Source organism: Polycladomyces zharkentensis (genome assembly GCF_016938855.1).
Lineage (GTDB): Bacteria > Bacillota > Bacilli > Thermoactinomycetales > JIR-001 > Polycladomyces > Polycladomyces zharkentensis.
Window position 1 is genome coordinate 230,966 of record NZ_JAFHAP010000008.1, and the last position, 57,671, is coordinate 288,636.

47 protein-coding genes and 1 pseudogene (2 of these 48 running past the window's edge) are annotated in these 57,671 nt (G+C 48.0%); 27 read left to right on the forward strand and 21 right to left on the reverse strand.

What is annotated here, in order from left to right:
* On the forward strand, positions 1–90 hold the 3' portion of the coding sequence (locus tag JQC72_RS08320) for a thiolase family protein (protein WP_205494701.1). 1,065 nt of this gene lie to the left of the window's left edge; 90 of the gene's 1,155 nt are visible here — the last part of the coding sequence; its start codon lies off the left edge, out of view; its stop codon occupies positions 88–90.
* Positions 91–95: 5 nt separating this feature from the next.
* Positions 96–872 carry an enoyl-CoA hydratase/isomerase family protein gene (locus tag JQC72_RS08325; RefSeq protein ID WP_205494702.1) on the forward strand — a complete coding sequence of 259 codons (777 nt, stop codon included), beginning with the start codon at positions 96–98 and terminating at the stop codon, positions 870–872.
* A 13-nt stretch (positions 873–885) separates the two neighbouring features.
* Here the strand turns inward: JQC72_RS08325 and JQC72_RS08330 are convergent, their stop codons facing one another.
* On the reverse strand, positions 886–1,926 hold the full coding sequence (locus JQC72_RS08330) for an oxidoreductase (RefSeq protein ID WP_205494703.1): 1,041 nt from the start codon (positions 1,924–1,926) through the stop codon (positions 886–888).
* Entirely contained in the window at positions 1,923–2,693 is a 771-nt protein-coding gene (locus tag JQC72_RS08335) for a DeoR/GlpR family DNA-binding transcription regulator (protein ID WP_302104610.1), read from the reverse strand. Before JQC72_RS08335 ends, JQC72_RS08330 begins: the two co-directional genes overlap by 4 nt.
* A gap of 797 nt (positions 2,694–3,490) precedes the next feature.
* Between JQC72_RS08335 and JQC72_RS08340 the strand changes: the two genes are divergently transcribed.
* From JQC72_RS08340 to JQC72_RS08410, 15 genes are all read left to right on the forward strand, one after another.
* A complete protein-coding gene (locus tag JQC72_RS08340) occupies positions 3,491–5,884 on the forward strand; it encodes a DrmE family protein (protein WP_205494704.1) in 2,394 nt (797 codons plus the stop codon).
* The gene (locus JQC72_RS08345) at positions 5,872–7,593 is read left to right on the forward strand and encodes a nuclease-related domain-containing DEAD/DEAH box helicase (protein ID WP_205494706.1); all 1,722 of its coding nucleotides are present in this window, start codon (positions 5,872–5,874) and stop codon (positions 7,591–7,593) included. Before JQC72_RS08340 ends, JQC72_RS08345 begins: the two co-directional genes overlap by 13 nt.
* Positions 7,590–10,970 carry a helicase-related protein gene (locus tag JQC72_RS08350; RefSeq protein WP_205494708.1) on the forward strand — a complete coding sequence of 1,127 codons (3,381 nt, stop codon included), beginning with the start codon at positions 7,590–7,592 and terminating at the stop codon, positions 10,968–10,970. The genes JQC72_RS08345 and JQC72_RS08350 overlap by 4 nt, the downstream gene beginning before the upstream one ends.
* Entirely contained in the window at positions 10,963–12,819 is a 1,857-nt protein-coding gene (gene drmB, locus JQC72_RS08355; protein ID WP_205494710.1) for an MrfA Zn-binding domain-containing protein, read from the forward strand. Before JQC72_RS08350 ends, drmB begins: the two co-directional genes overlap by 8 nt.
* 133 nt (positions 12,820–12,952) lie before the next feature.
* Positions 12,953–14,278 carry a DNA cytosine methyltransferase gene (locus JQC72_RS08360; RefSeq protein WP_205494711.1) on the forward strand — a complete coding sequence of 442 codons (1,326 nt, stop codon included), beginning with the start codon at positions 12,953–12,955 and terminating at the stop codon, positions 14,276–14,278.
* 51 nt (positions 14,279–14,329) lie between these two features.
* Positions 14,330–14,746, forward strand: coding sequence for a very short patch repair endonuclease (locus JQC72_RS08365; RefSeq protein ID WP_205494713.1), 417 nt, complete (start codon positions 14,330–14,332; stop codon positions 14,744–14,746).
* A gap of 489 nt (positions 14,747–15,235) precedes the next feature.
* A complete protein-coding gene (locus JQC72_RS08370; protein WP_205494715.1) occupies positions 15,236–16,042 on the forward strand; it encodes a DeoR/GlpR family DNA-binding transcription regulator in 807 nt (268 codons plus the stop codon).
* A complete protein-coding gene (locus JQC72_RS08375; protein WP_205494716.1) occupies positions 16,014–17,237 on the forward strand; it encodes a four-carbon acid sugar kinase family protein in 1,224 nt (407 codons plus the stop codon). Before JQC72_RS08370 ends, JQC72_RS08375 begins: the two co-directional genes overlap by 29 nt.
* 17 nt (positions 17,238–17,254) lie before the next feature.
* Complete coding sequence (pdxA, locus tag JQC72_RS08380; RefSeq protein WP_205494717.1) at positions 17,255–18,265, forward strand: 4-hydroxythreonine-4-phosphate dehydrogenase PdxA; 1,011 nt, start codon at positions 17,255–17,257, stop codon at positions 18,263–18,265.
* A 69-nt stretch (positions 18,266–18,334) separates the two neighbouring features.
* Entirely contained in the window at positions 18,335–19,591 is a 1,257-nt protein-coding gene (locus JQC72_RS08385; protein WP_205494718.1) for an MFS transporter, read from the forward strand.
* Between the two features lie 106 nt (positions 19,592–19,697).
* Positions 19,698–20,897: an MFS transporter gene (locus JQC72_RS08390; protein ID WP_205494719.1), complete on the forward strand. Its 1,200-nt coding sequence runs from the start codon at positions 19,698–19,700 to the stop codon at positions 20,895–20,897.
* A 79-nt stretch (positions 20,898–20,976) separates the two neighbouring features.
* Positions 20,977–21,396, forward strand: a complete 420-nt coding sequence (locus tag JQC72_RS08395) for a BlaI/MecI/CopY family transcriptional regulator (protein WP_335342416.1) — start codon at positions 20,977–20,979, stop codon at positions 21,394–21,396.
* Positions 21,393–22,280: a M56 family metallopeptidase gene (locus JQC72_RS08400; protein WP_205494720.1), complete on the forward strand. Its 888-nt coding sequence runs from the start codon at positions 21,393–21,395 to the stop codon at positions 22,278–22,280. Before JQC72_RS08395 ends, JQC72_RS08400 begins: the two co-directional genes overlap by 4 nt.
* A 62-nt stretch (positions 22,281–22,342) precedes the next feature.
* Complete coding sequence (locus JQC72_RS08405; RefSeq protein ID WP_205494721.1) at positions 22,343–23,176, forward strand: DUF8832 domain-containing protein; 834 nt, start codon at positions 22,343–22,345, stop codon at positions 23,174–23,176.
* Between the two features lie 690 nt (positions 23,177–23,866).
* Positions 23,867–24,622, forward strand: a complete 756-nt coding sequence (locus JQC72_RS08410; protein WP_205494722.1) for an FkbM family methyltransferase — start codon at positions 23,867–23,869, stop codon at positions 24,620–24,622.
* 505 nt (positions 24,623–25,127) lie between these two features.
* Here the strand turns inward: JQC72_RS08410 and JQC72_RS08415 are convergent.
* Positions 25,128–25,280 carry a hypothetical protein gene (locus tag JQC72_RS08415; protein WP_205494723.1) on the reverse strand — a complete coding sequence of 51 codons (153 nt, stop codon included), beginning with the start codon at positions 25,278–25,280 and terminating at the stop codon, positions 25,128–25,130.
* A gap of 284 nt (positions 25,281–25,564) precedes the next feature.
* On the opposite strand from JQC72_RS08415, the gene rfbF reads away from it, so the two are divergent.
* From rfbF to JQC72_RS08455, 8 genes are all read left to right on the forward strand, one after another.
* Positions 25,565–26,353 (forward strand): glucose-1-phosphate cytidylyltransferase, encoded by a 789-nt coding sequence (rfbF, locus tag JQC72_RS08420; protein ID WP_302104612.1) that lies wholly within the window; start codon positions 25,565–25,567, stop codon positions 26,351–26,353.
* Complete coding sequence (gene rfbG, locus JQC72_RS08425; RefSeq protein ID WP_205494730.1) at positions 26,341–27,438, forward strand: CDP-glucose 4,6-dehydratase; 1,098 nt, start codon at positions 26,341–26,343, stop codon at positions 27,436–27,438. Before rfbF ends, rfbG begins: the two co-directional genes overlap by 13 nt.
* A 60-nt stretch (positions 27,439–27,498) precedes the next feature.
* Positions 27,499–28,371 carry an SDR family oxidoreductase gene (locus JQC72_RS08430; protein ID WP_205494731.1) on the forward strand — a complete coding sequence of 291 codons (873 nt, stop codon included), beginning with the start codon at positions 27,499–27,501 and terminating at the stop codon, positions 28,369–28,371.
* A gap of 57 nt (positions 28,372–28,428) precedes the next feature.
* Positions 28,429–29,472 carry a glycosyltransferase family protein gene (locus JQC72_RS08435; protein WP_205494733.1) on the forward strand — a complete coding sequence of 348 codons (1,044 nt, stop codon included), beginning with the start codon at positions 28,429–28,431 and terminating at the stop codon, positions 29,470–29,472.
* Positions 29,473–29,637: 165 nt separating this feature from the next.
* Positions 29,638–30,687, forward strand: coding sequence for a hypothetical protein (locus tag JQC72_RS08440; protein ID WP_205494735.1), 1,050 nt, complete (start codon positions 29,638–29,640; stop codon positions 30,685–30,687).
* A gap of 60 nt (positions 30,688–30,747) precedes the next feature.
* On the forward strand, positions 30,748–31,890 hold the full coding sequence (locus tag JQC72_RS08445; RefSeq protein WP_205494737.1) for a hypothetical protein: 1,143 nt from the start codon (positions 30,748–30,750) through the stop codon (positions 31,888–31,890).
* Positions 31,891–32,076: 186 nt separating this feature from the next.
* The gene (locus tag JQC72_RS08450; protein ID WP_205494740.1) at positions 32,077–33,090 is read left to right on the forward strand and encodes a hypothetical protein; all 1,014 of its coding nucleotides are present in this window, start codon (positions 32,077–32,079) and stop codon (positions 33,088–33,090) included.
* Positions 33,091–33,866: 776 nt separating this feature from the next.
* Positions 33,867–34,580, forward strand: a complete 714-nt coding sequence (locus JQC72_RS08455; protein ID WP_302104713.1) for a sulfotransferase domain-containing protein — start codon at positions 33,867–33,869, stop codon at positions 34,578–34,580.
* 301 nt (positions 34,581–34,881) lie between these two features.
* Here the strand turns inward: JQC72_RS08455 and JQC72_RS08460 are convergent, their stop codons facing one another.
* The 6 genes from JQC72_RS08460 to JQC72_RS08485 all read right to left on the reverse strand — a co-directional run bounded on the left by JQC72_RS08460 (position 34,882) and on the right by JQC72_RS08485 (position 43,013).
* Positions 34,882–35,826, reverse strand: a complete 945-nt coding sequence (locus JQC72_RS08460) for an NPP1 family protein (RefSeq protein ID WP_335342417.1) — start codon at positions 35,824–35,826, stop codon at positions 34,882–34,884.
* Positions 35,827–35,977: 151 nt separating this feature from the next.
* Positions 35,978–37,438 carry a reverse transcriptase family protein gene (locus JQC72_RS08465; protein WP_205494744.1) on the reverse strand — a complete coding sequence of 487 codons (1,461 nt, stop codon included), beginning with the start codon at positions 37,436–37,438 and terminating at the stop codon, positions 35,978–35,980.
* 17 nt (positions 37,439–37,455) lie between these two features.
* On the reverse strand, positions 37,456–38,682 hold the full coding sequence (locus JQC72_RS08470) for an SWIM zinc finger family protein (RefSeq protein WP_205494746.1): 1,227 nt from the start codon (positions 38,680–38,682) through the stop codon (positions 37,456–37,458).
* Positions 38,667–39,086: a hypothetical protein gene (locus tag JQC72_RS08475; protein ID WP_205494748.1), complete on the reverse strand. Its 420-nt coding sequence runs from the start codon at positions 39,084–39,086 to the stop codon at positions 38,667–38,669. Before JQC72_RS08475 ends, JQC72_RS08470 begins: the two co-directional genes overlap by 16 nt.
* Before the next feature lie 18 nt (positions 39,087–39,104).
* Positions 39,105–41,651, reverse strand: coding sequence for a hypothetical protein (locus tag JQC72_RS08480; protein ID WP_205494749.1), 2,547 nt, complete (start codon positions 41,649–41,651; stop codon positions 39,105–39,107).
* Positions 41,652–42,047: 396 nt separating this feature from the next.
* Positions 42,048–43,013 (reverse strand): site-specific integrase, encoded by a 966-nt coding sequence (locus JQC72_RS08485; protein ID WP_302104613.1) that lies wholly within the window; start codon positions 43,011–43,013, stop codon positions 42,048–42,050.
* A gap of 410 nt (positions 43,014–43,423) precedes the next feature.
* On the opposite strand from JQC72_RS08485, the gene JQC72_RS08490 reads away from it, so the two are divergent.
* The gene (locus JQC72_RS08490) at positions 43,424–44,911 is read left to right on the forward strand and encodes a flavin monoamine oxidase family protein (protein WP_205494750.1); all 1,488 of its coding nucleotides are present in this window, start codon (positions 43,424–43,426) and stop codon (positions 44,909–44,911) included.
* Positions 44,912–44,969: 58 nt separating this feature from the next.
* On the opposite strand, the gene JQC72_RS08495 is transcribed toward JQC72_RS08490, so the two are convergent.
* Entirely contained in the window at positions 44,970–46,181 is a 1,212-nt protein-coding gene (locus JQC72_RS08495) for an MDR family MFS transporter (protein WP_205494751.1), read from the reverse strand.
* A gap of 202 nt (positions 46,182–46,383) precedes the next feature.
* Between JQC72_RS08495 and JQC72_RS08500 the strand changes: the two genes are divergently transcribed.
* Positions 46,384–47,469, forward strand: a complete 1,086-nt coding sequence (locus tag JQC72_RS08500; protein WP_205494752.1) for a tyrosine-type recombinase/integrase — start codon at positions 46,384–46,386, stop codon at positions 47,467–47,469.
* A gap of 528 nt (positions 47,470–47,997) precedes the next feature.
* On the opposite strand, the gene JQC72_RS08505 is transcribed toward JQC72_RS08500, so the two are convergent.
* The 11 genes and pseudogenes from JQC72_RS08505 to JQC72_RS08560 all read right to left on the reverse strand — a co-directional run.
* The gene (locus JQC72_RS08505) at positions 47,998–50,628 is read right to left on the reverse strand and encodes a phosphoenolpyruvate synthase (RefSeq protein ID WP_205494753.1); all 2,631 of its coding nucleotides are present in this window, start codon (positions 50,626–50,628) and stop codon (positions 47,998–48,000) included.
* Positions 50,629–50,679: 51 nt separating this feature from the next.
* Entirely contained in the window at positions 50,680–51,063 is a 384-nt protein-coding gene (locus tag JQC72_RS08510) for a methyltransferase family protein (RefSeq protein ID WP_205494754.1), read from the reverse strand.
* A 410-nt stretch (positions 51,064–51,473) separates the two neighbouring features.
* Positions 51,474–51,932, reverse strand: a complete 459-nt coding sequence (locus JQC72_RS16860) for a protein-S-isoprenylcysteine O-methyltransferase (RefSeq protein WP_205494755.1) — start codon at positions 51,930–51,932, stop codon at positions 51,474–51,476.
* A gap of 122 nt (positions 51,933–52,054) precedes the next feature.
* Entirely contained in the window at positions 52,055–54,175 is a 2,121-nt protein-coding gene (locus JQC72_RS08520; protein WP_205494757.1) for a heavy metal translocating P-type ATPase, read from the reverse strand.
* Positions 54,156–54,533 (reverse strand): ArsR/SmtB family transcription factor, encoded by a 378-nt coding sequence (locus JQC72_RS08525; protein ID WP_302104614.1) that lies wholly within the window; start codon positions 54,531–54,533, stop codon positions 54,156–54,158. Before JQC72_RS08525 ends, JQC72_RS08520 begins: the two co-directional genes overlap by 20 nt.
* Before the next feature lie 755 nt (positions 54,534–55,288).
* Entirely contained in the window at positions 55,289–55,558 is a 270-nt protein-coding gene (locus JQC72_RS16735; RefSeq protein ID WP_205494759.1) for an SHOCT domain-containing protein, read from the reverse strand.
* A 104-nt stretch (positions 55,559–55,662) separates the two neighbouring features.
* Complete coding sequence (locus JQC72_RS08535; protein WP_205495328.1) at positions 55,663–55,899, reverse strand: metal-sensitive transcriptional regulator; 237 nt, start codon at positions 55,897–55,899, stop codon at positions 55,663–55,665.
* A 77-nt stretch (positions 55,900–55,976) separates the two neighbouring features.
* Positions 55,977–56,450 (reverse strand): DsrE/DsrF/DrsH-like family protein, encoded by a 474-nt coding sequence (locus JQC72_RS08540; protein ID WP_205494761.1) that lies wholly within the window; start codon positions 56,448–56,450, stop codon positions 55,977–55,979.
* A gap of 65 nt (positions 56,451–56,515) precedes the next feature.
* A pseudogene (locus tag JQC72_RS08545) lies at positions 56,516–56,901 on the reverse strand (DUF302 domain-containing protein).
* Between the two features lie 104 nt (positions 56,902–57,005).
* Complete coding sequence (locus JQC72_RS08555) at positions 57,006–57,230, reverse strand: sulfurtransferase TusA family protein (protein ID WP_205494767.1); 225 nt, start codon at positions 57,228–57,230, stop codon at positions 57,006–57,008.
* Between the two features lie 59 nt (positions 57,231–57,289).
* Positions 57,290–57,671: the final stretch of an MBL fold metallo-hydrolase gene (locus JQC72_RS08560; RefSeq protein ID WP_205494769.1), read on the reverse strand. It continues 776 nt past the right edge of the window; only the last 382 of its 1,158 coding nucleotides appear in the window; the start codon falls outside the window, past its right edge — the gene reads right to left on this strand; the stop codon is at positions 57,290–57,292.

A 57,671-nucleotide genomic window follows, 5' to 3' on the forward strand; every position in this document is an offset into this window, starting at 1 on the left:
ATGGAGCGGCGGAAATCCCGTTTCGGCCTGATTACCATGTGTATCGGTTTTGGAATGGCCATCGCCACCATCCTGGAGCGGGAGGAGTAAGGGACATGTGGAAGCATTTTTTGGTGGAAAAACGAGATTTCGTCACCACGGTCACCATCAACCGCCCTCCCTACAACACCTTGAGTGTGGGCACATTGGAGGAGTTGGGCCGGATTCTGGACAACCTGGAAGCGGATGAGGAAACACGGGTGATTCTGCTGACGGGGAGCGGGGATCGCGCTTTTTCCGCCGGAGCTGACATGACGGAGTTCGGCCAGGCGGAAGGGGGGCCCGAGGCAACCATCCGCAAAGTGCACACCTTGTTCCAGCGCATGGAGCACTTTCCGAAACCGATTATCGCCGTGATCAACGGCTACGCGCTGGGCGGAGGATGTGAGCTGCAAATGGCCTGCCATCTGGCAGTGGCCTCGGATCAGGCACGGCTGGGTCTCCCGGAAGTCAAACGGGGCATTCTCCCCGGTTACGGCGGAACCCAGCGCATGGCGCGTCTGATTGGAAAACGACGGGCGCTCTATTACATGCTGCGGGGGGAACACATCTCTGCCGAAGAGGCGAAAAGCTGCGGTCTGATCAATGAAATCTTCCCTCACGACCAACTCCGTGAAAAAGCCTTTGAGCTGGCCGCCTCCATGGCCCGGGGCTCCGCGCCTTTGGCGATGCGGGGGATTATTCGGGCTGTGGGGCGGGGATTGGAACAATCCCTGGAGGAAGGATTGGCCTTGGAAACGGAAGAAATGATGAAGGTGGTCGTTTCCGAGGATGCCGCCGAAGGGATTCAGGCATTCTTCAGCAAACGGGAACCGGAATTCAGGGGAAGGTAGTCTCCTTCCCCTTTCATTCAAACGAAATGACGCGTTTTTCCCGATGGCTCCGTATGGCACATTCGATTACCTTGATCACGTCACGGGCTTCTTCAGCGGTGACAGGTGCCGGTTTTTCCGACCGGATGGCCTCGACGATCCCTTCATAATAAGCGTGATAGGTTCCCGGCAGGGTTTCTACCCGTCCTTTTACCGATAATCCACCGATCTCCACGGTGAGTTCCCCGTCATGCTCTTCCTGACCTACTCCGTATCCCTGATCCCCGGGAACGATTCCCCGTTTCAACTGGTCTTCCTGCGGGTCCAGTCCGTATTTGACGAAACTTCCTTTCTCTCCGTGAATCTGAAAACGCGGACCTTCCCCTCGGACCAGCGATCCGGAATGCAAGACGACCTTTAACCGTCCATAATCCAACACCAGGTGGAAATAATCCACGATTTGGGCTCCTGTCCGTTGCGCCGCCAAGTCGGCCCAGACGGTTCGGGGCGGTCCGAAGAGTACCAACGCTTGGTCGATCAGGTGGGAACCCAGGTCGTACAAAGTACCCGCACCCGGGATGTCGTGCTCCCGCCAGCGGTCGCGCACTTTCGGCCGATAACGGTCATAGTGGGCCTCATACAGGGCGAGTTCCCCCAGGCACTCCGATTCGATCAACCGTCGAACAGTGAGGAAATCGTTATCCCAACGACGGTTATGGTACACGCTGAGCACAACACGGTGTTTTCGTGCCAGATCGATCAGTTCGTCCGCTTCTTCCGTGGTAATGGTGAAGGGCTTTTCCACCACCACATGTTTGCCTGCCGTGATCGCCTCCTTGGCGTACGGATGATGGAGGGTGTTGGGGGTAGCCACCACGACCAAGTCAATGTCCTGTCGTGCCAACAGCTGATCCGTCGTGGAAACGACGTCCACATCCGGAAGATCGCGCAGCACTTTGTCCGGGTTGGAGGAAACGACGGCAGCCAACTCCACCCCTTTTACCCGCCGGATCAACGGGGCATGAAACACCTTGCCCGACAAACCGTAGCCGATCAAGCCCACTCGAATGGTCATCTGCTTTCTCCTCCTGCGATCAACATTTGTACGTCGTGTTGTTCCAATAGCTTTCGAAACACATCGTCCGGCTGCTGTTCCGTCACGATGAAGTCGATGTCTTCCCAGGAACAGACGGAATGAAACAGGGTCTTTCCAAACTTGGTGGCGTCCGCCAACACCACGGTCCGGTCCGCACGCCGGATCATTTCCCGTTTGACGAATGCTTCTTCCGGATTTGCACTGGTCAACCCCTCTTCCGACAACCCGCATGCGCCGAGAAACAGCCAGTCCACCCGGTACTGGCGGAGCATCTCCACGGTTTGCGTACCGACGATGTTTCGGTGCCAGGGATTCAGTTGTCCACCCAGCAAATAGACGGTGGCCCGACCGCTTTTGGCCAGTGTGTCGGCGATATCGATTGAATTGGTCACGGCAATCAAATCGCGGACATAGACCGCTTCCGCCGCACACTGAACGGTGGTGGAAGCGTCAAACAGCACGTGATCACCGTCGCGGATCAACGCGGCAGCCGTCCGACCGATCGCCCGCTTGGCTTCGTGATGGACACGGTCTTCATAGTGAATGGCCTCATGGGTCAATGGCGGACGGATGGCGCCTCCCCGGACACGGACGATCATGCGGTCTTCTTCCAGCTTGACCAGATCGCGCCTGGCCGTATCGCGCGAAACACCAAATCGTTCGCAGATCTGCTCAATACTGATCTTCCCGTGTTGCTTCAGGTGTTCCACAATTGCCAACAACCGCTCTTCCTGTGTCAAACGCATCCCCTTTCATTAAAATTACGTGCGTTATTATAAGTGTAATCCTTAAATACCCGGTGTACAAGCATAATGATTAGACCGGATGCTATCGTAAGATTACCTTTACAATCAAATAAATCTGTTACACTGACAGCAATTAACATAAATCACACTCGATGCCGTTTCTGATGTAGGAGGCCTGACCCCAAAATCTATCTTATGATGGAAAAGGGTGCCTTCTTATGATGTTAAAACATCTGGTTAATGTTACAACAGCGATCAATTAGAACACCTTTTGGTAATTCATCTGCGACACCTAGTAGTCGCTACCTTCGTAATTAACAGAAAATTATACCATCACAATATCTTGGTCACTTCCCCACACTTGTCAATAAATTTTTCATCGACATAATGTTGTAAAAATGTTAATTTAACTGCCTGAGGGAGTGAAGTGGCATCAAATAGTTATGAGAAAAGGACGGTTAATTTTCATGTCGTTCTTCCAGACTTGTGAATGAACAGCTTATTTACCAGAACATCATAGTCAATTCTTGTTATTATGATTTCTATTTATTAAAATGAAATTAGACTGAGTCGATCATTTTTCTATTTGTTTGCTGTAAGTATCTTTTTGATCGGCTGCTTTCTAACGGTCTGTATTATAGATTGGGCAATATTATAATGCTACAGGAGGATCGATTGATTGTCTTGATTGTTGTTGGCGTGTTTATCGGAGACATATCTTTGAATTGCTCATTTATAATGAGAGAAAATATTTGAATACCGTTTATACAAACAAGAAAATTTAAAGAAGTGGTGGGATGATGGATTTAAGTAAATTGGTTAAAGGTGACACACACTTGGTTCATCCTCTGTTTGAGGTTTTGTTAAAATATAAAGCAACTCCCAAATCCCCCAAAACGGTCATTTTAGTTCCAAGAAGATTTGATATTGCGGTTTGGTTGGGCATTTGGGATGCAGCGTGGGAACGATATAAACATGGCAAAGGTCTGGATATCGACGGCTTGTCATTCAAAAGAGGACAGAAGTTGTTAGTAAACAATGTTGTATGCGAGTTTGTATCAATTAACCATACAGCCGGTGAGATTACACTTTCTGTAAGAAATCCAAAAAAGAGAAGGGGGATTCATACAATCCCCTTGAAAAAAATTTTCAGATTGTATCCTGTGAAGGATGAAGCGGCTTTGACCGTCGCAACAACGTTGATCAATGATCCCGTATCTAATGAAAAACTGATTTTGGACGAAAATATTCCAATTCATACAGCGATTATCACAAGTGTAAAATCATTTAAAGAAGCATGGAGCAAATTGAAACATTTTGACATTGCATCTTGTGCAATACTTGATAAGGAGGGAAATATTGTAGATATCGATATTCATTCAAAGCAAATGTTGAACGATCTCATTGTTTCCAGTGATGTTCATCGATTTTACAGCTATTTAGATTCAGATAATCCGTTGCCCAATCACCTGATTATTGATGGATCCAAACATGTGTTGGACGATCGGTCTCAGTTTGAAGATATGGTATTGGAAAAAGGTATCCCTGTGACAGTATTGGTTGAACATGGCGAGCGAAAACATGTTCGTTTTTTTCGCGATTTGGGATTTGAGGTTGTCATGGACAACAAATGGTTAAATGAATTAAAATTACCCAGATCAGACAAATTTGAATACATCAACCGAACGTTCAAAATCTCCCGTAAGATTCGGATTGAACCCATTGTTTTAGAGAACGAAAATCTTTCAAAGTCATTTGAAACCCTTCGTCGTGATGTAAGACATCTGGGCGGGAAAGTCAATGATCTGCGTTCTGAGGCAGCTATGTATCTTTACTTCATGGCGTTATCCATTACCCCGACGGATTATTTCAGTGAGCGTTTGTCCGAAATCAGAAGAATACTTGGTTCGGACAAGTCACTGAATGAATTGACTTCTGCTATGGAGTTATTGGAAAACGAGGAATACAGGCTGAGTCAAGAAAATGAAAAGATCAAATATTTAAAGGCTTTACTTTTGACATATCCGACCGATAAAATTGGTGTTGTAGTAAAAAATAAACAGGAATTTTTGAAATGTAAAGAGTATTGGGAAGGGTTTTTTCAAAAAAAGGGATTGAAAAAAGTAGAGATCGTCACTCCCAATTTATTGACGTCAGGATACCGGTACTATGACAAATTGTTTGTGGCAGGATATTTGGGATATAAAGAAATGTACCGATTGATCACTTCTTATTCCTGCAACGATCTGACGATCCTTTTATGGGACCATGAGATGAAAACTTATTTTCGGACATTTTATCACAGGATCGCCAAAGTTTTTTCTAAGCGTATTGTCTGGAAAAAACAAGAGGAACTAACAGAGAAAATTCCAACCGCAGAAGAATTAAAAGAAACCTTGCAACTCGAGCCGGACAAAATTGAGTCCAGATGCTTCCAGGGCAAGTACTTTAAAAAATACTTGACGAGTGACAGAAATCTTGCAGAAAAGGCATTTCTTGTCGAGTTTGAAGACGGATATCGAGCTTTTTTCACTCAAACTTATCCATTATACAAGGTGATTGACGAGGGTGATGATCTTGAGGATCATTCCTTCAAAGAGATTGAGGCGTCTGAACTGAAACAAGGGGACAAGGTCATCTTTGTCAAGTCCTGCCCTGACAAAATCAAAGATATTGTTGACAATTATCTTGAAAGAAACAACAATCTTGATCTCAGAATAACGGCAAAGCTCTGGCAAAACGCTCTGCAAGTAAAATTTGAAGAAAAGAACAGAAATCTTGACGAACTGTTCAAGCTTTTGAAGCAACACGGTTTGAAACGAACCAAAGTTACCGTAAGTAACTGGCTGAGAAAGCAAATGATCGGACCGGCCCAACTGGACGATATAGATATCATTGCCAAGGCAACTGAGTATATGCCTCTCGTATCCAAGATCAGAGAAGTGAAGGAAGCGATTGTCAAACTGAAATCTGCTCACATCCAAGCTTCATACATATTGGCAAAACAAGTGCTGACTGAAATCAAGAAACATTACGGTGAGTCTGCCGTTACGCTGGAATCGGGTTCGAGAACGGGAATGCATCAATATCTCATCGTAAAGCGGGTTGTCAAATTATTAGCGAATGTAAGAAGATCTTATGTCAACAAAATTTTAGAAATCAAAAATGGGGTGGAAATATGGCACGGATGATCCCTGATATTTATGACAAAAATTTGCGAAGCCAAGGGGAAAAAGAGGTATTTGAACTTTTTAAAAATGCTCCGGAAACAGATGACTGGGTTGTTTTGCACTCTTTGGGGATTTCGCGTCATGTTAAGAGATTATACGGAGAAATTGACTTTGTGGTCTTGGCACCGAATTTGGGGATATTTTGTTTGGAAGTGAAGTCCGGAGGCGTTAAAAGAGAGAACGGGTTGTGGATTTTCACAAATCGACAGAGAAAATCATTCAAAAAAACGGTGGGACCTTTTGAACAGGCGAGGGACGGCATGTTCAGTCTGATGAAAGCAGTGGAAAGCCGTTTCGGTAAGTATGATCGTCTGGGAAACTTGCTTTTTGGCTTCGGCGTGATGTTCACGGATATAGAATTTCGGGAAAGCGGCCCGGACATGGAGCAGTGGCAAGTTTATGATTTGCGCAGCAAAAACAAACCGGTCACCGAATATATCAAACGTTTGCATGAGAATACAAAAAAGCTGTTGGAGCAGAAAGGCATATCGCGATTATTGCCAAACAAAAAGGATATCGACAAGTTAGTATCCTTTTTGAGAAAGGATTTTGACATCATTATTCCAATGTGGCACAGAGAAAAAACGGCTGAAAACGAAATCATTCGCCTTACTGAAGAACAGTATGCTTGTTTGGACGGAATACAATTCAACAAGCGGGTGTTGTTCGAAGGCGGAGCAGGAACCGGGAAAACCATGTTGGCTGTTGAATCTGCGAGAAGAAGTGCATTAGATGATCAAAGAGTTTTGTTCTTGTGTTACAATAACTTGCTTGCGGATGAGCTCAGAAAAAGCTTTTCGGATCAGCACATGGTAACGGTATCCACTTTTCACGGGTATCTGAGAACGATATGCAAACGGGATCATTTGAATGAAAGACATCCTGACTTTTTTACGCGAATTTTGCCGGAGAAAGCATTTGAAAATATTGTTGAATTCGGTTTGGAACCGTACGACAAGTTAATTTTGGATGAAGGACAAGACCTGATCCGTGAAAATTACCTCGATGTTTTGGATTTGTTGATCAAAGGAGGATTGAAAGAGGGAGAGTGGCAGATATTCTGTGATTTGAAATATCAGTCCATCTACAGTGATCAGAGTCGAGAAGTAATGTTGAATCTTCTTGCGAACAGAGCTCAATTTGCCTCTTTCAGATTAACGAAAAATTGCAGAAATACGAGATATATTGCAGAGCATGCCCTGATTTTGTCACGTGCTGACAAGGATGCCTACAGAGTAAGTGAAGTTGATGGTCTTCCGGTGGATTATTACTTCTTCGATGATGAAAATGATATGTGCCACAAGGTCATGAGTGTATGGAAAAAATTAAGAGGTGAAGGGGTAATCACGGATTCTTTGACTATTCTGTCTCCCAGAAGATGGGTGAATTCCGCTTTGACCAAGGTTTCCGGGCATGGTTTGAAAATACACGATTTGACGACCCGACTTCCCAAGTCTGACGGCAGTGTCGGATTCAGCACCATTCATGCATTCAAAGGACTGGAAAACAAGTATATCTTTATCGTTGATCTCGATGATCTTGATTCGGACAGGATCAGAGAACTGTTGTATGTAGGGATGACCAGGGCTAAACTCGGTTTGTTTTTGTTCATCAAATCAGACTTGAAGGAGACTTGGAGTGAGATTTTTCTGAGGAGGGTTCTGCAATGAGACATAAGATTATTGATTTTCTCAAAAGGGAATTGATTGGCCCCGATCCGATCTCCCCTTTTGTACAGAGTAATGGAGAGGAGGTTTTGTTTGAGCCTCCCAGGCAAAGATATGGGGCCGCAATCCTCTTCCCGCAGGGCTCTGTCATGGATGATTCCGAAAGGTTGTCTGAAAAAGAATTGACTTCGCTGAACGAGAAAGATGAAGAGGAATATACAGAAGAGGCCGTTGACAGGACAAACATCAGGTTCGGAAACGATTATGAAGGCGAAGAAGAGGCTTATGATGACGTTGTCAATCTCTCCAATGCTTATTTCCCGTCCGCAATCGGTTTGAGCTGTTTCATGGAACTCCCTGCGGATGGTGTGGTTGTACATGTTCACGCAGGAAGATATAAAACCGGGAGTTTCCCATGGAGGGATCAAAACGGCAATGAAAAAGTGAGAAAGAATGCTTATTTACGAGAAAGTATTGACTCATCCATCCCAATCAATGTTAAACAGCTGCCCCTTCGAGAAAGAGAAAGCAGAAAATTTCCGGTTGTTTACGAAGGGAAAGAGATCGGTTTGACTGTTTATGTGACCAACCGTTCTGTCATCAAGGGCTGCCATTTGCTCACTTTTTCCTTGGTCAATGAAATTAAAGGAAAAGCGTCTATTTGGGACAGTGAAAAGTGTTTTTTCCAAGTAAACATGAATATAGAATCCATAAACGGAGAAGCATGTTTTCTGCCTTATCCCGAAAACCGGTACATTGCACATGAAGATGATGAAGTAAACAAACTGTTGTACAGAAACCATAAGAGTTATGCCATCGGACACGGATGTGCCGCACATTGGGATTTGGAAGAAGGTAAAAAAGGGAGAGTTAAAAGAGTTGAAACAAGCATTCTGCCTTTCTATGAAATGAAACCCATTCTTCCCGTCCGATTGGAAGATGTTGAATTAAGCATGCTGGATCTGTCCGACTTGAGTAACAACTATGAGAAGGGTGTTAGCAATTTGGAACAGTTGTGTTCCAAATATGAAAAATGGATCAAGAAGCAGGAAAAGCAAATCCCACTTCTTATAACGGACTTGCAGGATATAGCAAAAAAGCAAGTTAATAACTGTTACCGCTGTTTAAACAGGATGAGGGAAGGGATTCAGCTAGTCAAATCCGATGAAAAGGTAATGCAAGCTTTTCAACTTATGAACAAGGCAATGCTTATCCAACAGCTCCGGTATTCTCTTCCTACCAGAAATTGGAATGAAAATGAGATAATACAGTTCAAAGATATTGATGTGTTAAACAGAAAAACTTGGCCAAAGCAACATCTTGGAAACTGGCGGCCTTTTCAGATTGCGTTTATCCTGATGAACTTGAAGTCGATAACGGATCCGAACTGCAGCGACAGAAACATGGTCGATATCATCTGGTTCCCGACAGGTGGGGGGAAAACAGAGGCATACTTGGGGCTCACTGCTTTTTCCATCTTTATGAGACGACTGAAAAACCCTGAGGATTCGGGAACTTCCGTGTTGATGAGATATACTTTGAGACTGCTGACTGCCCAGCAATTCCAGAGAGCCGCTGCCTTGATCACGGCTTGTGAACGTATCAGGGAAGAAAAGCCAGATTTATTGGGCAATGATCGAATAACCATCGGACTTTGGGTCGGAGGAGGTCTTTCTCCCAATACCCGGCAGGAAGCAAAATCCGCGTATTCAGCTTTGGAGAGGAACGGAACACAGGAGAATCCGTTTGTACTCCTCAAATGTCCGTGGTGCGGAGCACAAATGGGTCCGGTGTCAAGGAAAGGGAAATCAAAAAAATCGGAAATCAAGATTGTTGGGTATAAAAAAACAAGAGAAACTGTTGTTTTTCAGTGCGGTGACAAAAAATGTCATTTCTCCGGAAAGGCATTGCCCGTTCTGATAGTTGACGAAGATATGTACATGGAGCCTCCGTCCTTGGTCATCGCAACGGTGGACAAATTTGCTATGCTGCCTTGGAAACCGGAAGCAAGAGCATTTTTCGGATTCAGAGATAACGGGAAAAATGTTTCACCTCCGGACTTGATTATTCAAGATGAGCTGCATCTCATTTCCGGGCCGTTGGGTTCGATGGCGGGACATTACGAAACTTTGGTGGCGGCTCTATGCAAAAACTCTGAAACAGGAAGAGGCCCGAAAATCATCGCATCCACTGCCACCATCAGCAGGGCCAAAGAGCAGGTTCATGCGTTGTACAACTGCGGTCAGGATAATGTCTTTCTGTTCCCTCCACAGTGTCTGGAAGCGGGAGAATCGTTTTTCGCTTATGTGGAACACGATACTGCCAAAGTTCCCGGACGGATCTACGTGGGGGTACATGCTTCCGGATTGCCGTCGCATGCGACAGCCCAAGTACGAGTGATTTCTGCTCTGAGTCAAGCCGTGAAGATGCTCGAAGCAGATGATAAAGAAAAAGATCCATATTGGACTATAGTAAACTACTTTAACAGTCTGAGAGAACTCGGACACGCTGCAACGCTTGTTTCCGCAGACATCAATGAATATATCCGTTCCATGTGGATCCGAAAAAATGTTTTGGGCGACAGTAACAAGAAGAGGATTATTCTCAAAACCATTGAACTGACTTCAAGGGTAAAATCGAGTGAGATCCCGCAATATTTGCAGGAACTTGAATACAGTTATCCGGGATATGAAGAGCACAAACCCGTCGATATTTGCTTGGCAACCAACATGATTTCGGTCGGAATGGATATTCCTCGGCTGGGTTTGATGACAGTAATTGGACAACCAAAGACGACTTCGGAATATATTCAGGCCACAAGCCGGGTGGGAAGGAGCCAAGACGCTCCCGGACTGGTGGTTGTGATCTACAATACCCAAAAACCCCGGGACCGTTCACAGTATGAGCAATTTTATTCTTACCACGACAAGATTTACTCCCATGTTGAACCGACCAGCGTCACACCGTTTGCCGCCCCGGTCAGAGAACGTGCACTCCATGCGGTGATTACCGGAATTGTTCGTTTTTTGGGATCGGAAAATTACTTAAAGGGACCCTATCCTCCCCCTGATGAGAAAACAAAACAGTTTGTTTTAAAAACAATTCAGGAAAGAGTGGAACAAATTGATCTTAGTGAGTTAGAAGATACAATAAAAATGTTGGAAAAGAGATTTTCCGAGTGGGAAAGGTATCAACCGTTGGAGTATGGTAATCCAATGGGTTCCACTCTGAATCAGCCTCTCATGTATCCGTTCGGGATGAAACCTGATATGAAATTAAGAAGAGCGTGGCCCACTCCCACATCCATGAGAAATGTGGATGTTGAATGCAAGGTTGAAGTGATTTCCAATTACCCGGAAGGAGACGAACAAATTGAATAAAATCAGACAGAGTCAATTGATCTCTCCATGGGGAATCGGTCAAATCGTCAACTTCCCCAATGATGTATCCCTGATGGTGTGTGGTTTGGATGCTTGGGAAAAAACTTATCAATATGCCGAAGACCCGGAAGAATTCAAAATCAGGGAGGAAAGATTGGAAAAACAATTGGGAGTCAGCCATTTTCGGCTGCCTCCCGATTATCGGGAACGGAAAAAAGATGTTCGAAATTCAAATCTCTCCATTCCTTTCGTCAACTTTCCCCTTTGGCAATATTGTCCCAGATGCGGCTGGATGACGAAGCGTTCTCCGTTTGGATATGAGAAGAGTTTCTGCATCGGGAATAAGTACAGTGAAGGACTTTCATGTGATCAGTTGAAAAGACGACCGCGTCTGATACCGGTACGTTTCATTACGGTATGCAGGAAGGGGCATATTGAAGACTTCCCATTTGAAGAATGGGTTCACAGGGGAGAAAAGTGTAAAAAGGGACGAAGTCAATTGCGGTTGATCGCCGGCAAAAGCAGTACTCTTTCAGGGATTGAGATTTCATGCATTTGTGGAGCCAAAAGAAGTATGGCCGGATCCTTTTCGGAAGGGGCGCTTGACAATCTCAAAAAGTGCAGTGGAAACAGGCCATGGTTGGGAGAAGTGGATGGCAAGGGAAAAGGATGCGGAGAAAGTTTGACGGTTGTTCAACGCGGGGCCTCCAATGTTTATTTTCCGATTGTGAAGAGCGCAATTTTTCTTCCGGGTTACGGAGAATTTGACACAAAAACGGTAGAAGCGTTTGAACAGATTTGGACAAATTTCAGACCTTCAATTGAAGGATCATCCAAAGAGGCATTGAGGACTTTGGTACAGGGGTTTTCCAAACAGTACAATGTCAACGAAGATACACTGTTGAATTTGATTTTCAAGAGATTGGATGAGGTAAAGGGCAGAAAATCGGTTGAAGAGAAAGAGTCAAGCAGAAACTTGGATGTTGAGATTCGGTTACCGGAATATCAGGCGATATTGATTGGAACAGGAGCAGATGATCAAGATTTGTATGTGAAAAAAAGAGATGCAAAAGAGTACGAGTCTGATGTCTCTCAATATTTCAAGCAAGTGTCACTGGTTCATAAACTCAAGGAAACAAGAGTATTTATTGGTTTTACGAGATTGGAACCTCCTGACAACAACGATGTAATCAGCCGAAAGTTTGAGCTAGCAAAGAAACCCCTGGATTGGTTGCCTGCCGTTCAAGTGAGAGGAGAAGGAATTTTCATTGACTTTGACAAGGAGAAATTGGAAGAATGGGCCTCAAGAGATCGTGTCAAAAAAAGGATAGAAAAACTGGAGTCAAATCTCAAAAAGAAAAAACGTTACCATGGGGATAATTATATATTAAATCCCAAGTTTGTTTTGTTGCATACCTTTGCTCACCTCCTGATCAATCAGCTCAGTTATGAATGCGGCTACGGCAGTTCCTCACTCAGGGAGAGGATTTATTGCAGCCAAGACGGTTCGGATGAAACCATGAGCGGTATCCTGATCTATACGGCATCAAACGATTCGGAAGGATCCATGGGTGGTTTGGTCAGGCAAGGTCTTCCGCAACGTTTGGAGAACATTGTTTATTCCGCCATCCACAATGCCAAATGGTGCTCTGCTGACCCCATCTGTATACAAAGTAATGGTCAGGGTCCTGACTCCTGCAATCTGGCTGCGTGCCACAATTGTACCTTGTTACCTGAAACATCGTGTGAGTTCGGAAACCGAATTCTTGATCGGGCATTGATTGTGGGAACGGATGACGATGAAAGTGTTGGTTTCTTTTCATCTATGGAGCTTGTGAAACAATGGTAGACTCTTCATAGATATAAAGCAGTCGGGAAAGCTTTGTCCCGACTGTCTTATTCTTGGGGAACTTGCGTTCTCATCATGAAACTTATAATTTATAATTAACGTAGAAACCGCAGGAGAAAAGAAGGGATCCGAATTGGTTGTCATTGATTTATTTTCCGGAGCCGGTGGCTTGAGCGAAGGATTTCACCGGTTGGGTTTCAGGTTTGCCGCAAAGGTCGAAAAAGACAAGTGGGCATGTGAGACACTGAAAACGAGGATCATGTATCACTTTTTGGTGAAACAAAAAGATTTGGATACATATTTTACTTATCTTCTTTCATCCGATGATCACAAAAACATTGATATTCACAGAGAGGTCGTTTTTAAGAAACATCCGGATTTGAGAGATTTATTGGAACTGGTTGTTTTGAACAGAAAATTTGGGAATCCCAATAATGATAAGGAGGCCACTTCAACGACCCAAATTATTCGTGAAATTGACCAGTCTCTTAAACAACAGGATATGACAAGCGTGGATTTAATCATCGGTGGCCCTCCTTGTCAAGCATACTCACTGGTCGGAAGAGGGAGGATGAAGGAGCTGGCTGAAAAAGATCCTCGCAATTATTTGTTCTATTATTATTTAAATATGGTTAAGTATTATAAACCACGAGTGTTTATCTTCGAAAACGTCCCCGGGATCCTTAGTGCAAAAAAAGGAAAGGTATTTGAAACGATCAAAGAAGAGTTTGAACGGATCGGTTACAAACTGTTGTCGGGGCCGAACAAGGATGAATTGAAGAATGTGTTGGATTTCAATGATTACGGGATTCCACAAACCAGAAAGAGAGTGCTTCTGTTCGGATTTCAAAGTCGGTTTGACTACACATACCCGAAATTTGAAAGCCATAAAATTGTCTGGGAAGATCCCCTTACGACGAAAAATGTATTGTATGATTTGCCTCCGTTGAATCCTGGAGAGGGAAGTGATCATTTTTTCGGCCAATATACGGAAATGTCCGGTCATATTTCCGATTTTCAAAGAAAAATGAGAGAGAACAGTATCGGTGTACTGAATCACAAAGCTCGTCCGCTAAGAGAACTCGACAGGGAGATTTACCTCATTGCCCTTGAAAAAGCATCCCGGGGTCAACAGCTTCATTATGATGAATTGCCGGAGAGATTGAAAACTCACAAAAATCGTGACTCGTTCACTGACAGATTCAGAGTTCACCGTGAGGACGGGTTGCCTCATACCGTGGTTGCCCATATAGCCAAAGACGGACATTACAATATTCACCCCGATTTCAAACAGTGTCGAAGCCTGACGGTCAGAGAAGCAGCCAGAATACAGACATTTCCGGATAACTACAAATTTGAGGGACCTCGAACTGCCCAATTTGTTCAAGTTGGGAATGCAGTACCACCGTTGATGTCTGAAATTATCGCTCATTCGATCAAAGAAATGTTGGAAAAGTAAAATGCAGGTTTGACTCTACTGAATCATATCGATTTCGGAGGAAAGACGGGTATGGATAAACCGGACCCGATTCGTTCCAAAAATATGAGAGCCATTCGCGGAATGAAAACAAAGTTGGAAGAAGAGGTTGCTAAAGCTTTGTGGCAACGCGGTGTTCGATTTCGGAGGAATGTGGCGGATTTATATGGCAAGCCCGATATTGCAATCAAGAAATATAAAATAGTGATTTTTATTGATTCATGCTTTTGGCATTATTGTCCCGATCACACAACCATCCCGAAAAGAAACAGGGATTTTTGGATCAACAAATTATCAAGAAACAAAGAAAGAGACGAAGAGGTGACTGAATACTACCGGGAACTTGGATGGAATGTGATTCGTATCTGGGAACACAGATTAAAAGAAGATTTTGATGGGGTTATTGATGAAATTGTCGAGTGTGTTCGAAATGCAAAAACCAAAGGTTAAAAACTATGAATTGACAGCCCACATCGAAATCCCTTCGGTTTCGTTTCGAGTTGTACAGACAAGAATGACCGTCATGCATAGTTAGGTCCTAATAATTTATAATTACTCTAAAAAATAAGTGAGCCATGGTGAAAATCCTCGGTTAGTCCCAAATAAGGAGGATTTCACATGGCTCAGTATTATATTGCCGTTATTATTAAAAATAATTGTGCGTCATTCTTGTTTATGAAGGGGACGGCTGCACGAAAAGAATCATCGATATAGAGAAACAAACGGGGGAAATCATGAAGAAGGGAACGGATACAGCGGGGTGCCACAGTGAATGAAACGTTTCGGGGAGTCGTCATTCCAGCTCCAAAACAAAAAATGATTGACAAATACAAATCATCGGTTTATATTGTGAATTAACATATGACAACATAAATAAACAATATCGAACATAATCGATGTTACTTTTTCACAACCATTTTGATCAGGAGGACTTGACTCATGTTGTCCGCCGAACGCAGGCAGAAGATCCTGCAGAAAATCGAGCAGGAAGGCGTGGTGGAAATCAACCGTCTGGCCGAGGAATTCGGCGTTTCGACGATGACGATCCGCCGCGATCTCGATTGTCTGGAAGCAGAACAAAAGATTATCCGCACCCACGGCGGCGCCATGTTGCGTCAGGACAACTTGCGTGAACATCCTTTCGGTTGGAAGGATGAACGAAACGTGGCAGAGAAGGAGGCGATTGCCCGACTGGCGGTCACCCTGATCGGGGAAGGACAGAGCATCATTCTGGATGCCGGATCGACGACGTTGCGCCTGGCTCGGGAGTTGAAGCGGTTTCAAGATTTGTTGCTGGTGACCAACGATATCAAAATCGCTTCCGAAGTGGTGGATGTACCGGGAATCCGGGTGTTGTTGACAGGAGGGGAATTGAAGCCGCAAATCTACAGTTTGGAAGGCCACTTCAGTTTGGAGATGCTGTCTCAGTTGCAGGTGGATACGGCGTTTATCGGTTGTGATGCGTTCGATGCGGAAAAAGGGGCGATGAGCAACAGTTTGTCCAAGGTGGCGATCAAACGGGCGATGCTCCACTGCGCTCGTCGACGCATCCTGCTGGCGGATGCGAGCAAGTGCGGTCAACGGGCTCTGGCCACTTTTGCTGTTTGGGATCAATTCCACGCGATCGTCACTGATAATCATCTTCCTGTGGAGTTTCAGGAAAAGTGCCAACAGCAGGGAATCGAGGTGCTCGTCGCGGGAAACGGAGGGGAAGTTCATGCGGAAACTCGTGGTGATCGCCGATGACATCACCGGCGGCAATGCAACCGGTGTGCTGTTGACCAAACAAGGATGGAAGGTATTAACCGTTCCGGATCACCGCGTTTCCATCACGGGTCCGCTGGAGAGGCATGACGCCGTCGTTTGGAACGCGGCTACCCGATTGCTTCCGGCGGAAGAGGCCGGATTGCGTGTCCGCCGCATGGCAGAACAGGTGATCCCTCACGACGATCGCCCGCTCTTGGCCAAGCGGATCGACAGCACCTTGCGCGGTTCGGTCGGCATGGAGACGGAAGCCGTATTGCAAGTGATGCCGCCGGAGACGATCGCCGCTGTGGTCCCCGCATTCCCTCAATCCGGTCGGCTCACCAGAGAGGGCGAATTGTTGGTACACGGTGTGCCGGTCCACCAAACTGAGGCCGGACGCGACCCGTTTACACCGGTAAAGACTTCCCGAGTGGTGGACTGGATCCAATCGCAGACATCTCTTCCGGTGGGATTGCTGGAGACGGGGAAATACACGCTGGCAAAAGATATGCGAGTGGCACTCGAGCGTTTGATTGCGCTTGGTTACAAACTGATCGTCTGTGATGCCGAGTCGGATGAGGATATCGAGAAACTGGCCGAAGCATGGGCGGGATTGAATCTTCCGGTTCTGCCGGTGGACCCTGGTCCGTTCACGGCAGCCTATGCGGCGGCCAAAAACGCGGAAGGAAAGCGGATACTGCTCGTCTCCGGAAGTCTGGCGGAAACCGCCCGAAAACAATTGGACTATCTGGAGCAATCCTTGCCGGTCGGGATGTTGACGGTGAACGTCAACCGATTGACGGACAATGCCCATGACTATACAGCCGAAGTGGCTCACCGTTTGAAAGAGCTGACGGAACGGTTCCAAGTCGTCGGGTTGCGAACGGATGGGGTGCCGGCAAACCGGTGCGACGGACACACCGTATCCGAATCGGTTGCCCGATTGGTGGTGAATCTGATTCACCGTTATCCGTTTGACGGGCTGTATCTGTCCGGAGGAGAAGTGGCGTTTACAACACTTCGGGCCATGGAGGTGAGAGGTTTGCAGTTGATGGGAGAGGTTCTTCCACTTTGTGTGATGGCCAAACTGGTCGGAGGTCCCTTTCAGGGCATGCACATCATCACCAAGGGAGGGTCCGTCGGGGATGATGCGGCGATTTTGACCAGTGTGAAAGCGCTTTTACGACAGTGTTAAAAGGGAGGAGAATCAAAATGGAGAAAAAACGACCCGTTTTGGGTATCACCATCGGAGATCCGGCGGGCATCGGGCCGGAAATCACACTCAAAGCGTTGCAGGAGAAAGAATTTTATGAGGCGGCCAAACCTCTCGTCATCGGTTCCATCCCCGTGTTGGAAACGATGCGGGAACGTATCGGAAGCCCGCTGCGCTTTCAACGGGTTCACCATCCCAACGAAGGGGTTTACACATACGGCACCGTGGATGTCTTGGATCTGGACAACATACGGATTGACGAGTTGCGGATGGGGGAAGTGCAAGCGGATTGCGGGCAGGCGGCGTATGAGTACATCCGCAAAGCAACCGAGTTGGCCCTGAGCGGAGAAATCGATGCGGTGGTGACGGCGCCGATCAACAAAGAAGCGCTAAAAGCGGCAGGGGTGCCATACATCGGCCACACGGAAATGTTGGCTGATTTGACAAATGCGGAAGAAGAGATGACGATGTTTGCGGTCGAGAACGTCAAAATATTCTTTCTCACCCGTCATTTGTCATTGGCGGAAGCTTGCCGGAAGATCGGAGATGCGGATTTTGTCCTGCGCGGCATCCGCCGGTCTTATGCATCCTTGTCCCGTCTCACAGGCGGAACCCCCAAACTGGCGGTCGCGGGACTCAATCCCCATGCAGGTGAAGGGGGGTTGCTGGGCAGGGAGGAGATTGACGCCATCCAACCAGCGGTGAAACGGGCACAAGCGGAAGGAATGGATGTCGTCGGGCCGATTCCTGCCGACTCTGTGTTCCATTTTGCGCGAAAAGGGGCGTATCACGCGGTGTTGTCCTTGTACCACGATCAAGGGCATATTGCGGCCAAAATGATCGACTTTGAAAAAACGGTCTCCATTACGCTGGGGTTGCCCATTCTGCGAACCAGTGTCGACCACGGCACCGCATTTGACATTGCCGGCCGCAATCTCGCCTCGCCAGTCTCGATGATGGAAGCAATTCGAGCCGCGATCGTTTACGCTGCTCGATATCAAACCGTGTGAAGAAGGGGGAGATCCCCCTTTCGCTGCCTCTTTTGAAAACGTTATCAATCCTGTTCGGGAGGGATCATGATGCGCGTGTCAAAGTGGATACGGATCATTCCCGTTGCATTTGTCATGTACATGCTGGCGTACATGGACCGGATCAATGTCGGCGTCTTGCTGCCGGCAATGCAGAAAGACTTGCACTTGTCCGCTTCGGCGGCGGGGGACATCGCCGGTATTTTTTTCTGGGGCTACATGATCCTGCAGATACCGGGCGGTATCTTGGCTACTCGTTGGTCGGCGAGAAAACTGATTTTCATTTTGATGTTGCTGTGGGGATGCGCGGCGACGGCTTCCGGTCTCGTGCAAACGGAAGCGCAATTGAAATGGGTGCGCTTTTTGCTCGGCGTGGCCGAAGGCGGGGTATGGCCGGCCGTGCTGGTCTTGTTGGCTTCCTGGTTCACCAACCGGGAACGGGCGCGGGCCAATGCCGTATGGATGTCGTGTCTCCCGGTTTCAGCGATGTTGATGGCACCCTTATCCGGTATGTTGTTGGAGTACTTTGACTGGCGCACCGTCTTTGTGATCGAAGGACTGCCCCCGCTGATCTGGGCTTTCGTCTGGTTGGCGGTGATTAAAGATCGTCCGACCGAAGCGAAATGGATGAAAGAAGACGAGAGGAAACAGTTGATGGAAGCGTTGCAAAGGGAGCAAAAGCAAGTCCCAACCGGAACGGACGGCTTTGGAAGTGCCCTTCGCAATCCGTTGGTCTGGGGTTTGGTATTGATGTACTTTTTGTGGATCACCGGTTTTTACGGTTACACGATGTGGGTCCCCAGCGTGGTGGGCACGTTTGCCAAAGATCCCGCTACCATGGGGTGGTTGACGGCAATCCCGTTCGTCTGTGCATTGGTGGCCATGGTAGTGAACTCTCACTGGTCCGACCGACGGATGAATCGGATTCAGCATGTGACGATCCCCTTGCTGATTGCTTCCGCCGCCATGATTGCGGGACAATGGGTGGAATCCCCCTTATGGCAGATGGTTCTGCTGTCCATCACGGCCATGGGCGTGTATGCCCCCTATGGACCGCTGTGGGCCATTCCCACTGCAGCGTTTCCCGTTTCCGTAGCAGGGGCGGCGATGGGTCTGCAAAATGCCGTCGGCAATTTGGGCGGTTATTTCGGTCCCAAGTTCGTGGGAATGTTGAAAGACGCAACCGGGAATTATCATGCGGGCTTTTATTTCCTGGCCGTTTCTCTCTTGCTTGCTGCCTTGACCACATGGCTGATGGTGCGGGCATCCACACCCGGCGCCCGACAAACGAAAGAAACATCTATGTAGGATTTTCAGTATAATTGAACCAGCTCACTTGAAAGGATTGATTGGCCGATGTGATTCACGTGTGCCTATCCGAACAAACAAAATCAAATAAATAAGGAGGGCAAACGTGAACCGGCGATCGTTCCATTGGCTGTGGATCGGTCAATCCTCAGCCAATTTGGGGGATGCGTTTTATACGCTTGCGGTGGTTTCCCACCTGTATTCACTGACTCACTCGGCCACTTTCGCCGCGATGGTTCCACTCCTGCGGGTGGGCATGATGCTGGCGGGCGGATTGGCTGCTCCGCTCGTCATGGCCCGTTTCTCCCTCAAAGGAATATTGATTGCCTCCCAATGGGGACAGACGGGGTTGTTGCTCGCTTTGTATACCGCCATATCCGTTTCGGTTTCACACGTCACCGAGATCATGGCGATTTTCGCCGTCATTCTGATGATGGCGTTCTTGGACGGATGGACGGTACCCACCCGCAACGCTTTGGTTCCCCGCTTGATTCCCGAAGACCAATGGGTCAAGGCGAACGGTTGGTTGTTGACGAGTGACCAGATTGTGCAATTGATCGGGTGGATCGCGGGCGGGATGTTGTCGGCGAAGTGGGGAGTGCGTGAATTGATCGGCTTGACCTTCGGGATGTTCCTGTTTTCTTCGGTCTCCCTTAAGTGGGTGAAAGAAGCCGGACAGCCACGGGAAAAGGATCAAAAACACCTTCCCAATCGGGGACAATGGCAAATCGGATGGAAAACCCTCTGGTCCCGTCGTATCCTGCGTCGTCTGGTCATGACAGATATTCTGGATACGGCTGCGGGAAGCGTGTGGGTCGGGGCATTGACTCTCGTGTTTGTCCGGGAGATATTGCATCGGGGGCCGGATTGGTGGGGATGGATCAACGGCAGCTACTTTGCCGGTATGATTCTCGGGGGTGTGATCGTCGTGCATCTCTCCCGCCATCTGGAGCGCAACCTTGTCCGGGCAATGGGATGGGGGTCACTTCTCGCCGGTGCATTCGTTTTCATCTATGCGTGGAACGAACATCCCGGGGTCGCTCTGGCTCTCTGTCTGCTGATGGGTCCGCCGTATCAGTTGCGCGAAACGGCGCAACGCACCTTGTTGCAAAAAAGTGTGGATGACACGTTGTTGCCGCATGTATTGGCCGCACATGGCAGTCTCACCTACGCGACGTTCGGATTGTCCGTGTTGTCCATGAGCTTGGCGGCAGATCTATGGGGGATTCAAACACCGTATATCATCAGCGGTGTGCTGCTGCTGGGGGCGGCATTCATCGCTCTGACCGCAGCAATTTCCGACTGACGGTTTACAGCCGTTTCCTTCGCGGAAACGGCTTTTTCCTTTTCCATCTGATATACTATTTTCAAATGAAGAAGGAAGGGTGAGAGAAAGATTGTCCTCGGATGCGTTTCGATCCATCATCGAAAAAAGTTTCGGCCCCTTGGAAACGCGGGTCATGGAAGTATTGTGGAACAAACAGTCGGCCACCGTCCAAGAAATCGTAGAAGAGCTGAATGATGAGAAAAACTATGCCTACACCACCATCTTGACCATCCTCACACGCTTGACTCGCAAAGGCATGTTGGATCGCATCAAAGAGGGGAGAATGCATCGGTACCGGCCCCGGTATACGAAAGAAGAGTGGGTAAAAAAGGTGACCTCCCAAGCCGTCGAAGGATTGCTCTCCGACTTCGGGGAACTGGCGATCGCCCAGTTCGTGGATACCGTGGGCAGCACACCGGAACAGCTGGAAAAATTGAAACGCCTGATTCGCGAATTGGAGAGGAGAGAGGAGGATTGACCAAAAACGCGTTTGCTCCTCTGCTTCACATCAGTGCAGCCGTCGGTACGACACTGCTGGCGGTGTGGGTATTGTCGACCGATGCCGTCATCCGAACGGCCATCGACTGGGTTCACCGATGTTGCGGTGTCATTTTTTTGAGCGGACAGATTCCCGGGATTTATTATCTGTTCACATCGTTGTTCGTGGTATGGGTGTCTCTTTTCATCTGGCGCGTCCGAACCATGGTTCGCCAAACCCGACGCTTTTTGAACACACTCCTCCCCTTGAAAGTGAATCATCCGGTCCATCCGGTGTTGCTTCGTTTCCAACAAACGTATGGCGTTCCGGTCGACGTGTTCGACTTTGCCCGACCATTGGCGTTCTCTTACGGATGGAAGCGTTCGCGTATCGGGATCAGCACGGGGTTGATCCAATTGTTGAACCCACAAGAGCTGGAAGCCGTGTTGGAACATGAATACCATCATTGTGTGGCGCGCGATCCGATGAAAATGGTGTTTGCTGCGGGAGCGTCCACGGCCTTCTTTTTCCTGCCGGTCGTATACCGGCTCTGTCAGCGTTATTATTTGGAAAAAGAGATCCAAGCCGATCGGCGGGCAGCTGAAAAAGTGGGGGCCAAAGCGGTGGCTGCCGCTTTATACAAAATCACCGCGTATTCGAGTGGGAAGCTTTCCTTCATGCCGCGGTTTGACCAGGAAGGACAAAGCGTCCTGCGTGTGAATGCTTTGCTTTCCGGAAAACCCGATTTCCCCGGAATTCCGATCGCGCATTGGATATGGTCGGGGATCAGTTTTCTCCTGTTGGCCATTGTGATGGCCGATCTGATCAGCACCATGTCCATCGGGCATAATGTGCACATCTGTTTGTTCCCGTTGACATGGTAAAAAGATACTACTACAATCATGTAGTAGTATCTTTTCTTTTGAGACGAAAGGAGCCAACCAGGATGAAACGACAGTGGGTCACAGGATTGATCGCGATCGCTTTCGCCGTTTCAGTCACGGGGTGCACAGGCATATCGCAAGATCAACAATCACCTTCGCATCAACAGCACGGTGAACACGGACAGGAACACACGGAAAAAACAGCTGCGGTGAAAACGAACTGGTCATTTTCACCGCAACAACCGAAAGCCGGACAATCCGCTTCTCTCTCCCTCCAGGTGGTAAAACCGGACGGAAAACCGGTACGGGATTTTGCGATCAATCACGAAAAAAAGATGCATCTGATTGTGGTCAGCAAAGATCTCTCTGTCTTCGAGCATCTGCATCCGCAGTATAAAGGGAACGGATCATTTCAAGTCAATGTGCCGTTCCCGGCCGGGGGAGAATATCGGTTGTTCGCCGATTTTCAACCAAAAGGGGAAGCCCAGGTGACCCAAATGCAAACCGTCTCGGTCAATGGTCCCAAGCCATCTGCAAAGCCGATTCAGCCGGATGCCGAGCTGACCAAAGTGGTGGACGGCAAGAAGGTGACGCTGTCTTTTGATCAGCCGCTGAAGGCGAAAAAACCCGTCATGTTGACCTTCTCTTTCCGCGATGCCAAAACGAATCAACCGATCAAAGATTTGCAACCGTACTTGGGAGCGATCGGGCATGTGGTGATACTGGATCAAAACGCCAGGGAATATCTGCACGTCCATCCGATGAGCGAAAACACGACAGGCCCTGATGCGCAATTTCATGCGGAGTTTCCTCACAGCGGTGTATTCAAGGTGTGGGGAGAATTCCAACACCGCGGCAAGGTGTTTACTGTTCCGTTTGTCATTCGAGTTTCGTAGGAGCCGGTTCGGGCGGCTCCTTTTTTGTGTTCCGCAATCCCCATTTTTGATGTTTTCAGCATTTCCCCACCCCTTTCTTCGGCCGGTGAATATGCTATTCAACATGATCAACCGTTTTCGGTGAAAGGAAAGGGGGCAAATCATACGTGATGTCGGGATTGCGATGCCCGTTTACAATCAGGTTCCGTTTCCTTCCACGATGCTGATACCAATCAACCGATTAACTTATGGTGATACTGGATCAAAGCGCTAAGGAATATCTGCACGTCCATCCGGTGAGCGAAAACATGAGAGGTCCCGCTTAAATCAAGGGGGTCACAGTAAGTTACCGAATGAAAGCCTTTTGACTATCTGCATAGGAATCCTGGATTCGGAAAGTATTCCGACGGGGAAATTCGGCATACCCCGTGACAAAAGGTGTTTTTTGCTATCCTCAAGGGGGAGCCACCTTTTGGTTGGTGATGGCTTTCATCTTACTAAAAAGTTCGGGCTTATTGATATCTAAAAAATGTGTTTTTTACTAGTTTCATTATGATTCGCTTTGCATAAACTAACTAACGAAAATTAAGTGAAATGCTATATCTCAACCCATAGTGAAACAAATTTCTCATCATTAACCTCATATTTCAATAATCCTTGTCCTCCAACACATGGGATAATGAGAATCACAAAAGAAGGGAAGAAAGATCGATGAAGGAAGATTTTTTTATAACCTTAAATTCTATCACCGGGACATTTAATATGGTGTTGAAAAGACCTGGATTAGTTGAAGATACAATATCTCAGTTGGGAAGTTGGGAACCTCATCTGAGTAAAATGTTATGCAATACCATGAAAGATGGGAGTATTTTTTTAGATATTGGAGCCTATATTGGCTATCATAGTTTATATATGGCAAGTATTTCTCCGAAAATAACATGCATTAGCTTTGAACCGCATCCAATGATTTATAAACAATTCATCAAAAATGTCGAAATTAATCAAATGGATAATATTGTTGTTCATAATTTGGCCGTAGGCGATTTTGATGGAAACATCCACTTTTACGTGCAGAATGACAGCTGCTATAATCAGGCGCTGTCCAGCATCGAACCATATGAAGGTATAGACGATAATTTTGAAAAGGTAGACATTAATATGGTCACCTTAGATAAGTTTATAGACGACAAAATAAAGGAAAGAGTGAGTGCTATAAAAATCGATACACAAGGCTATGAATACCAAGTCATTCACGGGGCCCTCGATATCATACATGCAGCCCGGCCTGTTATTGCTTTTGAATACCATACGCATTCGAAAAGGAGTTTAAAGGAAATATTGAATTTAATTCCAGACTATGATGTATATAAAATTCAACCATTTACTGGCGAAATCAGGAGTTTAGCGGATGCTGATCCAATAAATTTTTTGAATGATTTCGTCTGTATCCCCAAAAATAAATCATAAACAAGCCTGTCGTCTGATAGCACTTCGGTATATTGTTACGTCGAACGGGCTAAAGTGCCCCGGATGATCGGTCTTTGTTTTTGGTCCAATCGACGTAACCATCTTGTCTTCGATGGTGGTCCCCTTTTCAATATTTCTTCTGGTCATCGTTTTCAATTCCAGACCGAATCCCTTCCCATCGATATCGATCCGGGTATCCGGGTACGTACTTTTTTTCTAACTTGGGCTTCCTGTAGGCCAACAGAATCTGTGCAATCTCCCCTTGGTTTCACCAGCCCAAGTCTTCCAGCACCTGCATGAGTGCCATCTGCTTTTTGTCTTCTGGGAGGACTTTAGCATAGTCTGAATATAATCCGTAACCTTAGAGGTTTTTTATCGACAGCGCCGTCTTCTTGGACGGCGTTTTGATGTGCGCCAATCCAAATGAGACGGAAGCCTTAGTACCTTGTTAACTCTCAGCGTTTGATCTTCCTTTGAGCGTTCGTTAGGCCACAGGGTTTCAACATTAGATGTTGTAGCTGAACACCCAGTTGAGAAACTGGATATCCGGTTCTGGAATCAGCCACTCAAAAACCCGGTTAAATACTTGTGCGACGACTCGGGAGTCACTATCTGTTTTTTCCAGGATCACCTCCACCGTATCCCCGTTGGCGCTCAATGACAATCACCATGCAAATCCCGGTATGTTGATTCAAAGCGGTGCGCGGGGCCTGTATTAGCGTTTCAAGGCCGGTTAAATAACCTTAGCCCGGCAGAACTAAGACAACGTGGTTGTGGATTGTTTTTATCTGTCTGAAGTGCGTTATTATTTGAGCTCACTGGGTTGAAAGGATCGTGAAGATATGGGTAATACTCTATTTCATTACTTGAGTCATATACCTATTACATTTTTTTTCATAATGCATAGCATGTCATAAAACCGTTATAGGGGTGGACGGCGAATTGATTACTGAAAATAAGTTAAAAGTGGTTATTCTGGCAGGGGGATATGGGACAAGGATCCGTGAAGAGACCCATTCCAAACCGAAGCCGATGGTGGAGATTGGTGGAAAGCCGATCCTATGGCATATCATGAGGATCTATTCACATTACGGTTTCAATGATTTCATTCTTTGCTTGGGGTACAAAGGCGACTATATCAAAAAGTTTTTTGCCGACTACTCTTTATCCAACTCTGATGTGACCTTTGATTTCAGGGAACATGGTCAAGCCATCATTCATCGGCATTCCACGGAACCGTGGAGGGTGACACTGGTCGATACCGGGATGGGAACGATGACAGGCGGACGGCTCAAACGGATTCAACCTTATGTTGGGGATGGGCCGTTCATGTTGACTTACGGGGATGGAGTTTCCGATCTCAATATCGTCGAATTGGTTAAATATCACCACACCCATGGAAAACTGGCAACGGTCACGGCGGTGCAGCCTCCAGGGAGGTTTGGAACCTTGCGCTTGTCGGAAAATAACGCTGTGACTCAATTCAAAGAAAAGTCAAAGGCAGATGTCGGTTGGATCAATGCCGGATTTTTCGTCATGGAGCCGGAAGTTTTTGATTATATCGAAGGAGATGATACCACCCTGGAACAAGAACCGTTGGAAAACTTGGCGGCAGACGGCCAACTGATGGCATACAAGTACCATGGCTTCTGGCATCCGATGGATACCTTGAAGGACAAAATGTATTTGGAGAAATTATGGGAATCGGGGAAAGCCCCATGGAAAAAGTAAGGCAGTTGGATCCGCATTTCTGGGAAGACAAAAAAGTATTGGTGACCGGGCATACCGGCTTTAAAGGCAGTTGGTTGTGTTTATGGTTGTCTTATTGGGGCGCCGAAGTGACCGGGTATGCATTACGTCCGCCGACCCAACCCAGCTTATTTCAATTGGCCGGGGTCGGTTCCATGATCACGTCAATCCATGGGGATATACGAGACGGAAATAAATTGAAAGATGCCCTTTTGGACACCGATCCGGATATTATCATCCATATGGCCGCACAGCCCCTTGTCCGGGAATCTTACGTGTCCCCTTTAAAAACCTATGAAACGAATGTGTTGGGCACTGTCCATCTCTTTGAGGCAGTGAGGCAAGCCGTGAAACTGGGGAAAAGAGTCAGAGCGGTGATCAATGTAACAACCGACAAGTGCTATGAAAACAAAGAATGGGCTTGGGGATATCGGGAGAATGACCGTCTGGGTGGATATGACCCCTACTCAAACAGCAAGGCTTGTTCAGAGCTGGTGACGGCTTCCTACCGAAATTCCTTTTTCAGCGCCCGAGATTATCCGTCCCATGGGATAGCGCTTGCTACCGCCAGGGCGGGAAACGTCATCGGCGGGGGAGATTGGGCGACGGACCGACTGGTGCCCGATTGTATCCGGGCTCTTCTTAAAAGCGAGAAAATAAAAGTAAGAAATCCTGGAGCGATTCGGCCCTGGCAGCACGTATTGGAACCCTTGAGTGGTTATCTTATGTTGGCGCAAAAGTTGTACGAACATGGGCCGGAATACGCGAAAGGATGGAATTTTGGCCCGGACGATAGCGATGCCAAACCTGTCGGCTGGATCGTGGAACAGATCTGCAACAAGTGGGGAAGAGGGGCATCCTTTGAACTGGACAGATCCATTCAGCCTCATGAAGCCCACTATCTGAAACTGGATTCCTCCCGGGCGAGAATGGAATTGGGCTGGCGTCCCAGGTGGACTGTGGAAGAGGCACTCGAACGAGTGATCGAGTGGGCCCGCGCCTATCAGGAAAATCGTGATTTAACCGCCGTGTGCTTGGATCAGTTGGAAGTATACCTTCGCTCATAAAACCGGTTGTAAGGGAACCAATACAAGGATACCGATTGAATAAAATCGGGAGGATGGAAAATGAATGGAAAAAAAGTGCTCATTACAGGGGCCGACGGAATGCTGGCGACGGATTTTGCCGATGTATTGAATGAAAAATCCGATTATACGATTGTAAGACTTAACAGACAAAAGCTGGATATCAGGGATCGGAATGCTGTATCCGACGTCATGAATCAAATCAGGCCCGATTATGTCCTTCACACGGCTGCACTGTCGGATGTGGATTACTGTGAAGAAAATCGAGCCCATGCTTTTAGAGTAAACGGACACGGCACGGAAAACATCGCCTATTATACCCAAAAGATAAAGGCAAAATTGATTTACATCAGTACTTGTGCATTGTTTGGGGATGAAATAAAAGAATACACCGAATGCGATCCGGTGGTGTTGAAAACCGTCTATGCCAGATCCAAGTATTTGGGTGAAGAAAAAACGAAAGAATGGTGTGACCGTTATTTTATCGTTCGCCCCGGATGGCTGTTCGGGGGCAACAAGAACCATAAAAGAAATTTTGTATACCAAAGGTACCGGGAAGCCCTGAACCATCCCGAAATCCACAGTGCCTCAGATCAATACGGATGCCCCACCTATACCCGCCATCTGTCACACAAGATCATTGAATTGATGGAAACGAATCATTACGGTGTTTATCACATCTCAAACGGCGGCAGCGCCACCCGATATGAATATGTCAAAAAGATTGTCAGGACTTTTGGTTTAAACAATAAAATCCATCCGGTGGATTCCGGTTTTTTCAAACGGAAAGCACCTGCACCTCGCTGTGTCATGATCAAAAACGCAAACTTGTCAATAAAGGGATTTGGGTTGTTGCCGGATTGGAATACAGCGGTGGAAGAATATATCGACCGTTTAAAGAGAGAATTGCCGTGATGGGAAAGGGGAAAGCTCATGATTTTTTGTACCGTCACGACACTTAACCGGATCCACATGGCCATGGTGATGGCACGTTCTGCAAAAGCACATCACCCCGATGCAAGAGTGGCGGTGTGTATCGTAGAAGAGCAAGTTCCCTTGGCAGCCCAAAACTTTCAACATTTTGACCATATCGTGTTGGCCAAAGACTTGGGCCACCCCGATTTTTATCGACATATGTTTAAATCCACTGTCCACGAGGGTGTATGGTCTCTCAAATCACGACTGCTTCAATATGTGTTGCGTACCTTTCCAGAGGACAGTAAATTTGTTTATCTCGATACCGATACGAAAATATACGACCCGTTCCAGGAGGTTACGAAGCTCCTGGATCAAAGACCGATTGTGCTGACTCCTAATATCACACAACCTTCGGTTTTTCATGAACGTTCTATGAGTTTGCCCGGTCTCTACAATTCAGGTTTTCTCGCCTTAAAAAGAAGCGGGGAAACCAATCGGTTTCTCCATTGGTGGGCCGAGAGACTCGATCAGTTATGTTATGTAGATGTGAAAAGAGGAATTGGTGGAGATCAAAAGTGGTTGGATCATGCACCTGTTTTCTTTGATATTCACATTTTGAAACATCCCGGTTACAACGTGGCTGTATGGAACAGTTACTACAGAAGGATTCATCGTACAAATAACGGTAAAATTCTGGTAAATGGTCAACCTCTCCGTTTTTACCATTTTTCACGGTTTGATAAGGTGGTTTATCAAACATTTTACAAAAACATATACCCCGACCCGCGGCACCCAATCTACCATCTTTTCGATCAATACAGTCGTGAGTTGTTGGAAGTCGGTTACAATCCTTCCCGGACGTTGCCGTGCAGTTATGACCATTTTCAGAGCGGGGAGCCGATCGACATGAGAGCGCGTTTGGCATTCAGAAACCACTCGGAACGGTTTGCCCAAATCCAAAATCCGTTTGCTATGTGCAACCGTACCTTCCTTGGTCATGTTGAAAACCCTCCCCGAAAAAGAAAGGAGATTCCGGCGGTAAAAAAAAGAAAGCTAGTGGGTCGGAAAAGGAACCCGGCGGTAAAAAGAAAGTCGTGAGTCGGAAGAGGAATTGGTGTCGAAACAAAGGAAAACCGGGTAACAGGAACAGGAGAAGACTGATCAATAGGAACCGGAGAAAGGGAACATATTGCACCGAAGATAAAATGACGAAATCAGTTAACTACGGTGCGATATTGATCCCTCATTACAGGAGTGATCCGGATGATCTTTTGTACCGTCACGACGCTGAACCGAATCCACATGGCCATGGCGATGGCACGTTCTGCAAAAGAACACCACCCCGATGCAAGAGTGGCAGTGTGTATCGTAGAAGAGCAAGTCCCCTTGGCTGCCCAAAACTTTCAACATTTTGATCATATCGTACTGGCCAAAGACTTGGGCCACCCCGATTTTTATCGACATATGTTCAAATACCAACTTAATGAAGGCTGTTATTCCCTCAAACCGTGGTTACTTCTTTACCTGCTGCAAGCCTTTCCAGCGAACGACCGATTGATCTATCTGGATACCGATACGAAAGTGTTCGGTCCATTTCACGAGGTCAATGAAGCCCTGGAAAGGAGCCCCATTGTAGTAACCCCCCATTTAACACACCTTTCGGTAAAAAATGAACTTCTTATATTTATGTCCGGTCTGTACAATTCAGGTTTTCTCGCCCTGAATAGAAACGAGGAATCCAAGCGGTTTCTCCATTGGTGGGCAGAGAGACTGGATCGTTTTTGTTATAACGATGTTAAACAGAGAGTCTTTTATGATCAAAAGTGGTTGGATCATGCACCCATTTTCTTTGAGGTTCACATCTTGAAACATCCCGGTTACAACGTGGCTTGGTGGAATCGTGACTCCAGAAAGGTTGCTCTCGCACAAAACGGTGAATTTACGGTAAATGGTCAACCCCTCCGTTTTTACCACTTTTGTGGATTTCCCAATCATCCACAGTTATACAAAGACATGCACCCCGACACACGCCGTCTTGTCGAACAATATAGGCGTAATTTGTTGGAACTCGGATTTAATTCTTCCCGTACGTTGCCGTGCAGCTATGACTGTTATCGGAGCGGGGAGCCGATCGACTTGAGAGCGCGTTTGGCATTCAGAAACCACCCGGAACGGTTCGCCCGGATCCAAAATCCCTTCTCCATGTCCAACCGCACTTTTCTTGTTCACGTGAACCCGTGGAAAAGAAAGGTGATGCCGGCGGGGAAAGGGTTGGATAGAAGAAGGCAGAGTCTCAGGAACAACCAAAAATAAAAAGCAGTGGGCCAGATAAGCATGATTCCATGATTCGTTACATCCACAAGGAGTGATCATATGATTTTTTGTACCGTCACGACGCTTAACCGAATCCACATGGCCATGGCGATGGCACGTTCTGCAAAAGAACACCACCCCGATGCAAGAGTGGCGGTGTGTATCGTAGAAGAGCAAGTTCCCCTGGCAGCCCAAAACTTTCAACATTTTGACCATATCGTGCTGGCCAAAGACTTGGGTCACCCCGATTTTTATCGTCACATGTTCAAATACCAGCTCAATGAGGGGGTTTGGTCACTCAAACCAAGGATGTTTCAATATTTATTGCGCACCTTTCCAGAGGACAGTAAATTTGTTTATCTCGATACCGATACGAAAGTATACAGCCCTTTCCACGAAGTAACAACGCTCCTGGACCAGAACCCCATTGTGTTAACCCCCCATTTTACACAACCTTCGGTGAAGTTTGAACTGATGCAATTTCAATTCGGTCTCTATAATACGGGTTTTCTCGCCCTGAAAAGATGCGGGGAAACCAATCGGTTTCTCCATTGGTGGGCAGAGAGACTGGATCAGTTATGTTTTATGGATTGGGATAATGGACTCCATGGAGACCAAAAATGGTTGGATCATGCACCTATTTTCTTTGAGGTCCACATCTTGAAACATCCCGGTTACAATGTGGCTTGGTGGAATCTTTACTATAGAAATGTTGATATCACAAAAAACGGTCAATATCGGGTAAATGATCAACCTCTCCGTTTTTACCACTTCTGCGGATATACCTATAGTCCATATCATGAAGTAATTAAAAATGAGGTCCCCGACCCGCGGCACCCGATTTACACTCTTGTCAACCAATACAGCCGTGAGTTGTCGGAAGTCGGTTACAATCCTTCCCATAAGTTGCCGTGCAGCTATGACTGTTATCGGAGTGGGGAGCCGATCGACTTGAGAGCGCGTTTGGCATTCAGAAACCATCCGGCACGGTTTGCCCGGATCCAAAATCCATATACCATGTCCAACCATACCTTCCTCGGGCACGAAGGGAAAGCACCTTCGCACGGACAGCGAAAACCCTTGCAGAAAAGAAAGAGGAACCCGGCGGTAAAAGGAAAGCCCGTGGGACAGAAAAGGAACCCGGCGGTAAAAGGTAAGCCCGTGGGACAGAAAAGAAACCCGGTGGTAAAAGGGAAGTCGTGAGTCGGAAAAGGAATTGGTATTGAAACAGAGGAAAACCGGGTAACAGGAACCGGAGAGAGCGGAACGTAATGCGCCGGAGATAAATGACGAACTCAGTTAACTACGGTGGATGATTGATCTCTCGTTACAGGAGTGATCCGGATGATTTTCTGTACCGTCACGACGCTTAACCGAATCCACACGGCCATGGTGATGGCAAAATCAGTAAAAGAGCACCATCCCCATGCGATCACGGCTGTTTGTATCGTGGAAGAGAAAGTCCCGATGCAAGCCCGGAGATTCAAACATTTTGACCATATCGTGCTGGCCAAAGACTTGGGCCATCCCGATTTTTATCGACATATGTTCAAATACCAGCTCAATGAGGGAGTTTGGTCTCTCAAACCACGGATGTTGCAATATGTATTGCGCACCTTTCCAGAGGACAGTAAATTTGTTTATCTCGATACCGATACGAAAGTATATGGCCCTTTCCACGAGGTAATAACGCTCCTGGACCAGAGCCCCATCGTGTTGACCCCGCATATCACGCATCCTTCGGTGAAAGATGAACTTCAGCTCGGCATGGCCGGCCTATACAATTCCGGATTTGTTGCCCTGAAAAGAAGCGGGGAATCCAATCGGTTCCTTCATTGGTGGGCCGGAAGACTTAATCGGTTCTGTTATCTTGATGTGAAACAAGGAATTTTTGGAGATCAAAAGTGGTTGGATCATGCACCTGTTTTCTTTGATGTTCACATTTTAAAACATCCCGGTTACAACGTGGCTGTATGGAACAGTTACTACAGAAGGATTCATCGTACAAATAACGGTAAAATTCTGGTAAATGGTCAACCTCTCCGTTTTTACCATTTTTCACGGTTTGGAAAGATGGATTATCAAAAAATTCACAAAAACATATACCCCGACCCAAGTCACCCAATCTACCATCTTATCGATCAATATAGCCGTGACTTGACGGAACACGGATTTAATCCTTCCCATAAGTTGCCGTGCAGCTATGACTGTTATCGGAGCGGGGAGCCGATCGACTTGAGAGCGCGTTTGGCATACAGAAACCATCCGGAACGGTTTGCCTTGATTCAAAATCCATATACCATGTCCAACCGCACCTTCCTTGGCCACGAAGAAAACCCTCCCCGAAAAAGAAAGGGGATTTCGGCGGTAAAAAGAAAGCTAGTGGGTCGGAAAAGGAATTGAAGTCGAAACAGTGGAAAACCAGGCAACAGGAACAGGAGAAAGTGGAACGTAATGCGTTGAAGATAAAATGACGAACTCAGTTAACTACGGTGCGATAATTGACCCTCATCACAGGAGTATCCGGATGATTTGTTGTACTGTCACGACGCTTAACCGGATCCACATGGACATTGTGATTGGCCAATAGTAAAAGGCATCATCCCCATGCGATCACGGCTGTTTGTATCGTGGAAGAGAAAATCCCGAGGCAAGCCTGGGTTAAATACTTCGACCATATCGTTCTGTCTAAAAATTTGGGACATCCCGATTTTTACAGACGATTGTTTAAATATAGACTCAACGAATGTTGTTGGTCCCTGAAACCGCTGTTGCTTTATTATCTGTTCCGTACTTTTCAAGCGGAAGATCGATTGGTCACCAATACCAATGTGGTTCATTAGAAGAGGTTGACCAGATCCTGAATAACATCACCATCGTATTGACCCCGTGTATCCGCGCCCTTCGGCTCAAAGTGAACTTCGGGTAACAGTGCCGGCCTATCCCATTCGGGTTTTCCCGCCTTTAAAAGAACTGCGAAATCCTAATAGTTCCTCCGTTTAGCCATCGGTTGCCGCACCCTCTGTTGCGGGCCGGGGTGATCAATACACCTGGGAGAACCTATTCATTTTTATAATATTCTCCAAAACATCTATGCCAACGAGTCGTTTTTTTCATAAGATATAGAAAACGGGGTTAAAGGAGCATCAGAAATGCTGATCGGAAATCAACAGAAAATCATGGTCAACAGCGTGCCGAAGAGCGGAACCAATTTAATGATACAGTTGGTTTTGGGAATCCCGGGGCTTCGGACCGCGAAGTTTGTAAACACTCAAAACATACATGAATTGCACTCGATGTTACCGAACGAATTACCTGCCGGCCATGTCATGTACAGTGAGAACATCCATCTGTTTCTTCAGAAATTGGGAATCAGACAGATTTTCGTTTACAGGGATTTCAGAGACATCGTGGTTTCCTGGGCCCATTTCATTATTAACAAGCATCATGCACATCCGTTATATCATTTTTATGATCGATATCTGAACCGTCGGTTTGAGGACCTGGTCACACATGTGATTGAAGGCGTACAACATCCCCAATGTCGTTATCCCGGCGTTTACGAGGAGTTCCGGCCTATTTTCCCCTGGCGGGAGGTTCCCGGCATCCTTGCCCTCCGTTATGAAGATCTGGTTCGGGATCAAGAATCCCGGTTACATTCCTGCAGAAAAATTCTTGATTATTTATATGGCAATTCTATAAATGAAAATATAAAAAACCACGTTATCCATTTGATGATGCAAAATGTAAAATCAGAAGAATCTTGGTCATACCGGAGAGGGGCGATCGGTGACTGGAAAACGGAATTGAATGACCGGCAAAAGGCGGTTTTGAAAAAACAAGTGGGGCCCTTGTTGGTGAGGTGGGGATATGAGAAAGACGAAAACTGGTAGGTTTATTGGGAGAGTCGAGTCCTACTGTGTTATAAATGGGTTGGCTCGATAGTGGAATGATCCGTTCCCCAACCGTTACAAAATAAATATTTTGTAACGGTGAGTGAAGGTTATATTCGAGATAGGCAAATCTCCTCTTACCTACGTAGAAAATAAAAAGTGACCCGAGTGTCAGCCTCAGGTCACTTCAAACTATTATCTCTCTCTTCTTTTTACAGCTTCCCAAAACACCTTGCTCCCAATTACACACTAGTTAGAGGGATTTGGTCATTCGTCCAGCACCAAGTATAGGGTACCCATGTTATTGCACATACCCGTTTCGTAAATAGGTTGTGCTGAAATTCCCCAAACCGTCAAAATACACATCCGTCAGATGGGCGGGATCGGTTGCCATTTCTCCCGCATAGACGGGGCCGTCGTCGTGGTCATCCCAAGCCCAGGCAGTGTTTGCAGCATTATCCTTTCCATTGTCGCCGAGGAATGTACCCCAGGAAGCGAACGTCTGAGGATCGTATCGGTGGCTCCACAATCCGTTGGCTTCAAATGTATCCACCAACCGATACTTTACGCTGCGGTCATTGCCGGAGGAAGGTACTTCTCCCGTGAACCGGTCGGGGTAATAGACCACCCCGTCTCCACCGGGAAACTCAGATCCGTCCCACGCCTTCACTCCATGCCCTTTGGCTTCTTGGAACGTGGCAGGTCTTGGGTAGTCAGTGGTGATCATCCTGACTGTGCCATCAATATTTTCTTGTCCGTTTGTCAAGGGGCTTCCAGCCGGGATGTAGGAGTAGAAGTCCAGGTGTGCCACAGTCACCATACCTTCCAGTTTTCCATATGTACTGCCATCCTTCCGTACGATGACCAATACACCTTCCATGTCGTTTTCGTGGCTGTCCAACCCTAAGTCGGGATAATCCACCCAATCCCTCGGATGATAAAAGCTGTATACCAAATACCAGTGTGTGACGGTTTCGGTGACGGAGTAATAAACCGTGCCCGTCAGACGAGTCGAATCATCATCTTGGTTCTCCCAGTTGTTTTGTGTGTTCCAATCGCCGTCATAATCAACTGCAGTCAGATAGTCTGCATCCGCATCGGAATCATCCGTGTCCTGAAAATGGACCGGTGCCCATCGATAAGCCAGGTCCAGGTCGCTGGCCGCTTTCACGGTTGAAGGACTTGGGGCAAATGACAGTATGGCTGAAAATAACAGTACGCAAAGAACCATCCGCACGCGTTTCACCACTTTGCTCCTCCCTCATCTTGTTGGACTTTACCCTCCTCTTTCTGAATCAATCTTGGATTTCCTCTAAACGTACGTTAAAAAATTGATGATCAAACGATAAAGAAGAGCACCCCCGCTTGGAGTGTTCTTCATGCTTTCCATATATCCATCATCCCTTCACGACGGCTTGTTGACACCACTTGGGCACTGGCAGTTCGTGTTTCTTTCCAATCCGTACCAACTGTTTAGCCAACCGCGCTTCCCAGTCGGGACGCACCATCCGGATATAGTTGGCCATTCCTTTGATATAGCCCCAAAAATCAGGATGATGGTGTCTGTTCTCTTGAGCCAATCCATTTTTCTCCACACTGTGCAGCAACGCTCGAAAGGCTCTCAATTCCCGGCGACGGAGATTCAACTTTTCATTCACCACAATCCCCGTAATCTTTTGCCGGTTGGATGATCGCATCACTCGCGTTTTCTCTTCCTGTACCTCGAAACGCTCATCCCGAATGATACGCCGGGCCATATTCAACAGAGAGCCGATCTGTTGTTCGCCGTCAATTCCCCCGCTGAAGGCGAGATCATCGGCATAGCGCGAATAACGGAATCCTTTTGCCTTGGCCAACCCTTCCAACCGCCGATCCAAGGAGCGACAGATCAAATTGGTGATGGCCGGACTGGTACAAGCCCCTTGCGGAAGCTGCCGTTCCCCGATCGCCACATGGTACACTTTACCGTCGAAGGTGACTTCTTTTCGGGGCGGTTCCGTACAAAGCAGTGCCAGCAAGGTGCTGATCAGCTCGCTGTAGCCGAAGGATTGAAACAATCCTTTGACCCGGTAAAAGGTGATACTGGGGAAAAAGTCTTTAAGATCCATCTTGACCACGACGTGCTGCCTCAGATGTTGCCGCGCATGATCCAACGTACTCTTTCCGGGAACAAAACCGCAAGCCGCCGGATGGGGCGGAATCCGATCCAGGATCTGTTCCTTTATCCATGATTGCGCCTCGCGCAATGCTTTTTTCGGAGAAGAGATCTCTCGCCGGCCGCCGCTTTTCTTCGGAATGGTAAAACGGTAATAATGGCATACGGTGGCAGTCTGACGATGATAGGTGAGCCATTTGAGCCTGCTGAGCGTGATGCCCATGGCTTCTGCCAATTCTTCCGCTGTACGGATGAGCGGAAGTTGGTGTTGGCGGAGCTTCTCTTCGTCCCACTCCGTTTCCTGCAATCCGCCGGAAACTCCCACACCCGCATGGACGATGTGATGTTGCCGGTAGGATTCCCACCGTTTTTTCGCTTCGGCCCGCTCCCGTTCCCGTCGTTCTTTTCGTTCGGCCCGCTTTTTCTTGCTCTCTTCGATCCGTTTGCGGCGCGCCTCTTTGAGCAACTGATCAATATTCTCCAGTTTGGCACTCTCTCGTTGCAACTCCGCCAATTTTTGGCGCAAGCGGCGATATTCCTCGTCTTCCAAGGCTTGTTGTCGCCGTTCTTCCTCCGGCAGGGAATCGTTGGACCAAAAGCCCAGCCGGATCATTTCACTGCGAATCGTCTCTTCCCGCCCTTCTTCACGAACCCGGGCGATCCATTCTTCCCGCGTGAGCGGACGATTTTCACCTTCCGCCAATAGTCTCCCCTCCCGTCTCACTGTTGACGATACAAAGACAACAATGCGATCATGTGTTCACAGGGTCCCTGCATGAGACGATTTTGCTTATAAAACCAGCAATCGCATGACGCCTGCTGAATACGACCGTCAGCGTCCAATACCACACGCGGTTCCATCCGACGGCTGCCGTCAGCGATCCCTTTGATCTCCACACCGCCGTTTCCGGTGGGGATGCTGGCTTGGATGGTGATGCGCCCTTCTTTCACCCACTTCTCGGCTTCCGCTTCCCGCGGGTTGGCGTACTGCAGCTCTTCGAGCGGCAGTGGGTCCCGGGTCAACTCCCGCAACCGATACTGACCGATCTCGAGATCAAACATCACCCGTCCGGCACTGCACAATTGCCGCAGCGCTGCCAGTACGATTTTTTCATCCAAGTGGGTACGGCTGGCCAATTCGCTGACGGTCGCTTTCTTTTTCAACTTCAGCTGCGAAAAGACCAATGCGCTTTGCCGCGGCGTAGCCGTGTCGCCCGTTCCCACCATCAAATCGAAGTTGGCCGCTCCGGCCCAATCGTTTCGCGTCCATCCCGACAGCCCCAGGGTGAAGCTCAGAGTGCCGAGGTCGGCAATGTAGAAGCTGGGCATTCCCGTTCCCAACAAGTGAACGGTCACTTTTTTGCTGAGAGGCAACAGTCGCTCCAACAATGCCAGGCGTCGCCGTCCCCAAGTGCGGATTTCCTGGGCTTCGGTTCCCGTATAGACTGAATCGGCAAAGGTCATCACTTCGTTCCAAGGTTCGATCACCACCTTGACGGGTTGCCCGGGTCGCAGTATGTAGCGAAGAGAACGGGGGCTGTGACGTTCCTTGTGTCTGCGGAGGAACGTACACAGGTTGTACAGATCGATTGGACGGACGTCGAAGGTGACCGTGGGCAGATTCATTGCCGATTGAACTTGCAGGAAGCCGCGAATCCAACTGACCGGCACATCGATCTTTTTCTCCTTGTATACTTCTCTTCCGGCAGTGGCCACCTCAAACCCGGACGGGTCAATCTGAAAGGTGGTGGGCCGGTACGTGCGGATACGCTTGATCTCATCCAACAAATGATCGGAAAAGTCGATGTTGGTTGTTCCATATTGAAAGTCCTTCACATCGTCAAACAGCTCGGAATGAACCGCCAAGCGTCCGTAAGAAGACTCGTCCAACGAAAAGGCTTCGAAAAATACCTGATCGGGTGCGACGGTAATCACAGGGTCCAGCACAAACCACGCATCGGGACTGTTTTTGTACAGCCAGTCGAAATATCGTTGACGAAGAAAGGACCCATCCGTTGATTCCGCCGTTCATTCAACTCCTTCAACCGTGCTTGAATCCGCTTGATTTCTTCCCCGATCGCCGATTTCTTTTCCAAAACTTCCGCGATGTCCAACAGGTACTGTTCCTGCACCCAGGCTTGGTACGCACTGTGATCCCGCGGTTTGTACTTGAGATCAGAAACCACTACATCCCGCAGGGCGATCATCGCATCGCGATATCGGATCGGGTCTGCAATCTTTCCTTGAAAATAGGTGGGTTCCCGGCCCAAATCCGGAGCGAAGTCGATCATCGTCTGACCGCCCATGTGACTGATCCCGCTGGGCTTGGCGTAGGTTTGTTGAAATAACACGGAATCCCCTCCTCACTGTTAATGGACAGCCAATGGTGTGGAAATATCAGGATACCACATCTGAATCCGCGTCAGCGCCGCGAGGATTCGTTCAAAATCACGGGTACCGATATTTCGCGCCACATCACTCAGGATGGAGACCACACCTTTGGCCAATTCCGGACTGGTTTCTCCCAGGCGCGTCAACAGTGCCAACGCCATGTTTTTGGCTTTGCGCCCGCCGTGAACGCGGAAGAGAACGGTGCGGAAAAAGAGCTCCATTTTGTTCAGCAACTCCGGCGTCCACTCCACTTGCTGCGCCAGCTCCAATGCAAACTCCTGCACACGAAGGTCGGGGTGTTGGCCCGCCCGCACCAGCAGCTCTGTGGGCTCCAACCGTTTCTCATGAATGCGGATCAGTTTCATGGCAAACGTTTGGATGTCCGCCCGTGCCGTGTCCAACAGTCCATAAATGAGATCAGGCGTAATCTCCGCTGAAGATCTGGTTTCCAAATAAGCCAGAGTCCAATTCCGCGTATCATCCCACTCCGTCTCCGCCAAGTGAACCAACAGTTCATCCGGCACCTCGTTGATTTGCCGCAAAAGCAGACGGCGGGCTTCCTCCCGAGCCAAGGCGACCGGGCTGTGCGCCAAGCGAACCAGCTGTTGCTGGGTGAGGTCCTTCGGTTGTGGCTGGATCAGTTGCAGCAAACGGGCGCCCAGCTCCTGATATTCCGTCTGGTGGTGATGGAGCAGGTGCAGTACTTTCTCCAGCGGCGTTTGTGCCATTTCCTCGAAAAACAGTCCACCCAACAGATCCTCCCGGATATAGGCCCGTACCTCCTCGGGTTGATCCGATTGCAACATCCGGCTCCACAACCGCCGGATCAACTCCGGGAGATGCGGTACCAGCCACAGCATCCGATCAGCGAAAAACTGCGTGGCGAACACCTGGTGATCCTCCCCGGGGATGGACGCGAAATCGGCGAGGAATGCCGCTTCCAACTGCAATTGCGTAAAGCGGCTCAACAACACCCGACGGGCGGTTTGCCGCAATGGGGGGTGTTCGTTTTGCAGGAACGGCAGCAGGTCCTGTCCGGTCATGGGCTGGTTGTCCCAATCGATGTATTGCAGCAGAATCGCACTGAACTCGTTGAGCAACGGATGATTGCGGGACGCCATTTCCTTGATCAGATCCAGGCTTACCACTTGTGGGATGGCTGCCGTAAAATACCGGCGGATGCCTTCGATCCAATCCGTCATCACAGCGGCATCCAATTCCGTGTCCTGCACCACATGAATGAATCGTTGGAAGAGGTGACGGATTTGAGAGGTTGTCCAACGATCCTGATGATAGCCGATAAAAGCAAAAGCGATTTCCCGAACCGATGCTTCCTGGTGAAAAGAACAGCGCAACCAGCAATCCAGGTCGGGGGTATCCAGATCAGGGTGGGTCGACAATTGCAACAGCATCCAAGCGGCCCCTGCCAGATGGGTTTTCCGATCCGATTGCAAAAGGGCTTTCAACTCATTCCTGTGCTGTCGGAGATACTCCCGATGGGCCAATCCCAGCGCACGGGCGGCAAACCAGATGACGGGCCCCGCTTTTCCCTCCTGAAACAACCGCCACAACGCCGACGGATGTTGGTCCCAAAGATGGGGATACGCCTCTTCCCGTTCCAGTACGATCTCTCCCGGCCGGCCGTGAAATTTCCATGTCTGGTTGCCGTGATAAGAATAACGGGAACTGTTGCGGTGAAGCAGATGATTGAACAGCCACAAGTGGGTAAAGTCCGTATGGCGTACCGGTGTGGTAGAGTTGGCGACGTTTAACCAGCGAATCCTTCCGTCACGATCGGTATAGCTCAACAAGGCCGCGGTTGCCATTGCCACATAATCGGCTGCGTTCCCCTCTTCCCCAAGCTGACGCAACGTTCGCCAACTGCGCCGACGCAGATAATGGTGGGTTTTGGAACTGTAGATGGTTCGACTAAGGTGTTCCTCCAATTCCATCCAATGATGAAACCGTTTGTCCGCATCAAACCGATGGGCCAACACACCCCAGATTTCCGCATCTCTCCGCTGTTCCGCAAGCTTGTAGATTCCTTTGACATAACGATAGAAAGTTTCGGTGAAGGGGATGAAGGAAACATTCCCCTCATAATAGAGTTGGTAGCCACCATGAAGCCAACTGTATCCCTGAAAAGTGGATCTCCAGGATTGGATGAGATCATCCAATTCTTGACGGTCCACCAGGCCGATCAGCTGTTTCAATGCTTGTCTGGCCAATGGCTCCTTTTTTGTGTACAACGTCCATAACCATGATCCGTCATCTTTGTTTTTCACCGAGTAAAGTTCATGCTTTTCATGACGTTGTTGCTCTTGGTTCCAAACGTACAGTGAGACAGTAAACGCCAGAGCGAATTTTTTCATCTCATCCAAAAATTGCGGATCTTCTTTTTCCAACAATGTCTCCAAATCCGGAGGAAGCGGGCTCCTCGGCTCCGCATTCCGCCACCAAGCCTCGTGATTGTCGTACTCTCGCCGCGCGATGCTTTTTTCGCGGCTCTGTTTTTCCTCCTCCAATGCACATACCTCCTTTTCTAAAAAAAAAGCCCGACCTTGGATGGAAAGGTCAGGCCGGGATGAGACTTCGTCTACTATTCATGCTATGGAGCTGGCTACGCCACTGTACAGGCCCGCCAATATGATGGGTGCTTCATTCTTCGGCATGCCGTCTTAGGTGGAATTAAGCACCCATCATATTGGCTTGGGGCCTGCTAAGTCGCGCGGAGCCGGGTGATGAGTGTTCGTCATCACGGCACATGCGGCGGTACGCCGCACAAGATGGCTAGACAAGCCTCATCCGTATGTATGTTCCCATATTAAAATAGAATAATAGATTTGTCAATAGGGAATCATCATATTTTTTAATGGATTGGTAAGCCTGTAAAAGGCACCTGTAATCAGGTGCCTTCGCGATCACAACCCGATATCCGCAACGGCATTCTCGCTGAACAATTCCCCGTCGCGTATGTACCTGCGCACCATGTTGACCGACTTGTGCCGCGTCTGCTTCATGATCGTCCGTTCATCCTTGCCGGCCATCGCTGCTGATGTGGCCATACCGGCGCGCAAGCTGTGGCCGGAAAAACGTTGGGGATCCAACCCTGCCAATTCTGCCGCCTTTTTGACGATCAATGCCACGGAACGATCAGTGAGACGTCTATTTCGTATTTGGCCGTGACGATTGATGGGGCGAAAAACGGGTCCTGTCCGTATACCGGATGCGCGCAACCATTCTTCCAACGCCCGAATGGGACAGGTGTCCGGGTGAGAACCGCGGGGGATTCCCACTTTCTCCCCTCTTCCCTCCTGGTCCGTTTTGGAGCGGCGCAACAGGATGATCATGCCGCGCGGCACGATTTGAATATCCTCGCGGTCAATGGAGATCAGCTCGGAGCGACGAAAGCCTCCGGCAAATCCAACCAACAGAAGTGCCCGGTCCCGTTTACCCGTCAATGTATCCGTCGGCAATTCGGCCACCATCCGTCTCAGATCATCGACCAGAATCGGATCCTTTCCTTCCTGATAAGTCCCCTTGGTTCGCCGAATCCCTGCCCATACCGTACGCACGATGTAGCTGCTGGTCGGCGTATCGTAACCGGCGGCTTGATGCGCTTGCGAAATGGCAGATAATCTTCGCTGCAGTGTGGAAGTCTTACGCCGGTCCGCCAGATCGCTCAAATACAACGCCACTGTTTGCGGATCGGCGGGCAGTGGAGACAATCCCCTTTCTTCGCACCAAGCGGTGAAATCATTCCAGTCTGCACGGTAACTTTTTTTGGTGTTGGAAGCCTTTGATTGTTGCGTGTAATCTCTTGCTTTTTCCAATACTTCCCGCAATTCCGTGGAGAGTTCTCCGCTTCTGGTTGTCATTTGGTTCATGGTTCACCTCTCCATTTCTCTCTCTGTTTCTATTTAAACATACACCCCCCGAGAATTCAGCAATCAACGGTATCTCAAAATGGAAGTTCTCCGTCGGCAGTCCTCCTTTCACCATAAGCCGTTAATGGGGGCTGGTTACGATTTTGACCTCGGACACTTCAAGCAAATCGGGGGTAGCCGTCGCCATCCAGTCTGATCTGATCTGCGGAAAAAGCGCCCTGATACATGAAGATGTATACCTCATACCTGTTTTGATGTCCTCTTTGTTTCTCCGTGCAATCATATGGCTTTGACGTCTACCTTCGGCCTCAGTTTGTTTTTTCGAGTACATAATTGAATTATCTGATTGAATAAAATCAAGTAATCGTATCTTTTTAACGCTTATGGTCTGTTAAGAGGGGAGGGGAAATATGTCAAGTTATATATTTCCTAAGTTATCATCCGATCAAATGATTTCGATCATCAGATATGGACTTAAGAAAACGCACATTCCCAAAAAGATCATCATTGTTGGCGCAGGAATGGCGGGACTGGTCTCGGCCTCTTTGCTTAAGCAAGCTGGACACGATGTTACAATCTTGGAAGCTACGAATAGGGTCGGAGGTCGTATTTATACGTTGCGATCCGATTTTATGGAGGAGCAGTATCTTGAAGCCGGTGCGATGCGTATTCCTCATATTCATTCTTTGACTTTGGAATATATAAGAAAATTACGCCTTCCGGTGAATCGGTTTATCAATGAGACTCCCAACGACATTATCTATGCCAGAGGAATCAAAACTCGTCAATATATATATGAAAAGAACCCTGATATTTTAGGCTTTCAGGTAGCCCCGCATGAAAGGGGGAGAACCGCTGTGGAGTTGCTCCAATACGCAACAAAACCTGTGATGGATTTCATTAAACAAAACCCGCGGAGAAATTGGCCTTTGGTCGTAAAAGAATTTGATAAATACTCGATGATCTCCTATTTGAGATATAACCCGTTTGGAACCACGTTATCTCCGGGGGCCATCGACATGATCAAATTAATTCTTTCACAGGAAGGATTTCCGGAGCTTTCTTTCCTGGAGCTGTTAAAAGAAATCATGATCTTCTTTACCCCCAATATTCGCTTCTATGAGATCACGGGTGGGAACGACCAACTTCCCAAAGCATTTCTCTCTCAATTGAAAGATGATATCATGTATGGACAAAAGGTGACGAAAATTGTGCAGAACAACAACCAAGTAACCATTCATTCCATCCACACCAAAATCATGGAGCCATTTCAAATCACAGGAGACCTCGCAATTGTGACCATTCCTTTTTCGGTATTGCAATTCGTGGAATTTGAACCCCGGGAATCGATTTCAAACAACAAATGGAAAGCGATTCGAGAACTCCATTATGTGGGATCTACTAAGACCGGTATCCAGTTTAAAAGCAGGTTCTGGGAAAGGGAAGGTTTGTATGGCGGGAAAACAGTTTCTGATCTCCCGATTACGTATACTCAATACCCGAGCCATGACCTCGGTACATCAGGACCGGGTGTTGTTTTGGCCAGTTATACATGGGAGGATGATGCGATACCTTGGGACAGTTTGAGAAGCGAAAATCGTTTTGAATATGCATTGAGAAACTTAGCCCTCATTCATGGTAAACAGGTATATCGTGAGTTTCTGACAGGAGCGAGCCACAGTTGGATTCGAGATCCGTATTCTGGTGGAGCTTTCACGATGTTTAAACCGGAACAGGCAACCGAACTGGGTCCCTATATTGACTCTCCCGAAGGAAGGGTTCATTTTGCCGGCGAACATGCCTCATCTACCCACGGTTGGATCCAAGGTGCGATCGAATCCGGAATCCATGTTGCATATGAAGTGAATGACTTGCCGAGAACTTACTTTCAGGCGTAATCCCGGTGAAGTCGTCACGGCAAAGCAAAGTGCGTTTGGAAGATGACACCCCGCTGCTTCACCCCAACCCAACCGATCCTTTCTCCGTTTTCGTGTGATAAGCCAGCAACCCCCGACGATAAAAAAAGATCCCAACGAGTGCGATCAACCCGTACATCAGAAACATCGCCGTCCCACCAAAAGCACCGAGCACCATGCTCCCTACCCATGGTCCGAGAAAATTGCCGAGGTTGGACAAGGTGACCCCGCCGTAATAGGTGCCCCTCATCCCTTCTGGTGTGATCCGGTCAATCAATGCATACTCGGAGGGAACCAGCAAAACCTCTCCGATGGTAAAGAGAATCATGGACAACATATACGCGGCCCAGCCGGAGGAAAAAGCAAATCCAACCTCTCCGACTGCGAGCAGGATGCTCCCTCCCAATACGCCGGTCAACGGCTCCTTTTTTTCCACCCACCGACCGAGCGGGACCTGTCCGATAATGACCACCAACGAGTTGACGCTGAGCAAAACGGAGAACAACCAAACAGCGTTGGGCATGCTTTGCTCCAGGTGCTGAGAGAGCGTAACAGACATTTGTCCATGTACCGTCATGCTCAACACACCACCCAAGACCAACCATTTCAACGCCCGATCCCTCGTCAGCACTCGAAGTGACGCGAAGAGTGCCACACGCCCCGTTTCTTCTGTCTCAATTCTTTTGACACCGAACCGATTCAACATCCCCAGCAGCACGATTGGATAAAGGAAGTATACAATCGCGGTGATCAAAAACGGGGAGACACCACCCGACAAACCCGCACCCGCGCCAATCAACGGACCAATCGCATGCCCCACATTGATGGACAAGTAGTGGAGAGAAAAAATTCGTACCCTCAGTTCCTTTTCCGTTACGTCTGCCAACAGCGCTTTGGATACGGGATCAAAAAACGATCCGCACAATCCGTTGGCAATTGAAAGCAGTGCCAGCAACACCGGATGGACGGTATAGCTGTAGCCGACGAAAACCAGCGACATCCCAAACAGGGAGATGATCATCACCGTTTTTCTGCCGAACCGATCCGAGAGCGTTCCGCCGATCAGTCCGCCAACAGTACTCGCCAATGGCCCCAGACCGATCACCATGCCGATCATCCCCGGACTCAAATCCGTTTGTTGCGACAGATAGATGGCCAGAAACGGAACGCTCATCGTCTTGGCGATGGTGACAAAAACGGTTCCGATCAAAACCGCCCAGGCAATCGGATGGAATCTGCGAAAATCTTTCAAACGATGACCTCCTTACGGGTTGTGATCACAAGCTGGGTTCATTATACCGGACGAGGCAGTTGTTGGAAAGAAATTGTTGCTCCTCCCTAACTTCCGATAATAGTACCGTATCGGAAGTTAGGGAAACACCGATTTCTGACTGGTGTTTTGGAAGATTTTGTGATATGTATGAGATGACGTTACAAAACGAGGAGTGAAACTCATGTCGGATATTCCTTTCTCGTCTCGCCTTCCGGAGTCCGTCAACCGGAGGATTTCCCGTTTTCCCGATCCGGTGCGGGAGTTTTTTTGGGAGATGATCAGCGCTGAGCGTTCCCCGCAAACCATCGCCAACTATGCCTACGATTTCTCCCTCTTTTTCGATTTCCTCACTTCGCATCAAATCAACTTGGAAAACGTCACGCCCCGAGTGATCCGACACTTTTTCCGCCATATCGAAAACGGATATGAGCGAACGGTGCAGGTGAAAGTAAAAAAGAAGAATCCGCATACCGGTGAAATATACGAAGAATGGATTGAACGGAAACATCGAAGAGAAAACTCGCGCGCGGGAAAACAACGCAAACTGGCTTCCCTTCGCTCTCTGTTCCGCTATTTGGTCAAAAGTCACGTGCTCTCTCAAAATCCCATGGAAGAATACGAGGATGTATCGTTGCGCACGCGCAATCGGACCAAAATCCCCGTCTTCCTTACACGGGAAGAAGCGATTCGCCTGATTGACGCCGTCGCCGCCTATGGAGAAAAGCACAACCGCCACCGGCAGATGTGGGTGGAAGCCCGTGACCGCGCGATCATCATCCTTCTTTTGAACACCGGTATGCGCGTTTCGGAATTGATCAACCTCAATCTCAACAGCTTTCAAACGGACGGGAACCAAGCTCGCGTGATCGTGATCGGAAAGGGCGGCAAAGAGCGTGTGCTGAAGTTGAATGCCATCGCGATGCACGCATTGCAAGATTACCTCGCAATGCGCCCGAAATCGAACATCCCGGCAGAACACCGCGACGCATTGTTTGTCAACCGCAACCACACCCGCATCAGTCGCAAGGCTGTCTCCGAAGTGATCCGCAAATACGCCCGGGAAGCGAATTTACCTCCAAAGGCAGCCAGTATCTCTCCGCACAAACTGCGTCATACCCTGGCCACGCTTCTGCTTTCCAACGGGGAAAACCTGCGGGTGGTACAGGAAATCCTCGGCCATTCCAGCATTCATACCACCCAGATTTACACCCATGTCATTAACCCGGAGAAGGACGAAGCATTGGATCGGTTGGGGCATTTGTTTTAGGTGTATCCGGTCCATTCATCCAGGGGCGATCCGCGTTGATTCAAGCCGCTCATATTACCCCCATCCAATGGCGAATATGGGGGATTTTTCTTTCTGAAAAGGATATTTCCATACACCATAATTGGATTGATATTCCATACGTTCATAGAGCGAATATGGGGCGATTTCAGCGATTTTGATTGCTTTTGGACCGATTATACTCCCCGTATGAAAAAGGACGCTCATAAGGGAAAATAGAAGGGCTTTTTTTTCTCGCAACCCTCGGCGAATTTACATTTATTTCAAGAAAAAAATGCCGGACTGACAAATTTACAGAAAGTGGAGAAATAGAAGATTCGCTCTGTCCTTGGAGAGTGATTCCGAGGATGTCCATTTGCTACAAGGGGAAACATCAGTGGAGTGATCATCTATATAAAGGAAGCCTGGCAAATCCGAAAGATTTGCCAGGCTATAGCGAAAGTGGACAACCTGAGGGGAGAATGGCGGCGATGATGATGGTATAAACCGTCCGTCGTCACCGCCCCCAATTTACTCATTTTTGTCACGCAAAATCTCCACAAAACCCTGGTTTCCATCTACACGAATCATTTGCCCGTCTTTGATTTTCTTCGTGGCATCATCCACTCCCACCACGGCGGGAATTCCATATTCACGGGCTACCACCGAACCGTGAGTCATGAGGCCTCCCACCTCTGTAACCAATGCTTTTGCTGATTGGAATAACGGAGTCCAACCGGGATCCGTATGAGGAGCTATGAGAATTTCCCCTTCATTGAGGTGAGCATTTTCCGGTTTCAGGACAATACGAGCCTTACCTTCAATCACTCCGGCGGAAGCCGGTGTCCCGACAAGCGCCCCTTCGGGGAATTCATCTTTTCTGGGGGAACCTGTTACAATCTCTCCTTCACTCGTCATTACCCGAGGGGGTTTCAATGTTTGGTGCCATTGATATTCCTCTTTGCGTTCAGCAACAAGTGAGGAGGCATTTTGTTGAAACTCCCCTTTTGAGAGTTGAATCAACTCGTCTAGAGTCAAGAAAAACACATCTTCTGTTTGATGCAGAACCCCTTTCTTGACCAGTTCTTCAGCTTCAGCCACAATGGCTTTTTTGCATTCATCCAAAATCAATGTCAGCAGATATTTGGGATGCTCCCGAATCCCGCCCATATGGCGGTATACCTCGATCAGACGTTGGAGCCATTTGGATTTCAAACCGCTGCGTCCCGCATGATCCATCATCCGCCGTGCAGCTTCCAGGGCTTCCTGTTCTCCGAGAATGAACTTTTGTCGATGCTCCTTTGGCTTCACACTGCGCATGTGTCCCAGGATGGCAGGAACCAACTGGGTCGGCGCTTCACGCCAGCGAGGCCTTGTCAGGTCAATTTCGCCCGGGCATCGATGTCCGTATTTTGCGATAAAATCGTCGAAGGCGCGTTGAAACCGCTCTCCCCCATGAACGTTTAAGAGCCCTTCATGGAAGGTCTGGTCCTTCGCATGTTTCAGATACTCTTCCACTTCAGGCAGTTCCCGGACCAGATCGGCCAAATCGCCGATCTGCAAACCCATTTCGCTGGTGATATTTCCAGGGAGGGATTTGTTTAGCTGATACAGTTCTTTGTCATCGCCCATCCAACGAATCAGTGTTTTCTTTAACAAGAGGAATGAGATCGGGAAACAGATGACGTATGGAAAGAGGTTCTGCAACACATCCTTTCCCAAATGGCCTAATTGCCGTTGAACGGCTTCCAGGCGTTCGGCCCCACTTACACCCTGCAAATCTTCACGAACCTCTGTCCACTTTTTCTGTATATAGCTTTCAACCTTGCTTTTCGCCAATTTCGGGTCACGCTTCCAGAGATTTTTCCACACCTCTTTGATGATGGGAGCCATGAACCGACGTGCTGACTTCATGAAACCCGGTTTAGGAGGAACCCGGAGAAACTCAGGCCGTTGAATGACTTCACTGATGGCACGGCTGAACGCTTCATCAACCAAATGATGAAAGGCTTTCGGCAGTATTTTTCTTCCCGGCTTGGTACGAAGCACTTCCGTGGGATCAACAAAAAGGCGTCCTCCCGCTTCCAAAAAAACCGTTTTCGGAAAAATGGTTCGTAAGACCGAAAGCCCCAGCGGTTTCATGGCATCTGTCATCATTTGCACATGGCCGAATGAGAACATGACACGAAGCGGTTCTTGCGAAATGTCGGGCAGAGGATACAGCGACGTGATCGGCCGGCTTTGCACAACGAAGATTTTTCCGTTTTCAATACAAAACTCAATATCTTGTGGAGAACCAAAATGCTTCTCGATTCTTTTTCCCAGCTCGGCCAAACGCAAAATTTGGCTGTCCGTCAGGGCATGTTTGGTTTGTTGATCCGGAGGCAGGTCTTTTTTCACTGTCCCTCCTTCAGGCAGCGAATAAATCGCGATTTTCTTTTCCGATATGTTCTTGTGAATGATTTTACCGGCTTTCACTTTGTATAAATCCGCCGACACCATACCGGATACAATGGCTTCTCCCAATCCGAAACTGGCGTCAATGGAAACTACCTGGCGATTCCCGTTCACAGGATCGGCGGTAAACAAAATACCGGAGATTTCCGGGTTCACCATCCGTTGAACCACGACAGACAGATAGACCTGCCGATGATCGAACCCATTTTTTGCCCGATAGGAAATCGCACGGTCTGTAAACAAAGACGCCCAACATTTGCGAATATGTCGAAGCAGTTCATCCTGTCCCCTGATGTTCAAATAAGTATCCTGCTGTCCGGCAAATGAAGCGGTGGGCAAATCCTCAGCCGTTGCACTGGAACGGACGGCATAAGCGTGCTCTTTCCCGACCGTTTCCCAGGCATGAATGATTTCATTTCTCAACCGAGCCGGTATCTCCAGTTGCTGCAAATGAGTGCGAATACGCTCTCCCAACTTCCGCAATTGAGTTAAATCATTCGGGTCCAATTCATTGAGTTCATTCAACAGAGTATCCATTTCGGGACTGGTGGCGATAAAGTCTTGATATGCGTATGTCGTCACACAAAATCCACCTGGTACCGGAAATCCCGCCTTACTCAGTTCACCCAGGTTGGCCCCTTTTCCACCCACATACCGGAGACTGGAACGATCCACTTGTTCAAAAAATAATATATGCGATTTCATTGAATGGTCACCTTTCCTTTATCGGGAAGTCATTTTGATGCAGCTTTCATCTTATTCGGTACTCCCGTCCCAAGGGGATAAACGCGGGATCCACCTTGGCACATTTTCCCGATAGATTTCATAATCCCCGCCAAATCGTTTGACTAACCCCGGCTCTTCATAGAACAAGATAACGAAATGCAATAATGTCCAGAAAAGGAAGAACCAAGCGAGTAAATAAACGGAGCCAAAAATGACTGCTTCTCCCAGTAATATTAAGATGACACCACTGATCATAGGATTTCGAACATATCGGTAAGGACCTGCAACTACCAACTTTTGAGGAGGATTCGAAGGCAATAATGTACCTTTCCCCATCTGAGCGAACAGTTTGATTGTTGTGGCTACAAGATACAATCCTCCTGAGAGAAGCAATGTTCCCATTGCGAAATCCACCCCCATCCCCCATCCGATGTGTATATCCTTTGACAAGTAGAGGATCGTGAGAGGGATGATCACGGTGACTGTAAAAGGCGCCAAAAGCACGGCTTTCACATGGGAATAAACAGAAGGCTCCTTCCTCGTAAACATTTTTTAAGGAGCTTGTTGGGAAATCGCTTCATGCTCATTCTAATAGGGGTAATACCAGCGAAGCTGTCACCAGGGGCAAGGTGATTTCCATTTATTAGGCAAATAGAGGGGTACCGCCAGCAATTTAAAAAAATCCTACTAAGCAACCGGAATAAGACAAACAACCCCGTTTTTTCACTCTAAGGCAAAGCCCCATTACTTCCAAAACCGGCGTGGTATAATTCTACCCGTTCTATTCATGTAAGATTGATACTCTTCTCCAAACTGATTGAGCATCATTTGTTCTTCGCGCGGCACACGCAAGAAATAAAGCAGGCCGACAACAAATGGGACCATCCTGCTATCCAGTTATGCAATAACAAAACTTGGGCAACTCCCCACATCCAAATAGCTGCATACATGGGATGCCTGATATATTTGTATACTCCACTGGTAATAAGTTGATGTCCTTTCCTCAATTCAAGGGTATAAGACCAGTTTCGTCCCAGATCAGCGTGAGAGCGCCAGAATAGCCAGAAGGCTACAACAAGGACAATAACTCCAGCCCATCCCATCCAAGATGGCAGCTGATAATCGGCAAAGCTCAGTAACGGAGTGAAAACATAGATTAACGGAGTTACTAGCATCCCGACGAATGCCAGGAAAAGTAGTAGTATCTCTAAAGTCGTTTTACGGCTGTCGACAATCTGATTCGTTTTACTCCTCCACCTATAAAAAAGGCGAAAAATGAACATATTATTATCAAACCCGTAAAATAGATGATTTTGAACATACTTTGTCCTCCCTCAGCATTTTTTTCTGATGGGAGGAGCCCGACTTTCTTTTCATAAGTCGGGCTCCTAAAGAGCGGGTGGACTTATTCTTTCACCTTTAGCAGTCGAAGTCCATTCAAGGTTACAATCAATGTCGCTCCCATATCTGCAAAGATGGCCATCCAGAGAGTAAGCCATCCCGGAACAATCAACAGTAAAGCAATGGCTTTAATCGCCAAGGAAAAGGTAATGTTTTGCTTGATAATTCTCAGGGCTTGACGACTTAAACGGATGGTAAACGGCAATTTTTTCAAATCGTCTGCCATGAGTGCAATATCCGCCGTTTCGAGCGCCGTATCCGTTCCAGCTCCGCCCATGGCAATCCCAACGGTCGAGGCCGCCAGAGCAGGCGCATCGTTGACCCCGTCACCGACCATCGCTACTTTGGAACCGTCTGAACGGAGTTGTTTGATAAACTCCAATTTGTCTTGAGGCAACAGTTCGGCTTGAACTTCTCCCACTCCTAATTGTTTGCCGATGGCTTCAGCAGTGGCTCGGTTATCCCCGGTCAACATAACTGTTTTCTTAATCCCCAGCTCATGTAACCGCTGAATCACTTCTTTACTGCTTTCTCTTACTTCATCCGCTACGGCAATGAGAGCCAGCATTTCGATCTCGGTTCCCAGTACCATCACAGTTTTTCCTTGTTTTTGGAGGTCAAGAATGGTTTTCTTTGTCTCGTCTGGAATGCCAGCTGGTAAGAGTTCTTCAAATAAACCAGGACTACCAATGTAGTATAGAACACCGTTTACCTTTGCTTGTACCCCTTTTCCTGTCAGAGAAGTGAAATCTTCAACCTCTTGGATCGGAGCGGCCTCTTCCTCTGCTTTTCGCAGAATAGCTGAAGCCAAAGGATGCTGCGAGTTTTTCTCAATCGATACTGCAATACCCAAAAATTCTTTTTCTTTGTTGGGTACAAGTGAAATAAAGTCTGTTACCACAGGAACTCCGCGTGTTAAAGTGCCCGTTTTATCAAATGCAATGATGGAAAGGGCTCCGGCTTCCTCTAAGTGAATCCCGCCTTTGATCAGAACCCCATTTCGTGCGGCATTTCCGATGGCCGTCACAATGGATACTGGTGTTGAAACAACCAATGCGCACGGACAACCAACGACCAAGAGAGCCAATCCGCGATAGATCCAATCGCCCCAATCCGCTTGGAAGAAGAGGGGCGGAACAACGGCAACCAAAAATCCGGCAACCAGAATGGCAGGGGTATAAATCTTCGCGAAACGATCGACAAAGGCTTGAGAAGGTGCTCGTTCCGCTTGAGCTTCTTCGACCAAATGGATGACCTTTGCAATGGTCGTATCTTCCACCCGTTTCGTTACTTTAACTTCAAGCAATCCTTCTTCGTTTAAAGTACCTGCATACACTTCATCGCCGACGTTTTTTGCCACCGGGATGGATTCCCCGGTAATCGGAGCTTGGTTAATCGAGGAACTTCCTTTGACCACCACTCCATCCATGGCCAGTTTTTGCCCTGGCTTAACGATCATAATGTCCCCGATCTGGATCTCATCGACCGGAACCATAATCTCTTCGTCTCCACGGCGAATCAGGGCCTGTTTGGGTGCAATATCCATGAGAGTGCGAATCGATTGACGGGCTTTATCCATAGAGTAAGTCTCCAATGCCTCACTGATGGCAAAGAGAATGACTACGGTTGCGCCTTCTCCCCATTCACCTATGGTCGCTGCACCTAAGATCGCAATCGTCATCAGGGTGTACATATCAAATTGCAATCGAACGAGGTTAAGTAATCCTTTCCGGAATAATGCGTATCCGCCAATCAGCATGGAGAGCAGGTAAGAAACGACAGAAGGGATACTTTTCTCTCCATAAGACTCACCCATCAACCAACCGACTATGAGAAACACCAGAGAAACACCAACTTGAATGGTTTCTCTCCGCTTCCAAAACGGTTCTCTCTCCATACGTACTTCCTGGTTTTCGGGATAGATCTTTAGATTCTCAAATGCGCCAGCCTTCTCTAGATCTTGTATGGAAGGATTCCCATATACGGTGATTTTAGAGGCTCCAAAGTTCACCTTGGCATCCCTTACACCCGGGAGTTTTTTCACATTCTCTTCAAACTGCGCTGCACAACTGGCACAGGTAAAACCTTGGACGCGATACACTTTTTTATCTTGCACTTGTTCCATTTGTGGTCAACTCCTTACTATGATCAAACGCCAATTGCACAAGTTGTTTTACATGATCATCGTCTAGGGAATAAAAAACGAGCTTCCCTTCTTTCCGGTACTTTGCCAAGCCCATGTAACGAAGTAAACGCAAATGATGAGAAGCAGTTGCCAAAGAAGAGTTAATAATATTGGCTACGTCACAGACACAAAGCTCATCCTCTTGTACTAAGGCATAAGCAATTTTTAAACGAGTTGGATCTGCGAGTGCTTTAAACAGTTGGGCTGTATCCATCGGTTCTACTTTTTCTAATGAAGTTTGAACTCGCTTGACCTTTTCCTCGTCGTAACAATATATTTCACAGCGTTCTTCACTCAATGAATCGCACCCCACTTTAATAATCAAATTATTATTTGATTAAAGTATAAAACGGAATCATCACATGGTCAAATGATTATTTGATTATGATGTTATTATGGGAGAATTACCGTGGAAATATACATACTTTTTCATCGCAGAAACTCCATTCTGCGATTTAATCGAGGGAGGTTCCGTCAGAGAACGCCGATCAAAGGGCAGAATGGGGTACCGCCAGCAATTTAAAAAAATCCTACGCTAAGCAACCCAGTGGAGCGAAAAAATGTTGTTTTTCCACTTCAAACAAACTCCCCGTCGATATTTGTACATAAGCCTATAGATGTCTTGGTTCCATCAGTTGCGATTGTGCCCTTTTAACCTTGTGGCACTTCCAACCGTTTGAGGTCGAAGTCGTTCCCTGCGACCCTTCTCCGTGTCCCATCTGTTAGGATGGGGTGTTTGGGTATTATGGTCGCTCCGGGAATGTCGCGTTTGTCGTTCTCCGCTCTTTGCGGTTGGCACCTGGTAGGAGTTCCGCCGGTTCACTTCGCTGACTTGGCCCACTTATGCAGCCTATCTCACTTGCATCTTCTCCGTGGTACTCACAGGCCTTTTACGTCATACTGTTGTCCCCCGGTTCTTTTAAGGAAAGGTAAGACTGCTTTACTCACGTACTCCAGTGAAACTACCATCCGACAGTAGAGGCATCCAAACCTCATGGACGACTGAAACTGTCACCAGGGGCTACGTGTAACTACAGTTATCCTAAGAAGGGTTTAGGTAGCATCTCCAATAATAGTAAAATGACCCGAGATTGAACCCGAGTCACACTTTATTTGTATTCTGGATCTTTTTTCTCTTTCATACTCTTCCGATGTAATTTCTCCCCGAGCAAACCGTTCTTTTAGGATTTTCATCGCTTTGTCGTTTGAGTCGTGTTTATTTTCGGTGAGCCACTTAACGAGCTCGTATACCAACAGACCGATAATTACCAGCCGGAGAATACCTATAAGAAACATTATGCTGCCCATACCCATACCCATCATACAATTTCACCTACCTGGATATGCCTTCCGTTTCATAGTTCGCTGTTTCGGTATCCTTTACTAGCGAGGGAACAAAGCCAAGGTCAACGAGGGAATTTTTCCACTTAGCGACTTTTGATGAGCAATTCAATGGCCTCCTGCACCACTTTGCGTGAATCGCCGCCGTGCGAAAGCTCTTCGATGATGCACTGTTCCATGTTCGTCGCCACAAGATAGGCGATGGCCTTGTCGAGGGCCGTGCGGGCGGCAGTCAGTTGAGTGACAACTTCCTTGCAGGTGGCCTCTTCCTCCATCATGCGCAGGACGCCGCGAATCTGCCCTTCCACACGTTTGAGCCGCATTTTCAGTTTGTCGTCGTACCGGATCGTCGGCACGGTGGGTCACCTCCTTTGGCCATACACCGGTCTTTCTGAACAGATCAGATGAACAAGTTCAACTTGGCATCGTAAGCTTCGCCCAAGTATGCCGCTACACCGCCGAAGTCGATGCCGTCGATCAGTTCCTCGGGCTGGATACCCAAAACGTCCATGGACATGGTGCAAGCAACCAATTTGACCCCCTGTTCCCGCGCCATCTCAATCAGTTGGGCCAGGGTGGACACGTTTTTGCGCCGCATCGCCCATTTCATCATCTTCCCACCAAGGCCGCCCATGTTCATTTTGGAAAGCCCCAATTTTTCCGGACCCTTCGGCATCATGGCACCGAACAGTTTTTCCATCCAGTGTTTTTTTCTGACTTTTACGTTCTCTTTGCGTAAGATGTTCAAGCCCCAAAACGTGAAGAACATCGTCACCTCACTGCCCATGGCCGCAGCCCCGTTGGCGATAATGAAGCTGGCCATCGCTTTGTCCAAATCGCCGCTGAACACGATAATGGTTGTTTTGTCAGCCATGTTTTCTCCCTCCCATTTCATGTTGTCAAAATCAGGATTGTTTCTTTGTTCTAAACCGTTGGCGCTTATGCGTTTGCGGATACTTGCCGAAGTACCTCAACCAGCTCTTCCTCCACTTCACGCGCAACAAACGCTACACCTTCACCAAACGGCTCCGCAAAATTTGTTGGCCGAATCATACCGACGACTGTCTGGCCGTTTCGTTCATACGCGCCCAGTTTGCACGGCAAGAGGTATATGACGTCCGGGTTTTCCGTCAAGACTCTTGCTGCCACGGAGGGTTTGCACACCTCCCATATGACAAATTGCCCGCTTACCGGGTGCCCTTTTTTCTCCAACGTTTCAGTTCCCATAGCACGCCGAATCCGCGTTGCTTCAACGCGTTTTGAAGACGATCACGCACCTCTTCAAAAGACAACGATGTCGTCACACTTACCACAAAGCGATCCATCGTGCTCTAACCTCCTTTTTGCATCATGGCATTAAGGGAGGAGAGGAGCGCGTCGCTCCGGTCCCCCCTCCCGATCAGATTTGATAAACCCTTTACGTCGCCATTCAACCTTTTTTGATGCGGAAGTGATATTCGCCGTTCTTCTCTTCCACCGAAAGGACCTCGTGCCCGGCCTGTTTCGCCCAGGCCTGTACGTCGTTGACCGATCCCTTGTCGGTGGCAATCAATTCCAGTTTTTGGCCTTTTTGCAGAGAGTCGATCCCTTTCTTCGCCTTCACAATCGGCATGGGGCATGAAAGCCCACGTGCGTCGATCACCAAATCGGCCATGGATACATCCTCCTTTCTGCGAACTTCACTCGAGCCGCTTCGACGAAACAGCAGCGGCTTCAGACGTTTGGTGTGCTGTGATGAACGGCGCAGCGGTTGGGACCGAGTTCCAACTCGTTGGCCTCATCCGCTGTAACCTCTTTGAGGCCGCGGTTGATATCCACAATCGTCTCAAAGTTCGGCGGCTTTTCGCTTTGCGCCGAAGCGGCCACAGTTTCGGTAAAGGCTTCACGATCCTGCGTGCGCATAATCTCGTTGCTGCGGCGAATGTCGCCCAGGGGTGCTCCGACGATGCCGCGTTCGTTGATCTCCTGCACGTCGGCGTAGTGAGCGGGCAGCACGTAAACGTCGTCGGACAGGTTGGCGATCGTCGTGAAAACGGTGTCGTACAGCATCTGTGCCCATTCTTTTGCCTTGCCGCCCAGATCGGGGCGACCCAAG

Excerpts from the sequence above, each read along its gene's own strand:
- JQC72_RS08325 (WP_205494702.1), top strand. The coding sequence starts at position 96 with ATGTGGAAGCATTTTTTGGTGGAAAAACGAGATTTCGTCACCACGGTC.
- JQC72_RS08330 (WP_205494703.1), bottom strand. The coding sequence starts at position 1,926 with ATGACCATTCGAGTGGGCTTGATCGGCTACGGTTTGTCGGGCAAGGTG.
- JQC72_RS08335 (WP_302104610.1), bottom strand. The coding sequence starts at position 2,693 with ATGCGTTTGACACAGGAAGAGCGGTTGTTGGCAATTGTGGAACACCTG.
- JQC72_RS08340 (WP_205494704.1), top strand. The coding sequence starts at position 3,491 with ATGATGGATTTAAGTAAATTGGTTAAAGGTGACACACACTTGGTTCAT.
- JQC72_RS08345 (WP_205494706.1), top strand. The coding sequence starts at position 5,872 with ATGGCACGGATGATCCCTGATATTTATGACAAAAATTTGCGAAGCCAA.
- JQC72_RS08350 (WP_205494708.1), top strand. The coding sequence starts at position 7,590 with ATGAGACATAAGATTATTGATTTTCTCAAAAGGGAATTGATTGGCCCC.
- JQC72_RS08365 (WP_205494713.1), top strand. The coding sequence starts at position 14,330 with ATGGATAAACCGGACCCGATTCGTTCCAAAAATATGAGAGCCATTCGC.
- JQC72_RS08370 (WP_205494715.1), top strand. The coding sequence starts at position 15,236 with ATGTTGTCCGCCGAACGCAGGCAGAAGATCCTGCAGAAAATCGAGCAG.
- JQC72_RS08375 (WP_205494716.1), top strand. The coding sequence starts at position 16,014 with ATGCGGAAACTCGTGGTGATCGCCGATGACATCACCGGCGGCAATGCA.
- pdxA (WP_205494717.1), top strand. The coding sequence starts at position 17,255 with ATGGAGAAAAAACGACCCGTTTTGGGTATCACCATCGGAGATCCGGCG.
- JQC72_RS08385 (WP_205494718.1), top strand. The coding sequence starts at position 18,335 with ATGCGCGTGTCAAAGTGGATACGGATCATTCCCGTTGCATTTGTCATG.
- JQC72_RS08405 (WP_205494721.1), top strand. The coding sequence starts at position 22,343 with ATGAAACGACAGTGGGTCACAGGATTGATCGCGATCGCTTTCGCCGTT.
- JQC72_RS08410 (WP_205494722.1), top strand. The coding sequence starts at position 23,867 with ATGAAGGAAGATTTTTTTATAACCTTAAATTCTATCACCGGGACATTT.
- rfbG (WP_205494730.1), top strand. The coding sequence starts at position 26,341 with ATGGAAAAAGTAAGGCAGTTGGATCCGCATTTCTGGGAAGACAAAAAA.
- JQC72_RS08430 (WP_205494731.1), top strand. The coding sequence starts at position 27,499 with ATGAATGGAAAAAAAGTGCTCATTACAGGGGCCGACGGAATGCTGGCG.
- JQC72_RS08435 (WP_205494733.1), top strand. The coding sequence starts at position 28,429 with ATGGCCATGGTGATGGCACGTTCTGCAAAAGCACATCACCCCGATGCA.
- JQC72_RS08440 (WP_205494735.1), top strand. The coding sequence starts at position 29,638 with ATGATCTTTTGTACCGTCACGACGCTGAACCGAATCCACATGGCCATG.
- JQC72_RS08445 (WP_205494737.1), top strand. The coding sequence starts at position 30,748 with ATGATTTTTTGTACCGTCACGACGCTTAACCGAATCCACATGGCCATG.
- JQC72_RS08450 (WP_205494740.1), top strand. The coding sequence starts at position 32,077 with ATGGTGATGGCAAAATCAGTAAAAGAGCACCATCCCCATGCGATCACG.
- JQC72_RS08455 (WP_302104713.1), top strand. The coding sequence starts at position 33,867 with ATGGTCAACAGCGTGCCGAAGAGCGGAACCAATTTAATGATACAGTTG.
- JQC72_RS08485 (WP_302104613.1), bottom strand. The coding sequence starts at position 43,013 with ATGAACCAAATGACAACCAGAAGCGGAGAACTCTCCACGGAATTGCGG.
- JQC72_RS08490 (WP_205494750.1), top strand. The coding sequence starts at position 43,424 with ATGTCAAGTTATATATTTCCTAAGTTATCATCCGATCAAATGATTTCG.
- JQC72_RS08500 (WP_205494752.1), top strand. The coding sequence starts at position 46,384 with ATGTCGGATATTCCTTTCTCGTCTCGCCTTCCGGAGTCCGTCAACCGG.
- JQC72_RS08505 (WP_205494753.1), bottom strand. The coding sequence starts at position 50,628 with ATGAAATCGCATATATTATTTTTTGAACAAGTGGATCGTTCCAGTCTC.
- JQC72_RS16860 (WP_205494755.1), bottom strand. The coding sequence starts at position 51,932 with ATGTTCATTTTTCGCCTTTTTTATAGGTGGAGGAGTAAAACGAATCAG.
- JQC72_RS08520 (WP_205494757.1), bottom strand. The coding sequence starts at position 54,175 with ATGGAACAAGTGCAAGATAAAAAAGTGTATCGCGTCCAAGGTTTTACC.
- JQC72_RS16735 (WP_205494759.1), bottom strand. The coding sequence starts at position 55,558 with ATGATGGGTATGGGTATGGGCAGCATAATGTTTCTTATAGGTATTCTC.
- JQC72_RS08535 (WP_205495328.1), bottom strand. The coding sequence starts at position 55,899 with ATGCGGCTCAAACGTGTGGAAGGGCAGATTCGCGGCGTCCTGCGCATG.
- JQC72_RS08540 (WP_205494761.1), bottom strand. The coding sequence starts at position 56,450 with ATGGCTGACAAAACAACCATTATCGTGTTCAGCGGCGATTTGGACAAA.
- JQC72_RS08555 (WP_205494767.1), bottom strand. The coding sequence starts at position 57,230 with ATGGCCGATTTGGTGATCGACGCACGTGGGCTTTCATGCCCCATGCCG.